Genomic DNA, 55031 nt, shown 5'->3' on the forward strand with positions numbered 1-55031 from the left:
CGGCCTTCGCGGCGACGGCGATCTTGTCGCGTTCGATGAACTCGGGCAGGACCTCCCTGCCCATGATCTCGAGCGATTCCATGGTGGCCTCGTGGCTGCGCGGGTTGAGCAGCAGGATGATCTCGTCGACACCGCTGGCCTCGTAACCGCGCAGGAATTCGCGCACGGTGTCGGGTGAACCGATCGCGCCGCGGCCGGGGCCGTAGGCGACGGACGGGTCCTCCTTCACCGCGTCGAGGTAGGACTGCCACACCTCGGTCCGGCCGGGGGTGTGCATGCCGGTCATGTAGTAATGCATGATCCCGTAGGAGAAGAACCCGCCGCCGACGCCGAGGCGCTCGATGGCCTGCTCGTCGGTGGGGGCGACCATCATCGACAGGTCACCGCCGATGGCGAGGATGTTCGGGTTCATCTGCGGCACCATCGGCGCCGCGTGGTCCTCGAACTCCTGGTAATAGCCGCGCACCCGCTCACCCAGCGCTTCGGGTCCGGTGTAGGCGAAACTCAGTGCGCCGATACCCATCCGGGCCGCCATCTGTACCGAGGAGGGCCGGGTGCAGGCCACCCACAGCGGCGGGTGCGGGGTCTGGCGCGGCTTGGGGATGACATTGCGCGCGGGCATCTCGATGTGGTTGCCCTTGAAACCGGTGAACGGTGCCTCGGTCAGGCAGCGCACGGTGACCTGCAACGCCTCTTCCCACTGGGTGCGCTTGTCGGCCGGATCGATGGCGAACCCGCCGAGCTCACCGACCGAGGACGATTCGCCGGTGCCGAATTCGACCCGGCCATTGGACAGATGGTCGAGGGTGGCGACGCGTTCGGCGGCGCGGGCGGGGTGATTGATCGCCGGCGGCAGGTGCATGATGCCGAAGCCGAGGCGGATGTTCTCGGTGCGCTGACTCGCGGCGGCCAGGAACATCTCCGGTGCGGTGGAGTGACAGTACTCCTCCAGGAAATGGTGCTCGGTGAGCCAGACCGTCGAGAAACCGGCCTTGTCGGCGAGTTCGACTTCGTCCAGGCCGTCCTGGAACATCTGGTACTCGTCGTCGTCGGTCCACGGCCGCGGCAGCGCGAATTCGTAGAAGAGGGAAATTTTCATCGGGTACCTCCAGAGGTGTCGGCGGGTGCCGGGTGCTGCGTCAGGTGCTCGGCGGCGATGTAGCCGAAGGTCATGGCCGGGCCGATGGTCGCGCCCGCGCCCGCGTAGCTGCGGCCCATGACCGCGGCCGCGGTGTTGCCGACCGCGTACAGGCCCGCGATCGCGGTACCGTCGGCGCGCAGGACCCTGGCGTGCTCGTCGGTGCGCAAGCCGCCCGAGGTGCCGAGGTCGCCGAGGATGACGCGGAAGGCGTAGTAGGGCGGTTTACCGATCGGGTGCAGGTTCGGGTTCAGCAGGGTGGGGTCGCCGTAGTAGTTGTCGTAGACGCTGTCACCGCGGCCGAAGTCGTCGTCATGGCCCGCTTCGGCCAGCTTGTTGAAGCGAGTCGCCGTGTACTGCAACGCTTCTGCCGAGACATCGATCTGCGCGGCGAGCGCGGCCCAGCTGTCGGCGGTTTTGACGACGCCCGATGCCAGCCAGGCGGCGGGGATCGTGTAACCGGTCGGTACCGGTGCGAGGGGGATCTTCGGGATCGGCAGGTGGCCGCCGATGACGTAGCGCTTCCAGGAGCGGTGGTCGGTGATCAGCCAGCACGGGATGTGGGTGATCCCGGACTTCTGGCCGTCGATCATGGCGTGGCCGAAGTCCATGTAGGGCGCGGCCTCGTTGATGAAACGCTCGCCGGTGCCGTTGACCATGAACTGGGCGGGCATCATCCGTTCGTTGAGCATGAATTGCAGCCGGCCGTCGGGCCACTGGATCGCCGGGAACCACCAGGCCTCGTCCATCAGCGCGGTGTCACCGCCCGCCTCGCGACCGAGGCGGATGCCGTCGCCGAGGGCCAGCTTGTTGCCGAAGCTCCAGTCCTGGTCCACCACAGGCTGTTCGGTGGTGCGCCAGGCCGTGTCGTGGTCGAAGCCGCCGGTCGCCAGGATCACCCCGCGCCGCGCCCGCACCCGCACCGGGGTGCCGTCGCGTTCCACGGTCGCGCCGACGACCCGGCCGTCCTCGGTGTGCAGGGCGGTGATCGGGGCGTTCAGCCACAGCGGGACACCGTGTTCGCGCAGTGCCAGGCGCAGCCGTGCCACCAGGGACTGGCCGATGGTGACGATGCGGTCGCCGAACACGTGCGCGCGCACCATCCGCCAGATCAGCTTCAGCAGGATCGCTTTGCCGCGCCAGTTCTGCCGGACCTGGTAGAACAGCCGCAAGTCCTTGGGCCCCAACCAGATACCTTTGGGAGCCAGTGCCAGTGGCGCGAGCAGGGTGCTCTCGTCCTCGCCGAGTTCGCGCAGGTCGATGGGCGGAACATTGATGGTGCTGCCCTGCACGGAGCCGCCGGGCAGTTCCGGGTAGTAGTCGGCGTAGCCGGGCTTCCAGACGAATTCCAGCCAGCGGCTGCGGAGTTCGAGGAACTCCATCATTTCTGGGGCCTTGGTGACGTAGCCGCGCAGGCGCGCGGTGTCGACCATGCCCTCGGTGATCTGCTCCAGGTAGGCCACGACATCGTCAGGGTCGAGGGCGAAGCCGGCACGGCGCTGGGCGGGGGCGTTGGGCACCCAGATGCCGCCGCCGGACAGGGCGGTCGAGCCGCCGTAGGCGGCGCCCTTCTCGACGATCAGCACCGACAGTCCCTCGGCCTCGGCTTTCAGCGCGGCGGTGAGCCCGCCGCCGCCGGAGCCGGCGATCAGGACGTCGACCTCTTCGTCGAATGTGGTGGCGGACTGTGGGTCCGGTGCGGAGTCGGCGGTCACGCGCGGCCCTCCTTCGTCGTGGGGTCCGGGACGGCGGCGCGCACCGCGAAACCGGCGATGAGCGCGGGGGCGGCCCGGTAGTAGCGCACCGGTGTCCGGTACGGGCCCTGCTGGGCCAGCGCCGCGAACGCCGCGACCCAGGTGCGGATCTCGTGGGCGGAATTGCCCGCGGCGGCGGTGATGGCCGCGTTGTCCCAGTTCGCGAACTCGGCGAGCCTGCCCTCGTCGAGCAGGGTCAGGAATTCGTTGTCCCACTGTGGGTTCAGCGGTCGCAGGGTGCCCTCGCCCGCCGCGAACTCGCGGGCGGCCTCGACCACCGCGGCGCTGCGGGCGGCGCGCTGCTCGGCCGACATCGGCCCGCCGTGCACGATCCGGTCGCGGACCGCGCCGGTCGCCGTGGCCAGGCGCGGCACCGGCGGGTCGTGGGACAGGCCACCGGATCCGAGGACAAGGACCCGCGCGTCGAGGGTCGACAGGAACGCGCCGACCGCGGCGCCCAGTGCCCGTGCCCGGTCCAGTGGCCCGAGCGGAACGGCGACCGCGTTGACGAAGATCGGGATCACCGGGCGGGCGGTGGCCGCGCCGAGCAGCCGTTCCAGGGGCTGCACGGTGCCGTGGTCGACATCCATCGCCGTCGACACCGCCAGGTCGACGCCCGCGGCGAGGACCGCCTCGGCGAGCTCGGTCGCCAGTGCGGCCGGCACGTCGAGTGGTCCGGCGTGGGTGCCGTAGTCGCCGACACCGGAAGCGGCTGTGCCGAGACAGAATTGGGGCATGGTCCGGTAGAAGAAGCCGTTGTAGTGGTCGGGTGCGAAGGTCACCACCAGCTCGGGGTCGAACTCGCGCACGAAGCGGGCCGCCTCGTCCAGGGCTGCCCCGATCTCGGTGCGCAGCTCCAGCTCAGGGCCGGGCAGATCAAGGAGAGGGCTGTGCGAGACGCAGCACACGGCCAACGGCATCGAGACCTCCTCGAGTCGAGGCGAAGGTGTCGAGCAGCGCGGCGCCGAGTTCGGGCGCGAACTGCGCGATGGAGGACCCGGCGACGACCCGGTCCGGGCGCAGGAAGATCACCGAGTCGGCCTGGCCGTCGAACCAGCGTTTGAGCGCGCCGGTGCGGTCACCGACGACCGTCACGTCCTCGTGATCCTGTCCGGCCCAGGACAATTGGGTAGCGGGCCGGGCCGCGACGAACCGGGCGCCGAATTCCCGCCAGCGCGCGAACACCTCGTCGCCGAGCACCGCGCGCGGGTCGTTGTTCCAGCACAGCACCGCGAACCACGGGCCGAGCACCTCGTCGAGCAGCACCTCCGGCTGAGTCCTGGTGCGCACCACCGGTTGGACGAACAGTGTCCCGACCGGTGACGGCTCCGACCGCGACCAGCGGTGCACCACCGCACCTCGGTCGTAGCGGGGCATCGGCTTGAACTTCATACCGAGCACATAGCTGCGCACCGGGGGGATCGCCGCCGCGGCCCGCACGAGGACGTCCCGGATCGCCGCGACGCGACGGTCGGTCGGTGAGATGACCCGCCCCACGAGGGTGGACAGGTCGATCATGGCGCGGGCATGGGTGCGGCGTTCGGTGTCGTAGGAGCCGAGCAGGGACGCATCGGCCCGGCCGGTCACCACGGCCGCCAGTTTCCAGCCCAGATTCGCCGCGTCGCGGATACCGCTGTTGTAGCCCTGTCCCTGCCAGACCGGCATCAGATGCGCGGCGTCCCCGGCCAGTAGCATCCGGCCGACGCGGAAGGCGCCCGCGATGCGCGAGTGGTGGGTGTAGACGCGCCGGCGGATGATGTCGAGTCGCTCGGGATAGGGCACCAGCGGTGCTGTCATCCGGGCCAGGAACGCCGGATCCTCGGCCAGTTCGTCGGGTTCGTCGTCGTGGATCATGAACTCGAAGCGGCGGATTCCGTGCGCGATCGACACCGACACGTTCGGTCGGGCCGGGTCGGCGGCGACCTCGATATTGGGGTGGCCGAGCGGGTCGGCGGCGAGGTCGACCACCAGCCACCGGGTCGGTGAGGTGGTGCCGTCGAAGCTCACGCCCATCGCCTTGCGGGTGACGCTGCGCCCACCGTCGCACCCGACGACGTACCCGGCCTGGACGACATCGGGGCCGTTCTCGGTGACGATCCCGACGTCGACGTGTGTGCCCTTGTCGACACAGGACCCCACCGGCGCCGACCACCGCACCTCGACGCAGGGGTACCGGTCGAGCCCGGCCAGCAGCTCCGCGTCGACGAGCGGCTGTACGAAACCGTTGCGCTTGGGCCAGCCGAACGAGGTGTCCGTCGGCGCGATCTCGGCGAGCAGGCGGCGCCTGCCATCGACGAAACGCATGATCTGGTTCGGGGTGGTGTGCGGCAGGATCGCCTCGATCAGGCCGATCGATTGAAAGGTGCGCAGCGACTCGTCGTCGAGTCCGACACCGCGCGGGTAGTCGATCAGCGTGGCGCGCTCCTCGACCACCAGGGTGCGCACGCCGGCGGCGCCCAGGATGTTGGCCAGCGTCAGGCCGACCGGTCCCGCGCCGACGATGAGGACGTCGGTGTCGGCCATCTCAGGCCCCGAGCAGGAAGTCGAGGTGCAGGGCGTCGAAGGTCGCGGCGTCCTCGTACTGCGGCCAGTGCCCGCAGTTCTGCATCACCACGAACCGCGCACCGGGGATCATCGAGGCCATCCGCCGTCCCTCGGCCACATCGGCGGTCGGGTCGTGGCTGGTCCACACCACCAGGGTGGGCGCGGTGATCTGCCCGTATTCCTTCTCCCCCAACAGGTTCCGCTCCCGAATCACCGGATCCTGCAACGCCATGATGTCGTGCATCGCGGCCGCGAACCCCGGCTGCCGGTAGACGCGCTGCCTGCTGGCGACCAGATCGGCGTAGTCCTTGGACTTGTCGGCCATCAGCCAGGTGATCCGTGCCTGCACCGTCTCCCAGGTGGGTTCGACGGCCGCGGCCATCGACAGGGTGACGATGCGGCGCATCACCTCGGGGTCGGCCTGGGAGCCACCCGCGGTGTTGAGCACCAGGCGGTCGACCCGGTCGGGGTGGTCGATGGCGGCGCGCGCGGCCACCCAGCCGCCCAGCGATTCGCCGCTCAGCGACGCCTGCCGCACCCCGATGGTGTCGAGGAAGGCCATGAGATGGTCGACGTAGTGCGCGATCTCGAGTGCGTGACCGGGTTTACCGGTGTAACCGTGGCCGAGCATGTCTATCGACCAGGTGGAGAAGTGCGCGGCGTGGGCGGCCAGATTGCGGACGTAGGCTTCCGCGTGCCCGCCGGACCCGTGCAGCAGCACCAGGGTGGGCAGATCGTCGGCGCCCGCGTGCAGGTAGCGGGTGCGTACCCCGCCGACATCGAGGTACCCCTGGGTAAACGGCACGCCCTGCAGGTCGCTCCACACGCTCTCGTGCTCGGACAACTTCGTCACTCCCTCTGCCCGTTGACTGTTCACTGCGCTCAGCACTCCACCGGCTTGCCGGTCGCCGCGGCGTGCCCGGCCCGGTGGCCCCACACCATGGCGGGGCCGATGGTGCCGCCAGCGCCGCCGTAGGCCCGCCCGGTGACCCCGGCCATGGCATTGCCCGCGGCGAACAGCCCGGGGATGACCGAGCCGTCCACGTGCAGCACCCGGCCGTCGCGGTCGGTGCGCGGCCCGCCCTTGGTGCCCATCGCACCGACCGTCACCGGGACCGCGTAGTAGGGCCCGGTATCGATCGGGCCGAGGGTGCGGCCCACCGCGGTCGTGGCGTCCTGGTCGCCCCACCAACCGTCGTAGGCGCTCGCGCCGCGGCCGAAGCCCGGATCGTGGCCCGTCGCGACATCGCGGTTCCAGCCGGTCACGGTGGCGGCCAGGCCGTCGGCATCGACCTCGATGCGCGCGGCCAGGGTGGCCAGGTCAGCGGATTCGTTGAACCAGGCGGGCACCGGCTCACCCGGTGCGACACCGAGGAAGCCGTAGCGGCGCAAGTGTTCGGCGTCGAAGACGATCCAGCCGGGATCGTTGACGTAACCGTCGCGCGGGTCGAGGTAGTGGAAGGCACCGGCCATCGAGTTGTACTCCGCGGCCTCGTTGACGAAGCGACGCCCGTGCCGGTTGACCATGATGCTGCGCGGTCTGGTGCGTTCGAGCCGGACGCTGCGGCTGCGCGGATGACCGTCGATGGTGTCACCGGGGATCTGCACCACCGGCACCCACCAGGCCTCGCTCATGGTGCCCAGATCCGCGCCGTGCGCCATGGCCATCCGCAGGCCGTCGCCGGTGTTGTTGGGCGGTGAGACCGGGCCGCGCATGGGTCCGCGCAGGTAGGTCTGGGTGAGGACCGGGTCCCACTCGAAGCCGCCGGTCGCCAGGATCACGCCGTGGCGGGCGCGCACGGTGGAATCGCCTGCCGCCGTGGCGATCCGGACGCCCGCGATGGTGCCGTCGGCGGCGATCAGCTCGACCGCGCGGGCACCGGTGCGCGGTACCACGCCCGCGGCGAGTACACCCGCGAGCAGGCCGGCTACCAGGGCGGTGCCCGCTACGCACAGGTCGGCGGTGCTGTCCTCGCCCACCGAGGCGTGCAGTCGGGCCCTGGTCTCGGCGTCGAAGCCGACATTGCTCCAGTCGGCCGGGAAGGTGGTGAGGCGATCTCGCCACGGGCCGAGCTCGGCCAGATCGAAGGCGACCGGGCTCAGCGACCGGCCGCCGCCCGGCTTACCGCCGGGCAGTTCGGGCTTGTAGTCGGGGAATCCGTCGGCGATCTCGAAGCGCACACTGCTGTGTTCCTCGACGAAAGCCATGGTGGCCGCACCGGTTTCGACAAAGGTCCGCACCAGGTCCTCGTCCATGGAGCCGAAGGACTGCGCGCGCAGATAGGCCATCGCGTCCGCGACGGTCAGCGGTTCGCCCTCGGCCCGGTCGTGCGCGGGAATCCAGGCGATACCGCCGGAGACCGCGCTCGTGCCGCCGACGGTCGGCGCCTTCTCGAACACCGCCACCGACGCGCCCGCGGTCGCCGCGCTCAGTGCCGCGGTGAGGCCGGCCGCACCGCTGCCGAGAACGACGACATCGACCTCGGTGTCCCACGCGACGGTCGACGGATCCTGCTGCGAAGTCACTGTCCCGCTCTCCTTGTCGGCCGCCGTCACCCGACCAGGGGCGGCAGCACCTGGCGAGATTCAAATTATCATGTGAAGAGAATGTTATTCTCCGAAGGCAGGCGCCGCAATCTTTTCGCAGATCTGGTGAATGAGCAGCCCTCTCGGAGCCGCATACCCCGGATTCGCCGACCGCAGATGATGCGGGCCCACGCAGCAATCGCGAGCTATCGCTTGCGGCGAAACGTCGGTTAAGAGTACGGTTCTCCTATCCGGCAAGTGATGTTCTTGCACGGACTTCCCTGTCGTGCCGCTCCGATCGCGCGACAGCTGCGCTGGAACAGGAGAGCATCCGTGAGCATCGACGATGCCGCCGACCGGGACCGCAAGGCGAACCGATACCACTTCGACCGGCACACCCCGGAATACCGGCACCGCTTCACCGAGATCACCCACGACCTGCACGCCAAGTGCCCGGTCGCCTGGACCGATACCTACGACGGCCACTGGGTGGCGGCGGGGGCCGACGCGGTCTTCGAGCTCGCCCGCTGCCCGCACGTGTCCAACGACCACGACCTCAACGGCGAACGCAACGGGTACAAGGGCATCTCGATTCCCACTGCCCAGCGCGCGCAACTCGTGCGCGGCGGGATTCTCGAGATGGACGATCCCGAGCACCGGCTCTACCGGCAGGTGCTCAACCCGTACCTGTCCCCGGCCGCGGTGCGCCGCTGGGAACCGGTGATCGACGAGATCGTGCGGGCCGCGCTCGATGAGAAGATCGAGTCGGGCCGTATCGATTTCGTCGACGACCTCGCCAATGTCGTGCCCGCGGTGCTCACGCTCGCCATGCTCGGTATCCCGCTGACGAAGTGGTCGCTCTACAGCGAGCCGGTGCACGCCGCGGTGTACACCCCGGAGGACTCCCCCGACGCCGCGCGGGTGGCCGAGCTGCACCGCGCGATGGGCATCGACCTGCTGACGAGTCTGGCCGAGGTCAAACAACATCCGCGCCCCGGCCTGCTCGAGGCGCTCACCGAACTGCGCATCGACGGCGAACCCGCACCCGATCTCGAACTTCTCGGCATGCTCGGCTTGATCATCGGCGGCGGTTTCGACACCACCACCGCGCTCACCGCGCACGCACTCGAGTGGCTGTCGGCCAATCCCGAGGATCGCGCCCGGCTCAGCCGCGACCGCGAGACCCTGCTCGCGCCCGCGACCGAGGAATTCCTGCGCTACTTCACCCCGGCGCCCGGCGACGGTCGCACCATCTCGGCCGACGTCGAGATCGAGGGCACCGAATTCAAAGAAGGCGAACGGCTCTGGCTGTCGTGGGCGATGGCCAATCGCGACGCCACCGTGTTCCCCGATCCGGACGACATCGTGCTGGACCGGCGCGGCAACCGGCACTTCAGCTTCGGGCTCGGCGTGCACCGCTGCATCGGGTCCAATGTGGCGCGCACGGTGTTCAAGTCGATGCTCACCGCAGTACTCGACCGGATGCCCGACTTCGTCTGTGATCCGGCCGGCACCGTGCATTACGACACGATCGGCGTCATCCAGGGCATGCGCAATCTGCCCGCCACCTTCACTCCGGGCCCGCGCCTGGGTGCCGGCCTCGACGAGACCCTGGCCAAACTCCAGATCATCTGCGACGAGCAGCAGCTCGCGGCATCGGTGACGGTGCGGCCCGAGATGGCCCGGATCGACTGATGCGCACCCACGCCGACGGCACGACCACCCCGTCCATCGATGCGAGCGTGCACATCTTCTTCGCCTCGAACCGGGATCTGCGCGATCATCTGCGCGAGCCGTTCAAGAGCCGGGGCGTGCCCGATGTGGATCTGGACTGGTACGGGGCGCCGGGCGGCGAATACCTCACCGGCGCACAGGGTCCCGGCCGTCGAGCACCGGGCTCGGACCCGGCCGTGGTCGCCGGGCACCTGTTCGCCGACCGCGGCGTGGATGTGGCGGTCCTGCATCCGATGACCAGGGGCATCCTGCCCGACCGGCATCTGACCTCGGCGGTGCTGGCCGCGCACAACGACATGCTGGTCACCCGGTGGCTCGAGCACGAGGAATTCGGGCACCGGTTCCGTGGCACCTTGCGGGTCAACCCGGAGGACATCCCCGGCGCCCTACGCGAGATCGCCCGCTACGGACAGCATCGGTCGATCGTGCAGGTCGGGGTGCCGCTGCAGTCACGCGAGCTCTACGGCAAACCGCAGTTCTGGCCGCTGTGGGAGGCGGCCGCCGCGGCGGGGCTGCCGGTGGCGGTGCACATCGAGACCGGGGAGAGCATCGCCTTCCCGCCCACGCCCTCGGGCCACACCCGGACCTATGAGCAGTACCTGGGGTTCATGTCGCTCAACTACATCTATCACCTGCTGAACATGATCGCCGAGGGCGTCTTCGAACGGTTTCCCGAGCTCCGGTTCGTCTGGGCCGACGGCGGCGCGGATCTGCTGACGCCGTTCAGCTGGCGGATGGACACCTTCGGCAGGCCGCATCTCGAGCAGACCCCGTGGGCACCGCGGATGCCGAGCGAGTATCTGCCCGACCACGTGTTCTTCGTCCAGGACCGCCACGACGGCCCGCCCGCCGACGCCGAGTTCGCCGCCGAGTGGCTGGGTTTCACCGGCAAGGACGACATGGTGATGTTCGGCTCGAGCTACCCGCACTGGCAGGCCACCGAGTTGGACGCCTTGTCGCCGGGCCTGACAACCGAGCAGCGCGACAAGCTCTGCTGGCGTAACGCGGCCCGGCTCTACGGCATCGAGGTCCCCACCGCCGCCGCGGTGCCCAGCTAGTTCCAGGAAGGACGCGTATGCCGCCGATCCAGCACGAGCAGCGTGCCGCCGCACCCGAGCAGGTCGCCGTTCGAGTCGTCGACTCCGACGTGCATCCGGTGCCCCGCCGCGGCGAACTCGTCGAGTACATCCCCGAACCGCACCGCAGCGACTACTTCCTCAGTCACCGCGTCGGTGACACGATCATCTACGACGCGCCCGACTACGCGCATTCCTACGCGATGCGCGTCGACGCGTTCCCCGCCGACGGCCAATTCCCGGGCAGCGACCCCGAACTGGCCTACCGGCAGCTGATCGTGGAGGCAGGCTCCGATATCGCCATCCTGGAACCGACCGTGCGGGCCACCCGGCTACCGCAGGCGACCCAGGCCATGGCCACCGGCATCAATCACTGGCAGGCCAACCACTGGCTCGATCCGGTCAACAACTGGCATCAGCGGTGGCGCGGGTCGATCTGTGTCGCGGTGGATGATCCGGTCGGCGCGGTCGCCGAGATCGAGCAGTGGGCCGGGCATCCGTACATGGCGCAGATCCTGCTCAAGGCCGAACCGCGGCCGTCCTGGGGCGATCCGAAGTACGACCCGATCTGGGCGGCGGCGACGCGCCACGACCTGGTGGTGAGCTGCCATCTCGGGCGCGGCGCGTTCGAGACGATGCCCATGTCGCCGGTCGGATTCCCCAGCTACAACCACGATTTCATGGTCAGCTACTCGCTGCTGGCGGCCAATCAGATCATGAGCCTGATCTTCGACGGCACCTTCGACCGTTTCCCCGCGCTGCGGTTCGTGTTCGTCGAGCACGCCTTCACCTGGATTCTGCCGCTGATGTGGCGGATGGACGCGATCTACGCCTCGCGCAAGCAGTGGATGACGATCAGGCGCAAGCCGTCGGAGTACGTGAAGGAGCACATCCGCTTCACCACCCAGCCGCTGGACTATCCCGAGGACAAGACCGAGCTGACCAGGGCGCTGGAATGGATGGACGCGGGCCGGATCCTGCTGTTCTCCTCGGACTACCCACACTGGACCTTCGACGATCCGCGCTGGCTGGTCAAGCATCTGCCCGCGGCGGCCCGGGATCGGGTGATGTTCGGCAACGGCATCGAGACCTATCACCTGCCGGAATTCGTTCCGGCACTGCCCGATTCACGGCGGAGGCGCTGAGATGACCCAGGACAGCGCGAGTCCCGGCGAGCAGCCGCGCCTGGCTCAGGGCCGCGAGCACGTGGTCGCCACCGTCGAGGAGCTCCCGCCGGGGTCGTCGAAGGTGGTGCCGATCGGCCGGTTCGGCGTCGGGGTCTACAACGTCGGCGGCACCTTCTACGCCATCGCCAACTATTGCCCGCACGAAGGCGGTCCGCTGTGCTCCGGGCGGACGAGGGGGCGGACCGTGGTGGACGAGAGCGTCCCCGGCGACGCGGTGATGGTGCGCGACAACGAGATCCTCTACTGCCCGTGGCACCAGTGGGGCTTCGAGCTGGCCACCGGGACCACGGTGGTCAAGCCCGAGTGGAGCATCCGGACCTACCCGGTGCGTGTGGTCGACGGCACCGTCGTCGTCCAGGCCTGAGCGGACCTGCCATGCCCGCTGTGACGGTGAACGGCGGCCGGGTCGTCTACGAGATCCTCGGTACGACAGGCACATTCGTGGTGCTGACGCCGGGCGGCCGGTTCGGGATGGATATTCCAGGACTGCGGCCGCTGGCCGAAGCCTTGGTCGAGCACGGGCACACCGTGCTGCTGTGGGACCGGCCCAACTGCGGGGCCTCCGACGTCCAGTTCTACGGGGTGAGCGAATCCCATATGCGGGCGCAGACGCTCGCGGGTCTGCTCACCGAGCTGGACCTTGGTCCGTGTGTGCTGGCGGGCGGGTCGGGCGGTGCCCGGGATTCGCTGCTGACCGCGATCGAGTATCCCGAGCTGGTCACCGGGCTGGTGCTGTGGAACATCGTCGGCGGGACCTACGGCCTGTTCAATCTCGGCGCGCACTACATCCTGCCGAGCCTGCAGGTGGTCCGTGGCTCCGGGATTCCCGGGCTGCTGAAACTGCGGGAGTGGCGCGAGCGCGTCGCCGAGAACCCCGGCAACGAGCAGCGGCTGCTGGCCCTCGACCGCGACGAATTCGTGACGCTGTCGCTGCGCTGGCTCAACGCCTACGTGCAGAAGCCGGGGCAGACCGTGCCGGGTGTCGACGACGACCTGTTCGACCGGATCCAAGTGCCCACCTTGATCATTCGCGGCGGCGCCAAGGATCTGGATCATCCGCGACGCACTTCGCTCGAGATCTCCTGCCTGATCGAGGGCGCGGAGCTGATCGATCCGCCGTGGCCGGAGGATGCCTGGGAGCGAGCCATGGAGGATCGGGCCACCGGCCGGGTCGACCGGTTCAACCTGTTCGACACGTGGGTGCTGGCCGCACCGGCGATCGCCGAGTTCCTGGCCCGCCCATGAGACAGCCCAGCGTCGGCTCACCGCAGCAGCAGTCGCACTTCGGCATTGAGTGCCGCCTCGAGCGCGGTCAGCACCCGGCTCTCGGGGATCCGGACCAGGTCGTCCTCGCGCAGGGTCACGGTGACGATGTCGAACCCGGCGTCGTCGAGTGCCCGGCCGACGTCGCCGGTGAGGCCGAAACCTGCCAGCACGCCGTGCACGTCGTCGTCGGTGCCGCGACTGACGAAGGTCACCGCGCCGGGCACCGGCACGGTCCCGAACGCCCGCGCGCACGCGTCAACCAGGTCGCGCACCGCAACGGCGGGGTCGTCGGTGGCCACCTGGAACCGCAGCTCCGCACCAGGATCCGCACACGGCCCCGGCATGGCATCGGCCCGCAGCGCGCGCAGCCCCGCTGCCCGCCGTGCCGGGGTCAGTATCCGGGTGGGGTCCACATCGATGCGCACAACGGCGGTCCTCATGTCACCCAGCCTAACCGCGCGGGCCCGCACCCATACTCGACTTAGGCTAACGAAAGCGGTTGTTATGCAGGCTATTTCGGAGCAGATCCCCGAGGCATTCGCAGTGTCCGACGCCGGGTGCGTCCCACGGCTGCTGCGCCCGTTCGCCGTCGAGACGGCGGTACCAGCATGAGAGTCCGCCTCGATCGCACAGTCTGCGACGGTTTCGGGGTGTGCGCCCGCCACGCGCCCACGCACTTCCCGCTCGACGACTGGGGTTACGCCGTCCTCGACGGCGACAGCGACATCGATCCCGCCGATCAGCCCGCCGTCACCCGCGCACTGCTGGACTGCCCGGTGCACGCGATCACCGAGCTACCCGATCCCGACCACGACGAGGAGCAACCATGAGAGTCGCAGTGGACCCACAGATCTGCGAGGCCAACGGTGTCTGTATGGGCATCGCGCCGACGATCTTCGCCCTGGACGAGGACGACATCCTGCACATCGGCGACCCCGTACTGCGCGCCGAGACCGCGACCCTGATCAAGGACGCGGTCGCGCAGTGCCCGCGCGCCGCCCTGTCTGTCGTGGAGTAGACCCGCTGAGGAAGAAGTACCTGGCACAGCACGCCGCCCTGGTTCAGATCGGCGACAATGGCCCGCGTGCAGATCGAGGAGATCGCCGCCTTGGTGGCGCGCAGTGAGCCGCGGCTCGGTTCGACCAAGCTGGTCGCTGTCGATGGGCCTGGCGGCGCCGGCAAGTCCACTCTCGCCACACAGCTCGCCATGGCCTGCGACGCCACGCTCCTGCACACCGATGACTTCGCCTCGTGGGACAACCAATTCGACTGGTGGCCCAGGCTCGAACGACAGGTCCTGGTTCCCCTCGCGATAGCACGATCGGGCCGCTACCAGCGCTACGACTGGCAAACAAAGACACTGGCGGAGTGGCACGACATCGAACCACCCAACGTGCTGATCCTCGAAGGGGTGTCCTCGGCTCGGGCCGCGGTGCGCAATCGGTTGTCACTGTCGGTCTGGGTCGAGACCTCCGCTGCCGTCCGGCTCGCACGCGGGCTCGCACGCGACGGGCAGGACTCGCTCGCGTTGTGGCAGCGCTGGATGGGAGCTGAGGACACCCACTTCGCCGCTGACGGAACGCGCGAGCACGCGGATGTGATCGTCAGCGGGCAGTGACGCCAAAAATGCCGCGGCGCCGGGATTCAGCGCCGGGGCAGGCCGAGGACGCGTTCGGCGATGATGGTGCGCTGGATCTCGGAGGTGCCGCCGGCGATCGTGCCTGCGAAGGTGCGGACGTAGCGTTCGAACCAGCCCGGTGCCGATTCCTCCAGGCTCAGTGGGCTGTAGCGCGCGGTGACGTCGGGATGGATCAGGCCACGGGGGCCCGCTGCGGTCAGCGCGGCGGACGCGCCGGCCTGCACTGCTTCGGAGCCGAGCAGTTTCAGTACCGACAGGCCCGCGACGTCGTCCTCGCCGCGGGCGGCACCGGCCAGTGCCCGGGAACCCAGCAGGCGAAGGGCTTGGGCGTCGAGGGCGAGCGTGGCGTAACGGTCGGCGTCGAGCGGGGTCGCCGGGTGGAAGTCGGCGAGCAGGCCGTCGAGTCTGCTGGCGAAACTGAGCCAGAGCAGGGTGCGTTCGTGGCCGAGTGAGCCGTTGGCGACCCGCCAGCCCTGGTCCACCTCGCCCACGATGTTCGCCGCGGGCACCCGGACCTCGGTGAAGAACACCTCGTTGAAGTCCAGGTCGTCGGGGTCGGCCACCGAGGCGAACGGTCTGCGCTCGACTCCGGGCAGGTCGGTGGGGATCAGGATCGCCGAGATGCCACGGTGTTTCGGCGCGTCCGGGTCGGTACGCACGAAGGCCAGCAGGACGTCGGCGTCGTGGGCACCCGAGGTCCACACCTTCTGACCGGTGACGACGAAGTGGTCGCCGTCGCGGACGGCCCGCGTGCTCAGCCCGGCCAGATCCGAGCCCGCGCCGGGCTCGCTCATGCCCAGCGCCGCGGTGAGGTCGCCGCGCAGCACCGGAATCGCCCATCGCCGTTGCTGTTCGGGCGTGCCGAAGGTGATGAGCGAGGCGGCTACGATGCCGACACCCTGCGGATTGAAGCTCTCGTGGATGCCGCGCCGGGCCAGCTCCTCGCGGTGCACGTACTGCTGCACGATGCCTGCGTCGCGACCGCCGAACTCCGGCGGATATCCCGGCACCAGCCAGCCCGCGTCGAATTGCACCCGCTGCCATCTGCGCGCCCAGTCCGGCAGGTGCGCGCTGGAGCGCGGACGCGGCGCCGCGCCCGCATCGGTGGGCAGGTGCTCGTCGAGGAACGCGATCAGATCGGCGCGGAAGTCCTCCACGTCCTGGTCAAAGCGCAGCTGCACGGTAGTGCCTCGCAATCGTCGCCCGGTGCTCGTCAGTTCCGCCGAGCAGCATCTCCCCCGCTTTGGCCCGCTTCAGCGCGAACTGCAGGTCGTTCTCCCACGTGTAGCCCATCGCGCCGAACAACTGCAGTCCGTGCCGGAAGACCAGTTCCTGGCACTCGCCCGCGGCCGCCTTGGCCATGACCGCCGCGAGCCCGGCGCGCTCGTCGGCCTCGGCCAGGGTCAGCGCGGCCCAGTAGGTGAGCGCGCGTGCCCGCTCGACGGCGACGTGCATATCGGCGGCTTTGTGTGCCACCGCTTGGAAAGAGCCGAGGGGAGCACCGAATTGGTGGCGCTCGCGCACGTGTGCCACGACCAGGTCGAGCACGCGCTGACACGCGCCGACGATGGTCGCGGCCAGCCCCGTCAGCGCGCTCGCGCGGGCCCGCGCGACGTCACCGCCGGTGGCGCTGTCGGCCGCGACCCGCACGTGATCGAAGGTGACGGTGGCCAGGTGCAGGACCGGATCGAAGATCGCCGAGCGGCGCGTGTGCACCTGTCCGGCCTCGACCACGAAGACCCCCGCGCCGGTGACGACGGCGAGCAACTCGGCACGATCACCGTCGAGCACCTCGGCCGAGCCGTGCAGCACCCACTCGGCACCCTCGCGCCGGGGCGTGATGCCGGCGAACACCGCGGCTCCGGCCACCTCGGCGGGCGCCTGCGGCACGAGCGGCGCGAACTGGCTGGTGGTGGCCAGATACGGCGTCGGATCGCAGGCCCGGCCCAGCTCCTCGTGCACGATGGTCAATTCGACAGCGTTCTCCTGATCGGTCATCGCCGTCCAGCCGTGCTCGACATAGCGCTTCCACAGCGACCCCGGGTCCGCCCCCTGGTCCGCGACGGCCCGGACCAGTGTGGGCGGACAGTGCTTCGCGACGACCTCGCGCACGGTGTGCTGCCACAACCGCTGGTCGTCGTCGAACTCGAGCAACATCCGACCCGCCTCCTCTGCTCCCATCCACGATGAGAACGTCATTCTTATTTCAAGGATAGTATGTACTCTTCAGATAAGAAGCTGATTTCCAGACTCCGAGGAACCGCCGTGGCCTACGTCATCACCCAGAACTGCTGCAAGGACGCCTCGTGCATCGCGGCCTGCCCGGTGGACTGCATCCGCCCGAGCGAGGGCGATGACGGCACCCAGATGCTGTTCATCGATCCCGAGACCTGCATCGACTGCGGCGCGTGCGCGGACGAGTGCCCGGTCGACGCGATCTACTCCGAATACGATCTGCCGCCGGACCAGGAGCGGTTCCGGGAGCTCAATGCCGCCTATTTCCGGCGACATCCGCTCGAGGTCGGCGACATCACGGCCCCGGCGCAGCGCGCCGCCGTGGCGCACGGCACCCTGCGGGTAGCGATCGTCGGGGCCGGTCCCGCGGCCTGCTACGCGGCCACCGAGTTGCTCGGCGCCGACGGCATCGAGGTCGACATGTTCGACCGGTTACCCACGCCCTACGGTCTCGTGCGATTCGGGGTCGCGCCGGACCATCAGCGCACGAAATCGGTGGTCCGGATGTTCGACAACGCCTTTCGCACCGAGCGTTTCGGCTGCCATCTCGCCGTGGAGATCGGCGCCGCGCTGACCCACCGGGATCTGCTCGACCACCATCACGCGGTGATCTACGCCGTCGGCGCCCCGGACAGCCGTGAGCTCGGCATCCCCGGCGAGCAGCTGCCCGGACATCACGCCGCCGCCGATTTCGTCGGCTGGTACAACGGCCATCCCGACCACGCCGCCCACCGATTCGACCTGACAACCCGGCGGGCAGTCCTGATCGGCAACGGCAATGTGGCACTGGATGTCGCCCGGATGCTGCTGGCCACACCGGCCGCGCTCGCCGCGACCGATATCGCCGACCACGCGCTGGCGGCCTTGTCGGCACAGCGAATCGAAGAGGTGGTGATCCTGGGCAGGCGCGGGCCGCGCGAGGCGGCCTTCTCCGTCGGTGAGTTCAGCGCGCTCGGCCATCTCGGCGGGGTCGATGTCGTCATCGAGGCCGGGGATCTGTCACCACATCCCGACGACGACGTCGAGACCGCGGCGAAGCTGGAACTGGCCCGTGAATACGCCGACCGCCCACCGACGCCGGGCAACAAGCGCATCGTCTTCCGATTCCATGCCGCACCAACAGAATTGGTCGGCACCGAGCACGTCGAGGCACTGCGGGTGAGCGGCGATCCGGAGCCGATCGAGACCACCCTGGTCTTCCGTTCGATCGGCTATCGGGGCAGGCCTGTCGACGGCCTGCCCTACGACACGCGCACCGGCACCGTCCCGCACCGCGAGGGCCGGGTGGTCGACACCGACGGCGCCTCGGTGCCCGGGGTGTATGTGACCGGCTGGATCAAGCGCGGACCGCGCGGTGTCATCGGGACCAATCGGGGCTGCGCCGCCGAGACCGTCGCGGGCCTGCTGGCCGATCACTCGAACGGCGACCTGGATCGACCCGTCGCGGATCGTCAGGCCTTGCTCGAGCTGATGACCGACCGGGGACTGACACCGGTGGACTGGCCGGGCTGGCGCGCGATCGATGCCGCCGAGCGGGAACGCGGGGCGGCGCGGTCGCGCCCGCGGGTCAAACTCGTCTCGGTCGCCGAACTCCTCGATACCGCGCGCCGCCGACCCCAGCTGCTGGCCTAGTTACTCGCGGGCCCGCCACACGGTGACGACGAGGGAGGCGAGATCCAGCGCCGGGCTGAGCCCGACCTTGCCCGAGGCCGCGTGCTCCTGGAAGGCCTGGACGACCTTGTCCGGGTCGTCGTCGAGTTCGTAGACGGCCAGGTAGCTCTGCCCGGCGGAACCGGCACCCGGCAGCTGCGCGGGCACCCGCCCGTAGCGCTCGCCGGCCACCACGCCGGGGACCGCGAGCACCTCACCGAGGTGCACGGTGTCGTACCACTCGTTGAACTCGGCCTCCTGACCTGCCGTCGGATTCGAGAACACGAGCATCTTCGATCGGGCCATCGCCGTTCCCCTTCAGGGTCGAGAATTGAAATTTTGCACTGCGAGAACCAGCGTCTCACAAGGAGTTGATCATGACCAGGGCAGAACCGCTGAGCTCGTCAGCCCGTCGGGAGCAGTCGCTGCCACTGCCCGGCGGGCGGCTCGGCGAGATCGCCCTGCCGGTACAGCTTGCCGTCGGGACCGACGTAGTTGCCGGTCCGCGGGTCGTATTCGGCCAGTCCGGCCCCGATCCGCGACGGCACGGCGTTGGCGGGCCGATCGCCCGGCTGCGGCACCGGCCGGGTATCCGAGGGCACCCCCTGCTCCTCGAGGCCCGGATCACGGGGATAGGGACCGGTTTCCGGCTGGGTGGTGGCCAGCGGGACGTACTCCTCGTCACTGTTGCACAGCGCCGCCGTGGCCGCCCGCTTGCCCGGGCGCGCGGCACACGGAATGTTGCGGGCGCCGCGGACCGCGATATCGGAGTCCTGGGGCAGCTTGCAGTACATGCCGTCGGGGGTATCGATGGTCTCGGTGTCCTCCGGGGAACGCCAGAGAGCAGGCGGCAGGAAGCCGACGGTGCAGGTCACCGGATCGGACAGGTTGCCGAAGCGGAAGTCACCCAGGCCGAGGCCCGAGGCGTTCCGGGAGGGCTGGACCGCCTGGATCATCGAGATCGACGGTGGCAGCAGGACCAGGATCTGTTCGAGGCCCGCGTTGTAGGTCACCGCCAGCTGCCCGATCGAGGTGAGGTTCGCCAGCAGTACCGGCAGCGTCAGCTCGACGGACTCGAACAGCGCGCCGACCTCGTTCGCGAAGCCGGGGCCGGTCTGTAGCAGCGACCGGACCTGCGGATCGTCGGCGACGAGCTGTCCGGTGACACCGGCCAGACTGCGCGTCCACACCTGGATGGCATCGGTGGTTCGGGCCTGCGCGTCCAGCAGCGGCACACTGTCGGTGATCAGCGTCGCGGTCGAATCCGACACGGAGTTCAGGCTTTTCGTGATGGTCGCGGCCGAGGCGAGCAGCGAGTCCAGTTCCGGTCCTGCGCCGTTGACACCCTGGAACAACCGGTCGAGCAGGTCGTGCAGCCGTTCGACGGGAATGGTCCCGACCAGGGCGCTGAGCCGGTCCAGCATCGGACCGACCTGCTGGGGCACGGTCGCGTCGGCGGCGGTTATCACCGACCCGTCCCGCAGGTAGGGACCGGCGTCGGTGCGTGGCCGCAGGTCGACGTACTGCTCCCCCACCGCCGAAACACTGCGCACCTGCGCCTCGAGATCGGCCGGAATCGGCCGCCCGGCATCCACGGTCATGGTCGCCCTGACCCCGGTCGCGGTCAGCTCGACGGCGGTCACCTTGCCGACCTGCACGCCGCGATAGGTGACATTGCCGAACCGGTACAGGCCACCGGATTCGGGCAGTTCGAGGTACACGGTGTGCGTGCCGACCCCCAGCAGCGCGGGCAGGCGCACGTACACCGTCAGCATCAGCGTCAACCCGATCACCGACAGCACCGCGAACATCACCAGCTGGGCGCGGACGAGTCTCGACAGCAGCATCAGCGTTCTCCCGGAACAGGTTCCACGCCGACCCCGAGCGGGTTGGTCGTCGGCCGGGCATAGCCGGGATCGCCCACGGCCGCTTGGACGACGGCGGTCGGGTCACCCCACGGTGTCCCGAGCAGCAGCTCCCGGCGCAGGCGCGGCACGGTGAGGTCGACCGTGGCGTGCAGATTGAGATAGTCGCCGCGCACCGCACGATCGATCACCGACTGCCCGTAGGGATACACCGTGGCGTAGGCCAGCGCGGCGTCGATGCGCGGGCCGACGTCGGCGAGCGCGCGCAGGGTCGGTTCGAGATTGCGCAGGTTGGTCACCAGATCCGACTGCACCTCGGTCACCACCGAATTCGCGGTGTCGCTGAAGACCCGCAGCCGGTCCAGCGCGGTGGTCAGGGCGGGCTGTTCGGCCAGCAGCACATCGAGGGCGGCGGGCAGTTCCCGCAGTGCGTCGGTGAGCACATCACGCTGGCCGGCGAAGGTGGCGGACAACCGTTCGAGGCCGTGGATGGCGGCGACGATGTCGTCGCGCTGGTCGGCGAGCGTGCCCATGACGGTGTCCAGCCGGGTGATCAGGGTGCCGATCTGCTGCTGACGGCCGTCGAAGGCATCGCCGAGGCCGGAGACGATGTCATCGAGCTGACCGAGTCCGCCGCCGTTGAGCACCACCGACAGCGAGGCCAGGGTCTGCTCGGTCGACGGATAGGTCGAGGCCTGGTTGAGCCCGATCGTGCTGCCCGGCACCAGCGCACCGACGGGGGCGCCACCGTTCGGGGTATTGAGGGCGAGATGGCTGGACCCGAGCAGGCTGGTCTGGCCGATCGTGGCGACCACGTTGCCCGGCACGGTGGTCTCGGGCCGGATATCGACGTCGACCACGGCGTGCCAGCCTGCCAGCCGGATCCGGCGCACGCTGCCGACCACCACGTCGTCGACCAGCACCGGCGAATTGGCCACCAGCGTCCCGGCATCGGCGATCTCGACCGACAGTCTCGTCGACCCTGAACCACCCTCCGCGCCGGGCAGCGGCAGCGAATTCACGCCCTGCCAGCCACAACCGGTCAGCGTCAGCAGGACGGTCGCGGCGGCCAGTGCGCCGATCCGCTTGCGCTGGTGCGCGATTCGCGTCCATGCGGTCATCGGGGTCCTCCCGGGAACAGGATCTCGGCCAGCGTCGGCAACGGCGACGCCGGGGTCGCCGGCGCTCCGACGGCCTGCGGCACGAGGTCGGGTTCGGTGTAGATGAGGTTCTCCGGTTGGGCGGCCGGGCTGAGCAGCGGCGTGATCGGGATCGGCAGGTTGTTCAGCTCGGCCGTGTTCAGCAGGGGCAGGACCGGGCCGAGGTACTGGTGGCATTTCTGGGCCGACTCCGCCGAGGTGGTGTTCTCGATAGCCGCGATCGCCGAGCACACCAGCTGCACCGGGTTGGAGAAGTTGTTGAGCCCGAACACGCCCGCTTCCGTGCCGGTGTCCGGGTTGTAGATGTTGTAGAAGTTGGCCATGCTCGTCGGGAAGATGTGCAGCAACTGTTCGAGATCGTCGCGATGGTCGACGAGGTTCTGCGTGACGTTCACGAGTCCCTGCAACTGCTGTCCGGCCCGGTCGCGGTTGGCCCGCACGAAACGCTGCACCTCGGTGACCGCGTGCGCGAGTTCGGTGAGGGCGGAGTCCAAGACGGTCCGGCTGTCGTCGAGCACGCTGGTCAGCGAGGCCAGCCGGTTCTGGAATTCGACGACCTGGACATTGCTGTCGCGCAGGGCGGTCACGAAACGCTGGAGATTGCGGACGATCGCGACGATGTCGCCGCTGCCGTCGGCGAGGATCCGCCCGATCCCGGACAGCTCGGTGAGTGCCTGGCGCAGCGTGTCGCCGTTGCCCTCCATCGCGTTCGCGGCGCTGTCGACGAACTGCCCGAGCGAACTGGACGAGAGCTCGTGGCCCGGGCCGAGATCGGTGGCCAGGCGGGTGAGCTGGGTTTTGATCTCGTCCCATTCGACCGGTACCGCGGTGCGTTCCAGCGGAATCGTCGCGCCGTGTGCCAGCCGCGGGCCGGTGTCGCGGTAGGCGGGGGTGAGCTGCACGTAGCGGGAGTCGACCAGGCTCTGCGCGATGATCACCGCGCGGGCGTCGGCGGGTACCGGCACCTCGCGGTCGACCTCGAGCACCAGTTCGGTGCTGGTGCCGTGCGGTTCGATCGACACGATCGAACCCACCTTCACCCCGGACACCCGGACGTCGTCGCCGGGGTAGATCGCGGTGGCGGACGTGAATACCGCCCGAACGGTGTACGGCCCGAACAGCTCTCGCCAGCCGACCAGACCGCCCGCGAGCAGCGCCACGACCACGACCAGGGCGGCGCCGACGCGCAGGACATCGCGGCGGGTCATCGGGGAGCCGCCGGCGTCGGCACCGGGATCTGGCTCGGCGGCTGCACGCCGAAGGCCTGATCGATGAAGGGCTGGAGCAGATGGCCGTCGAGCAGGTTCACCACGAACGCGTTGTAGAACGGGCCGCCGGAGACCGCTTCGCCTTGTGTCAGTGAGACTTTCGCCAGGCCGGGCAGCGCGGCCGCGATATTGTCGCGGTTCTTTTCGAGCATGGCCACGATTGAGTTGAGCCGGTCCAGCGTCGGCGCGAGTTCGGCTTCGTTGTCGGCCACCACCCCCGACAGCTGGGTGGCCACGGCCGAGACGTTCGCGAGCAGATCCACGATCGCCTGCCGTCGCTGGGCAAGGACCTGCAGCAGTGAATTCGCGTCCAGCAGCATCGTGTTCAGCCTGCTGCTGCGTTCGCCGATGATGCCCGACACCTCGGCGGTGGCGGCGAGCAGCCCGCGCAGCGACTGGTCACGGCTGTTGACCGACCGGGACACGTCGGTGAGCCCGGTCAGCGCGGGGCCGAGGTGCGGGGCGATCTGGTCGAGAGTCTGCGCGAGCAGGGTCAGCGAACGGTCGAGGGCCGCGGTGTCGATCTCGCGCACATTGGTGGTCAGGTCGCCCACGGCGTCGGTCAGCGAATAGGGCGAGGAGGTCTGTTCCACCGGGATCACCCGGTTCGGCCGCAGGGTGGCGTCGCCGCGCGAGGTGAGTTCGAGTATTCGCTGACCGAGCAGCGAGCCGGTTTTGATCCTTGCCTCGGTCTCGGCGCCGAGCACGATGGCGTCCTTGACGGCGAAGTCGACCCGGGCGTCACCGTCGTCGAGGCGCACCCCGACGACCTGGCCGACGGTGACCCCGGACAGGACCACCTCATCGCCCACCGCCAACCCACCGGCCTCCTGGAAGACCGCGCCGTAGCGGACAGTGGTCGCCAGCAGGATGAACTGGTGGGATTGCAGACCGATGGCGATCACGCACACGGCCAGCATGAGACCGATCACGCCCGGCAGCGCCAGGTGCGCACCGCGATACTGTGCCATGCTCACGGGCTACACCGTCCTGTCGTCTGTTCGATCCATGGCATCACGAGCACTTCACCGTTCGCGTCGGTCACCCGGACGGTGATCGCGCAGATGTAGTACTGGATGAAATTGCCGTAGGCGCCGGTGCGCACGAGTTTGCGGAAGTTCTCCGGCGCGCGTCGCAGGGCCGCGTCGAGGGTGGCTTTGTCGTCGTCGACCAGCGGTGCCAGCCTCGCCAGTTCGTTCACCGTGCCCGCCAACGGCGTTCGCGCCTGCAGGAGCAGATCCGCGACCGAGGCGGTGCCGCGGTCGAGTGCGTCGATCGCGGCACCGACCGGCTCGCGTTCGCGCGCGAGTTCGGTGGTGAGGCTCTGCAGTCTGTCGAGGGTGCCCGCGAACTGGCCGCCTTCGTCGGCCAGCGTGGTCATCACGGTGTTCAGGTGGTCGATGAGCTGCTCGACCACGGCGTTGTTGCGCGCCAGGGTCGTGGTGAACGCCGCGGTCCCGGCGGTCAGCGAATTCAAGCTGCCCTGTCTGCCCTGCACGATCTCGAGCAGCGACCAGGTCAGCGCGTTGACCTCCTGGGCGCTGAGACCTTGCACCACCGGCTTCAGCCCGCCGAGCAGCAGGTCGAGATCCAGTGCGCCGGCGGTACGTTCGCGGGGAATCTCCGTTCCGGGCCCGAGCCGCTCGTGCACGCCGGCGGCATCGGTCAGTTCCAGGTAGCGGTCGCCGACGAGATTGAGGTAGCGCACCGCGGCGGCGGTGCCGGTGCTCAGGTGCAGGGTGGTGTCGGCGTCGAAGCCGACCCGCACAGTGTGGTCGGCGAGCAGTTCGATGCTGTGCACTTTGCCCACCTGTACGCCCGCGACCCGCACCGAGTCACCGGTGCGCAGCCGGGAAACATCGGTGAACAGCGCGGTGTAGGAGTCGGTTTCGCCGCCGCGGTATTGCCCGAACTCCATCACCAGGAAACCGGACAGCACCATCATCACGACCGCGAAGATCCCGAATTTCATCAGTGGCGCGTTGCGGCGGCTCATCGCGCACCACCGAACAGCAGCTGGGACAGGTTGTCCACGTTGAGGATCAGCGACTCGTTGCCGCGCGCGAACGGGTTGGCCCCGACATCGGCCACCACGAACGGTGGTTTCTCCTCGTAGCCGACCGGCAGCACCGAACACTGCGACCCACCGGTCGCGGCCACCTTGGGCAGGTTCTCCGGGTACTTGTACGGGTCGATGCCCCACAGGAAGTTCGCCGAGAGCCCCAGACCGGGTACGTCGACGGGCTTGGAGTGGGCAAGCAGGCCGAAGCCGTCGAGCGAGCAGTACAGCGCCTCACGGTATTCGCTGGTGAGCGCGGTGGTGGGCACCAGCAGATCCAGAGACCGGGCGAGTGCGGAGGCATTGGTGTCGATGACCCGGTTGCCGGTGTCGGCGAACCCGATCAGCGACACCAGCAGGGCGTCGAGATTGCGCTGCTCGTCGATCAGTGTGCGGCTGATCGCGGTGGCATTGCGCGCGGTATCCACCAGTGCGCCAGCGGAATTCGCGTAGGCGTTCAGGACCGGCGGCGCCAGGGCGAGGTCGGTGCGCAGCGCGGGCAGGGCCGGTTCGAGCGTCGCCAGGAACCGCTCGAGGTCGCCGAGCATCGCGCCCACTTCGGCGCCGCGACCGCGGGTGGCGGTGGCGATCGCGCCGAGGGTGGCGTTCAGTTTCGCCGGCTCGACGGCCGCCAGCACCGTGGTCAATTGTTCGAAGACGGTATTGATCTCGACCGTCACCCTGTCAGCGGTGAGCACCTGACCGGCCCGCAACGAACCGGCCACCGGCCGTTCTGGCGGACTCAGCTGGACGAATTTGGCGCCGAACACCGTAGTCGAGGCGATGGCGACCCGCACGTCCGCGGGGATCAGCGCGAGGGTGTCGGTGTCCACCGCCAGTTCCAGTGCCGCGGTGCCGTCGGAGCGCTCCCGGATGGTGGTGACCCGGCCGACGGTGACCCCGCGCATCTTCACGTCCGCGTCCGGGTTCATCACCAGTCCCGCGCGCTGCGCGATCACCGTCACTTTGGCGGTGTCGGTGAGCCCGCCGCGGAACAGCACGATGCTGCCCGCCAGCACGGCGCAGCCGCAGCCGATCGCGATCAGCCCGGCGAGGACCCGCCCCAGGGTGCGTAGCATCGGTCCTCCCCTAACCCGAGAGATCGAAGTTGCCGTTGGCGCCGTAGACGGCCAGCGAGATCAGCAGCGTCACCGAGACCACCGCGATCAGCGAGGTGCGCACCGCATTGCCCACCGCGAGACCGACACCGGCCGGACCGCCGGCGGCGTGGAATCCGAAATAGGTGTGGATGAGCAGCACCGTCAACGCCATCAGCAGGGCCTGCGCGAACGACCAGGCCAGGTCGACGGGGTTGAGAAAGGTCGTGAAGTAATGGTCGTAGAGACCGGATGACTGGCCGAGCAGGACCACCGTGGTGAACCGGCTCGCTACGAACGAGGCCACCACCGCGAGCGCGTACAGCGGGGTGATGGCGATCATCCCGGCCACGATCCGTGTACCCACCAGATACGAAACCGGTTCGATCGCCATGGATTCCAGCGCGTCGATCTCCTCGTTGATGCGCATCGCGCCCAGTTGGGCGGTGGTCCCGGCGCCGAAGGTGGCTGCCAGCCCGATCCCGGCCACCACCGGCGCGGAGATCCGGACATTGATGAAGGCGGCCAGGAATCCGGTGAGCGCCTCGATCCCGATGTCACCGAGGGAGCTGTAGCCCTGCACCGCCAGAACGCCGCCGGTGGCGAGGGTCAGGAACCCGACGATCACGACCGTGCCGCCGAAGACCGCGAGAGCACCTGCGCCCATGCTGATCTCGGCGATGAGCCGGATGGTCTCGCGCCGGTGATGGATCGCCGCGAAGGGCGCGAAGGCCAGCGCCTTGAGGTAGAAGATGGCGTGGTCGCCGACCCGGGCCAGGCTCAGAAACGGTCGGCGTAGCCGCCGCAAGGCCAGTGGATAACGTGCGATCAGTGTCATAGATCCCTCTCGCTCATCGCCCGGTCAGCTGGATTCCGACCGCGGTGACCACGACATTGATCACAAACAGCAACATGAACGCGTAGACCACCGTCTCGTTGACGGCATTGCCCACCGCCTTGGCCCCGCCGGTCACGATCAGCCCGCGATAACACGCCACCAGCCCGGCGACGAAGCCGAACAGCAGCGCCTTCACTGAGGAGATCAGCAGTTCACCGAGCCCGGTGAGCAGCGTGATGCCCGCGGCGAACGCGCCGGGGTTCACGTCCTGGACGAACACCGAGAACGTGTAGCCGCCGAGGATCCCGATCAGGCAGACCAGGCTGTTGAGCAGCAGCGCGACCAGCCCGGAGGCGAGCATGCGCGGGGTCACCAGGCGCTGGACCGGATCGATGCCGAGTACCTGCATGGCGTCGATCTCCTCGCGGATGGTGCGCGAGCCCAGGTCGGCGCACATGGCGGTCGCCCCGGAGCCCGCCACGATCAGCACCGTCACCATCGGCCCCACCTGGGTCACCGCGCCGAAGGCCGCGCCTGCGCCGCTGAGATCGGCGGCGCCGAGTTCGCGCAGCAGGATATTGAGGGTGAAGCTCACCAGCACGGTGAACGGGATCGCCACCAGCACGGTCGGCAGCATCGACACGCGCACGATGAACCAGGCCTGTTCGAGGAACTCCCGCGTCTGGAACGGCCGCCGGAAGGCGAAACGCACCGCGTCGGCCGTCATCGCGAACAAGCCACCCACCGCCGTCAGCGGCCCGGCCGCCCGGGCGGCCAGCGTGCGTCCCCAACGGGAACCGCCCGAACTCATCGGGTACCTGGTGTGTGGGGTGTTGGCCGGTGCCGATCATCGGTGGCGAACGGACCTGTGGCACATCGCACCGGATAGTCGAGGCGCTGGTCTTCGACCGGACACAGGGAGATCGCCAGATGCTGTAGTGCGACCACGGTCTGCGTCAGCACCACCTGGACCCACTGAGTGCGCGCGATGCGCCGGGCGACCGCGCCGGTACCCATGTCAGTCGCTCGCGGGCAACGGCGCGGCGCCCTTGAGGGTCAGCCGGACCGTGCCGATACTGAGCGCCCCGGCGCCCGGCTTGGTCACCAGGATCTCGGCGCCGGCGCCGTCGACGTAGCGCTTGCCGAGCACGTTCCCGTCGGCGAAGTCGACGTGCGGGGTGGCCCCGGCGGTGACCGCGGTCCCCAGCGGCACCATCGGCACGCCACCGGCCCGCAGGTCGTCGAGACTGTCCGCCGGACGGACCACGATGACCTCGGTGTCACAGACCTGACTGCGAAGCCGCGTCCCGCTGGTGACCATCTTTCGACCTCCCTACCCACGCCGACCTGCGATATCGGCGTTCTTCATGAGCGAGAATATCATATTCACTTTCTGCTCATCCGGATTCTGATAATGTCGTTCGCACTGCTGGAGCAGGTGTGAGGTGTTGACCCGATCGACCGAAAGCGGACGCGACACAATGGAACTCGACGAGCACGACACCGACACCCTGCGCCTGGAGGCACTGGAAGCCGAACAGGAGGCGATCGCCGCCGAAGCGATCGCCGAGGCCGCCCGGGCCAGGGCCCGCGCCGCCCGGCTACGCCGCCGCGCCACCATCAACGACCGAGCCACGGTCTCCACGCCGCCCGACGATCCGCCGCCCGAGCCGGCGCCGGACGACCCACCCGCGGCCGAACCCCCGGTCCCGACCCGCAGACGACGGCGCCGAATACTCACGGCGGCAGCCACTCTCGTATTGATCACCGCCGTCGCCGCGAGCGGCTATCTCACCTGGCACCACCAGCGGACAGCAGGCGAAGCCGACCGGACCGCGGAATTCGCCGCGGCGGCCGAACAGGGTGTCGTCGCGCTGACCTCACTCGATTTCAGCCACGCCGATCAGGATGTCCGCCGCGTCCTCGACCTCTCGACCGGCGCCTTCCGCAGCGACTTCGAGGGCAGGGCAACGGATTTCACCACCGTGATCCAGCAGTCCAAGGTCGCCACCGCGGGCCGGGTGACCGCCGCGGCTGTGGAGTCCATGACCGAGGACTCCGCGGTGGTGCTCGTCGCGGCCACCTCGCAGGTCACCAATTCCGCCGGCGCCCAGCAGGAACCGCGCACGTGGCGCCTGAGCGTCACGGTGACACGCGACGGCGACCAGCTCAAGATGTCGAAGGTCGAGTTCGTCCCATGAGCACCGAATCCCCCGCACCCCAGCAGAACTCCCGCCGCAGCCGGTTCACCGCCGGAGTGCGCGGTGCCATCGGCTTGCTCCGCGCCGAAGCACGGATCGCGGCGCTGCTCGCGCTGACCACGGCGGCGGCGATCGTGGCCGTGACCCTGTGGTCGGTGCAGTACCGCCCGGACAGTGCCGTGGACACCGCCGCCGAGCAGACCGCGGTCGAGGCCGCCACGACCGGAACCGTCGCCCTGCTCTCCTACGAACCGGACACCATCGACGAGGACTTCGCCTCCGCCAGAACTCATCTCACCGGCGACTTCCTGGCCTACTACAGCCAGTTCACCCAGCAGGTCGTCGCGCCGGCGGCCAAGGAGAAGTCGGTGGCCACCGCCGCGGCCGTCGTGCGGGCCGCGGCCGCGGAGATCACCCCCGACCGGGCGGTGGTCCTGGTGTTCGTCAACCAGACCACCACCAGTGCCGAGAAGCCCGATCCGGCGATCACGGCAAGCAGTGTCCGGGTCACCTTGACCAAGGTCGACAAGAACTGGCGCATCTCCTCGTTCGAACCCGTCTGACGCGGGCGGCGCACTACCGAAAGGCACTGCCGTGGAACCGGATACCTTGTACCGCACCGCGATACGACCGACCCCACGCCGCTACACGGTTGTCGTGTGGTCCGCCGGGCGGCTCGCGCGCCATCTCGCTGCCGCGGTCGGCGAGCACCCGGGTCTCGACCTGCTCGCGGTCCGCACCGACCCACACCCGGGCGCGGGCGCTCACGGCGAGGACGCCCCTGCCCTGCGCACCGCCCAGGACGTACTGACGCTCGCCCCGGACTGCGTGCTCTATATGCCGCGCGTGTTCGACGCCGACACGGTGTGCCGGATGCTGATGGCCGGGATCAACGTGATCACCACCCGCAGCGACCTGCACCATCCCGACAGCATGGAGCGCACGCTGTGCGCCCGCCTGGAATCCGCCTGCTGGGCGGGCCGTGCCTCGCTGCACAGCACCGGTGTCGGCCCGGGTTTCGTGACCGAGCTGATGCCGATCACGATCGGCGCGGTCCAGCGCCGCGTCGACACCGTGACGATCGAGGAGTACACCGACCTCACCCACAGCGACCCGGCCGCACCGGTTCCCGATATCGCCGGCTTCGGCACTCGCTGCCCGAGCCACCTGGATCAGCGGGCGCTGATCCGTTTCCAGCAGAGCTTCGGCCCGTCGCTGCGCCTGGTCGCCGATGGTCTCGGGCTCGCGATCGACACGATCGAGGTCGGTGGCGACTACGCCGTCGCCGCGCGCCCGACGGAAACCAACTGTGGACCGATATCCGCCGGAACCGTCGGCGCGTACCGGTTGTCGCTGGTAGGCAGTCACGCCGCGGTCCCGCGCGTCGTCTACCGGGCGACCTGGTACCGCGTGCCGGACCTCGACCCCGCGTGGCCGCTCGAACACAACGGCTGGCGCGCCACGCTCACGGGCGAGGGCGGGCCCGTCGAGATCATGGTGCGCACGCCCGCCCCCGATCGGTCACCCACCGGGCTCTCCCCCGCCCACACCGCCCAGCACGCGGCCCGCACGATCCCGGCCCTGTGCACGGCGCCGCCCGGTATCCGCACCAGCCTCGATCTGCCACCGTCGGCGGTGACCACCGGCTGATTCCCAGCCGGTGGTCACCCCGCGACGCGGGTCGAGTCCGCCCGGGCGACGATCCGGTTTGCGTGACTCAGGATGGGCGCGTCGACCATCCGGCCGTCGACCGCGAAGACTCCCCGCGAATGCTCCGCCGCGGCCAGTACGCGCCGCGCCCACTCCAACTCGTCCGCCTCGGGGCGGAAGGCGCCGGCGATGACCGGGACCTGCGTGGGATGCAATGCGACCTTGATGTCGTAGCCGGAGGCGACAGCGTCCTCGGCTTCGGCAGCCAGACCGTCGAGATCGGGGATGTCGAGGTAGACACCGTCGACGGCGAGTTTGCCCTGCGCCTTGGCGGCGAGCAGCGTCGTCGACCGCAGCTGACGGGCGACATCGCGGTAGGTGCCGTCGGCCCGCCGTGACGAGCTGCCGCCCAGGGCGGCGACCAGGTCCTCGGCGCCCCACATCACCGCGACCACGCGCGGGGCTCCGGCGATCTCGTCGACCCGCCGGACACCGGCCGGTGTTTCGACCAGCGCGATGACGGCGTAGCCGTCCAGCACCGCGGGCAGGTCACCGGTCTCGGCCTTCGGGAGCATGAGCATGCGGTAGGGCGTCTGCTCGAGCAGACGCAGATCGAGGTCGACCTGCGGTGAATCGAGGGGGTTGATCCGGATCACCGTGCGCGCCGGATCGAGGCGGCTGTCCCGGATCGCCTCGCGTGCCGCGGCTTTCGCGTCCGCGCCGACGCCGTCCTCCAGGTCCAGGATCACAATGTCGGCGCAGGCCGCCGCCTTGGCGAACCGTTCCGGGCGATCCGCCGGACAGAACAGCCACACGGGCCCCGCGGGTTCCCACCGATCGGCTTCGATAGATCGTTCCATACCTCGCACGATAACGTCATTCTCGCAGCTATCGCAATAGTTCTCAGCCGTAATCCTCGATACATGCAAGAGAGTCATGTCTATAGTGGAAATGTCATTCTCACTCGATCGAGAGATACGGAACGATCATGCGCACTCGAATCGATCCCCGCGATGTCACCGGGCGCTCGGGTCCACCCCGCAGTCGCCGCCCTCGGTCGGCACCCGCCCTCATCGAACAGGCCGAGCCCCGCGCGCGGGTACTGGTGCGCCAAGCCCTCGACTTCTTCGAACGGTGCCCGGCGTGCGATTACCCCGCGGAGGCCACCGAGACCGTCGTCGCCCTCGGGGACGGACGTGTTGCCACGACCCTGCTGCCGACATGCGGGCTGCCGTGCGGCTGGCGCGGAACGCCACGTCCGCGCAACACTTCCGGCAAGCAGGCCGGGACCGACGCTCCGGTCGGTCAGCGTCCGCTCACCGCGGGGGTGGCGACGCCGACTCGCAGGATCACCCGATCCTGATAGAACGCCACATGGCCCTGCAACCGCGCCACCTGCGGGGCCGGATCTTCATAGCTCCACACCAGCGGCTCACCGCCGTCACCCTCGAACCGCCAGTAGGTCGCCACGCCCTTGAACGGACAGGTGCTGGTGAACCCCTCCGCGCGGGACAGCGGCACCCGAATGTCGGCCCGCGGCACATAGAAGACGAGGCCGTGGTCCTGCTCGTCGACCAGGAGAGTTCGGGTCGATTCCGCGAGCAGTGTGCCGTCGAGTCGCACGGTGACGAGATTGCGGCGGGCGTGGATATCGACCCGGTAGTCGGGGCGCTCGAGGAACCCTCGGTGTGCGGTCATCGGCGTTCTCCTCCTCAGAGCCGGGCCGCGGCGGGCACGGCGTCGTCGTCGATTCGCAGGCCGCGAATCATCGCCTCCTGAGTGAAGGAGGCGAGCAGTCGGCCGTCCTCGGTGTGTACCAGCCCGCGCACGCACGACATGCCTGCGCCGACCTGGATGCTCTCGTGGGAATACAGTAGCCAGCCGCTCCAGTCGACCGGTTCATGGAAGCGGACCGCGACCGTCAGCACCGCCGTCGACAGACTGTGATGCGCCTGCGCGGTACCGATTCCGGGATGCGCGCGCAACGTGGTGGAGACCGACAGGTGCCCCGTGAAGTGGGCCAGCAGCGCCTTGACCAGGTCGTCGCGCCCGGGCACCGGGTCGTAGTGCAGCCAGGCATGCAGTTCCGGCGGCCCGACCTCGTCGGGATCGTTGACGTCCGCGACCCCGACGATGCGCAGCTCCCGGCCGGTCATCGCCATGTCCGCGGGCAGCGCGGCGGCCGGCCCCGCGACCGCGGGACGCGGAACGTGGTGGCGCACGACATCGGCCGCGGGCACATCGGCCAGGACCGAGACGGTGGCGCACCGCCTGCCCGCCTGCTCGACCGAGACCACGGCTGCGGCCATGCTCCGGCCACGATGTGTCACCTCGACCACGAACCGCACCGGGACGGCGGGGTCGACGGCACGGGTGAACACCGCGTGTGCGGATCGAAGCACCTTCTCCGGCACCGTCTTCGCGGTCGCGACCAGCGATTGGGCCAGCAGCTGGGTACCGTCCACCACCTGTCGCGAACCACCGTCGCTGACGCCGGTGAAACAGTCCGGGCCGTCCGGCTCGACATCGAAGATGCGCAGCATCCGCGCCACCGACGACGTCTCCTGCTCAGGCGTGATCGTCATATCGCCCCCTCTGCTATCCCAGTTGTCCGGCGAGAATGTCATTCTTACAATACGGTAATGGATACTCCATACAGTCGCCAGACGCGAACGGAGGCACCTCGTGTCGATCCGTCATGACCCACCCCACGGCGCCACAGGCAGCCGCGGCGAGCAGCCCGCCTGGAAGCAGCGCGCCGTCGAGCGGTCACTGCGCACCGCGACCCAGCGGGCAGGCGAGCGGGTGCAGCGCTTCCTGGACGCCGCCCAGGCCATTATCACCGAGCGCGGCACCACCGACTTCACAGTGCAGGAGGTCGTCGACCGCTCGCGGCAGTCGCTGCGCAGTTTCTACCTGCAGTTCGACGGCAAGCACGAGCTGCTGCTCGCGCTCTACGAGGATGCCGTCGGCAGGACGACCGCACAGATCCGCGCGGCCACCGCGAGTCGTACCGATCCGCTCGAAAAGTTGCGCACCGCAGTGGTATTGCTGTTCCAGCTGTGCCGCCCCGACCCCGATGCGCACCGGCCGTTGTTCGCCGAATTCGCACCGCAGCTGACCGGGTCCGATCCGGCCGAGGTCCGCTCGGCGCATGCCGCGCTGTTCACGATGTTCGCCGAATTGGTGACCGAGGCAGGCGAGGCCGCCTGCCTGCGCGGCGACCTGCACCCGCGACGAATGGCCGCCATGACGATGCACATGGCCATGACCCCCGGAGCCTCCGTGGGCGAAGGACGGCCACTCACCGCCGAAGAGATCTGGACCTTCTGCGCGCGTGGCATCACCGCGCCGACCGGGTGAGAATCACATTCTCCCATAACGGAATTTGAATTACACTGGGGCGATGTCTGACATGTGGAACGACCTGCTCGCCTGCCTCGAACTGAAACCGGTGGTCGGTATCGACAACATCGCCCTGGAAGGCGGGAACCAAGCCCTCCCGTATCACCGGGTCTTCGGCGGCCAGGTCCTGGGACAACTGATGGTGGCGGCCCATCTCGCCTGTCCGGACAAGACGGTGAAGTCGCTGCACACCGCGTTCCCGCGAGAAGGCCGCTCCGACACCCCGATTCGCTATCACGTGAACATCCTGCAGGCAGGCCGCTCGTTCGCCACCGTCTCACTCCTCGCTTGCCAGGGCGAGCAGGTGATCGCGACAGCCGTTGCCTCACTTCATGCTCCCGAGGATGGCTCCCAGCGCCAGAGCCTGCCCGAGGTGGGGCCGCTCCCCGGCCCCGAGCACCGGGTGGAAATGCCCCTGTTGCCCTGGGAGGCACGCGCGACCGACGACCTCGACAGCACCGAGGTCTCGGCACCCGACTACACCCTGTGGATGCGCACTCCCCCGATCGAGCCGGAGCTGGGCGCGGCACTCACCGCCTACGCCACCGATCTGACACTGATCGGCACGGCTCTGCGGGCAGAGGAGGGAATCAGCCACACCGGCAACGGCACCGACTTCCTGTCGGCGGTCACCACCCACACCCTGTGGTTCCACCGCCCCGTCCGCAGCGACGGCTGGCAGGTACTGCGCCAGCACAGCCCGATCCTGGCCGGTGGCCGCATCTTCGGCCGCGGCGACATTCTCACCGAGGACGGACAGCTGGTGGCCTCCTATGCCCAGGAAGCGATGTTCCGGCTGCGGTCGTGAGGGCGGCCCGGGCCCGGGCACGCCCTCACTGCCCGCTGTACTCCACGACCAGATCGCGCCGCAGGATCTTTCCGGTGGGAGTGGCGGGCAGCGAGTCACGGAAGACGACCCGGTCCGGGGTGCGCGAGCCGCGCAGGCCCGCGCGGGCGAACCCGCGCAGCTCCTCCGGGTCCGGCGTGTGGTCACCGCCGGGCACGACGACCGCCACGATGATCTGGCCCCACTGCACGTCGTCGATGCCGATCACCGCGACCTCGCGGACCTGCGGATGTTCCACCAGCACGTCCTCGATCTCGGCGGGCGCGATGTTCTCGCCACCGCGGATGATGGTGTCGTCGGAACGTCCACCGAGGTACAGGAATCCGTCGCTGTCGAGCACGGCCACGTCCCTGGTCGGGAACCAGCCGTTCGCGTCGAGAACCGAACCGATGCCGGTGTAGCGGCCTGACACCTGCGGCCCGCGCACATAGAGTTCGCCGGTCGCGCCGGCCGGCAACACGGTGCCGTGCTCGTCCCGGATCTGCAGTTCGATGCCGGGGACGGGGGTGCCGACCGACGCCAGCCGGTGGGCGAGTACCGGGTCGTCGGCGGCCAGGGCCGCGCGGTGTTCCTCGGGCCCGAGAACCGCGATGGTGGAACTGGTTTCGGTCAGGCCGTAGGCATTGACGAAGCCGACGTCGGGCAGCAGCCGCAGGGCGGTCCGCAGCAGCGGCAGAGCGACTTTGGAACCGCCGTAGGCGAGGGTCCGCAGCGAGGGCAGCGTCGCGCCGGTGCGCTCGAGCTCGGCGACGATGCGGGCGAGCATGGTGGGCACGACGGTGGCCGTGGTCACCGATTCCCGGCGCACCGCGGCGATCCATTCCGCTGCGTCGAAGGTTCGCAGGTACACCACTTTTCGGCCCGCGTACAGGTGCGACATGGCGGCGCCGACGCCGGCGACGTGGTACGGCGGCACGCACACCAGGGCCGCGTCCTGCGGTGCGGCGGAGGCGAATTCGACGGTGCCGGTGATGTAGCTGAACAGGTTGTTATGGGTGAGTTCGACTGCCTTGGGCGTCGAGGTGGTGCCGGAGGTGAACAGCACGACCGCCACCTGGTCGGGATCCGCGACCGCAGTGGCGGATTCGGCGGTCGTGGCCTGCGCCAGGAACTCCTCCGCACGCAGCACGGTGACACCGGAGACTTCGCGCGCGACGATGTCGTGGTACTCGTCGTCGCAGACGAGCAGCGGCGTATCCAGCCGGGCGATGAGCGCACCGAGCGCTTCGGCGCTGAGGCGGTAGTTCAACGGCGTGAAGGGCACCGCCGCACCGGCGGCCGCGAACAACAGCAGTGGCAGCAGATGCCCGCCGGTGCCCACATAGGCGAGGCTGCGGGCCCCGGAACCGGTCAGCACCGCGGCGCCACCCCCGACCAGCCCGCTCAATTCGGCTGCCGTCCACTGGGTCTCGCCGCAAGCCACCGCACAGCGGTCCGGATCGCTCGATGTGGCCATGTCCAGCAGCAGCGAAATGCTCATGTCGCACCCTCTCCACGCGTACCGCCCGACGGCATGCCGATGGCTGTCCACGCGGCCGGTACTGCGATATTGCATTCTCCTTTTGGGAGAATATCATATTCATAGCTGCTGCCACCGCGCGGGCAACGGGACCGGCGACTCACCCGATCGAGACGAGATCCGTTGCGCCCCAAGCTCCTGTGACCAGGAGTTCACCGCAACGGAACTGCTCGCTCGCCTCCCCCGTGACCACGGGCAACCCCACTGCGGCCAGCGCGCAGTCCTTGAAGGTCTGCGCTGCCACGCTGATTCGGTGGTGCACGGTGTCGAGCCGGTCGTCCAGGCTCGGCGGGACCACTTCGCCCCACATCACGACTTCGGCCCGGCCGTTGTCCAGGCAGTCGAGCAGGCCGGCGCGGACTCGGGGATCCGCGGTGAACAGATCCGTCGCGACGGCCAGCGCGTGCGGCCACGGATCGTGCACCGCCGCGCCGAGCGAGGTGTCCAGATCGAGCACGCTCGCGCCGAGGATCTCCACCGCGTCGGCATCGCGGGAATCGGCCAGCACCACCGTGACTTCCCAGCCCGCCATCGTGCGGTCACACAGCCAGCCGCCCGCGTGCCGCACCACATCGGCGGCGGTGCCCGCGACCACGGCGAGGCGATAGCGCAGATGGTTGCGCCGGATCTCGGCCCGCCGCCGCGGCGCCGATCGGGTCGCAGCTCCGCGAAAGTCCTGTGCAGTCATTGGAGAAGTATATTCTCATCTGAGAAGAATTGAACTGCCAATGGCGTGTGGTTGTGCCTGCGCCGGAGAGGAGGCCGCCATGGCCCTGCCCCCGCTTCCCGAGGACCAGTGGGACGACGAGGTCGACGCGGCACTGTCGCGCATGCTGCCCAAGGAGCGGCGCAACCCGGCGCAGGCGGGCAACGCGCTGTCGGTCCTGGTCCGCCATCCCCGGCTGACCCGCGCCTTCCTCGGGTTCAACACCCACCTGCTGTTCGGCTCCACCCTCGAACCCCGGTTGCGCGAGCTGGCCGTCCTGCGCGTGGCCCACCGCCGCGAGTGTGCCTATGAATGGCAGCATCACGCCGAAATGGGCAGGGCGGCCGGTCTTTCCGATGCCGAGATCGACGCGGCCCGTCGGGTCGGCGCGGCGCCCGACGAGTTCGATCGCCTCGTCCTCGACGCGGTCGATGAACTGGACGAGAAGTCGGCACTGTCCGACGAGACGTGGACCGCGCTCGGCGCCCGGCTCGACGACCGCCAGCGCATGGATTTCGTCTTCACGGTCGGCTGCTACACGACATTGGCCATGGCGTTCAACACCTTCGGTGTCGCACAGGACGAGACCGCGGGACGGCCACAGCACTGACGAGGATTCGCGCGGGCCCACCGGCCCGCGCGGATCCCTGAGCCGGGCCCGAGCCCACAGCTCGGGCCCGGCCCGGTTCAGGCTCGTGGCAGGCCGAGTACTCGTTGCGCGATGATATTGCGCTGGATCTCCGAGGTGCCACCGGCGATGGTCCCGGAGAAACTGCGCAGGTAGCGCTCGAACCAGCCGCCGGAGAAGTGCTCCAGATTCAGCGGATTCGGCGGCGAGGTCACCGTCGGGTGCGCCAGCCCGTCCGCGCCGACGGCGTCGAGCGCCCGTTCGGCGGCCGACTGCACCGCCTCGGAGCCGAGCACCTTGAGCACCGAGAGCGCGGGCACATCCTGTTCGCCGCGCGACTCCCTGGCCAAGGCGGCCGAACCGAGCAGCCGAAGCGCGTAGCTGTCCATCACCAGGCCCGCGTAGGCGTCACGGTCGAGCTCGGTGCGCGGCCGGAAGTCGCCGAGCAGATCCTGGAGGCGATCGGCGAATCCCAGCCACAGCAGGGTGCGTTCGTGCCCGAGCGAGCCATTGGCCACCGACCAGCCCTCGTTCTCGGGCCCGACCCGGTTGGCCACCGGCACCCGGACACCGTCGAAGTAGACCTCGTTGAAATCCAGGTCGTCAGGCGAGCAGGCCGACGGGAACGGCCGCCGGGTCACGCCAGGGGCGCCGGTCGGGATCAGCAGCACGCTGATCCCCTTGTGCTTGGGGGCATCCGGGTCGGTGCGCACGAAGGTGAGCAGTACATCGGCGTGGTGTGCGCCGGAGGTCCAGACCTTCTGCCCGTCCACCACGTAGTGGTCACCGTCGCGGACCGCCTTGGTCCGCAGTCCGGCCAGATCCGAACCGGCGCCCGGCTCGCTCATCCCGAGCGCGGCGGTGATCTCGGCGCGCAGGATCGGGATCGCCCACTGCCGCTGCTGTTCGGCGGTGCCGAACGACAGCAGCGAGGCGGCGATGATGCCGACGCCCTGCGGATTGAAACTGTGATAGATCCGCCGCTTGGACAGCTCCTCGTGGAAAACGTACTGCTGCAGCACCGAGGCGTTGCGGCCACCGAATTCCGGGGTGTTGCCGGGCAGCAGCCACCCGTTGTCGAAGAGCAGCCGCTGCCAGCGCCGGGCCCAGTCCGGTACGTGCGCACTGGATTCCGAGCGTTGCGCCGCCTCCTCCTCCCCGGGCAGATGCTCGGCGAGGAAGGCGACGAACTCCGCGCGGAAGGCCTCGACGTCGTGATCAAAGCTGAGTTGCACGATATTCCTCCGTCACGAGTGCGCGGTGCTCGGCGGCGCCACCGAGCAGCAGTTCGCCCGCCTTCGCGCGTTTGAGCGCGAACTGCAGGTCGTTCTCCCAGGTGAAGCCCATGGCGCCGAAGAGCTGGACACCGTGCCGGAACACCAGCGACTGGCATTCTCCCGCAGCGGCTTTGGCCATCGACGCCGCCAGCCGCCGCCGGGGGTCGTCGGCGGCCAGGCACAGCGCGGCGAAGAAGCCGAGTGCCCTGGCCCGTTCGATCGCGACGTGCATGTCGGCGGCCTTGTGCTGCACCGCCTGGAACGACCCGATCGGCACCCCGAACTGCTTGCGTCCCCGCACATGGTCGAGTGCCAGGTCCAGAATCCGGTGGCAGGCACCGACCGTGGTCAGCGCGAGCCCGGTGAGCGCGACCTGACGGGCCCGCGCCACCTCGACCTCGACCCGGTCGGCCCGACCCACCGCGACCCCGTCGAAGGTGACCTCGGCCAGATGCAGCACCGGGTCGAAAACCGGTGTGCGGCGGGCGTTCACCACCTCGGCGCCGACCACGAAGACCCCCGCGTCGGTGACCACCGCGAGCTGCTCGGCCCGGTCACCGTCGAGCACCTGATGGGCAGTGCCCGACAGGCGCCAGCCCGCGCCGTCGCGGGCGGCGGTGACCCCGCGGTACACCGCCGCGCCCGGCCGGTCGAGGTGGGCGGCGCCCGGCACCAGCGGCGCGAACTGTGTCATCGTCGCGAGGAACGGCGTCGGGTCGGTGGCCCGGCCCAGCTCCTCGCAGACGATGCCCAGCTCGACCGCGGCACCCGGGTCGGTGAGTTCGGTCCAGCCGAGACCGACATAGGTCTGCCACAGCGCGCCCGGGTCGGCGCCCTTGTCCGCGATGTCCCGGATCAGGGACGGCGGGCACTGTTTGGCCGCGACCTCACGCACGATCTCGCGCAGAAGCCGCTGCTCGGAGTCGAACTCGAACAGCATCGCCGCTCCGCTACTTCAGCATGCTGCCGGCGTCGACCGGCAGCGAGACACCGGTGATGAACCGCGCCTCGTCGGAGACCAGATACAGGATCGCGTTGCTGACATCCACCGGATCCACCCACGGCGTGGGCAGCGTGTGGAACATCTGGCAGATCGGCTTCAGATCATCCGGGCCCGGGCTCTCCAGATCGGGGCGGAACAGCTTGTAGGTGCCCTCGTTGAGCAGCATGGAGGTGCTCACGTGAGTGGGGTGCACCGAGTTGACGCGAATGGACTGATGCCCGTGCTCCACGGCGAAGGTGCGCATCAGCCCGACCACACCGTGCTTGGCCGCCACGTAGTGCCCGACGTTCGGGTAGGCCTTGAGCCCGCCCACCGAACCGGTCAGCACGACCGCGCCACCACCGTTCGCGACCAGGTGCCCGACACCGGCTTTCACGGTCTTCCACACGCCACCGAGGTTGACGGCGATCATGTCGTCCCACAGCGTCTCGTCGAGGTCGGCCAGCGCACCACCCTCGTTACCGATGCCGGCGTTGGCGACGATGATGTCGAGCTTGCCCAGCTGCTCGACACCGCTGTCCACCGCGGCTTTGAGCGCGTCGTAGTCGCGCACGTCGACCTCGGCGGTCACCACCCGTCGGCCTTCGGCCTTCACCAGTTCCGCGGTCTCGGCCAGATCCTCGGGCGTTGACATGGGGAAGGGCACGTTGTCGAGCTGCTTGCAGACATCGATGGCGATGATGTCGGCACCCTCCTGGGCCAGCCGTACCGCGTGGCTGCGGCCTTGGCCGCGCGCCGCGCCGGTGATGAAAGCGACTTTGCCCTCTACTCGTCCGGTCATCGTGAACCTCTCTTCTTCTCGGAAACCCAGCGTCCGTGGGCTTTTCAGGGATTGGGGGTGAAGGTGATGTGCAGGTTCGACAAGCCGCGCAGGATGAACGTCGGCTCGTAGGTGTAGTTCCGGTCGCCTGCGGGGCCGTGCCGGCTCTCGTCGATGCCGATGTCGAGCATCCGGTCCAGGATCCGCTCGATCGACACCCGCCCCTCGACGCGCGCGAGCGGGGCGCCGGGGCAGGAGTGCACGCCACGCCCGAAGGCCATGTGCTCGCGGAAGTTGGTGCGGCCCAGCTGGAATTCGTGCGGGTTCTCGAAGCGGCGCGGATCGCGGTTGGCCGCACCGGGGCACACCATCACCGTCGAGCCGACCGGGATGTCCACGTCACCGACGGTGGTGGCGCGCTTGGCGAGCCGGAAGCCGGACTTCACCGGCGCGTCCATCCGCAGGGTCTCCTCGATGAACGCGGGAATCAGGCTGCGATCCTCGCGCAATGCCTGTTGCACCTCGAGATGATCGCCGAGAATCCGCATGGCGGCGCTGAGCAGTTTGGCGGTCGTCTCCTGGCCCGCACCGAAGAGGAAGGTGGCCGAGCGGACCACGTCGATCACCTCGGGGGTGGAGCCGTCCGGGTACTTCGCCAGGGCGAGCGAGGTCAGCACGTCGTCGCGCGGGTTCTCGCGGCGCTCGGAGATGTAGCCGACGAACTTCTCGTCGAGCCATTCCAGCGGATTGGACGCGACGATCTCGTTGTCGAGCGCGCCGACCCTGGTGCCGGGGCGCTCGGCGCCGAGCACGATCCGGAACTGCTCGTGATCCTCCTCTGGCACCCCGAGCATGTCGGCCACCACCAGCAGCGAGAACGGCTTGGCGTAGTCGACGAGGAACTCCGACTTGCCCGCCGACAGGAACTCGTCGAGCTGGCGGTCGGCCAGCCGCCACATGAACTCCTCGTTCTCCTTCAGCCGTGCCGGGGTGAGCAGCCGGTTGAGCAGCGACCGCGCGTAGGTGTGCTGCGGCGGGTCCATCGTGACCATGTGCTCGTACATCGGCAGTTTCGAGCGGTGCTGTTCGAGCAGCTCACTGATGTCGTCGCCCTCGATGGCGAAGGGCAGCGGCGGGAACGGGCCGCCGACGGCGATGGCCGAGGAGAACAGGTTCGCGTCGCGCAGCACCTCCACCGACTCGGCGTAACCGGTCACCGCGTACACCCCGTACTGCGACTCCTTCGTCACCGGGCATTTCGCGCGCAGGTGATCGAAGTAGGGGTGGGGATCGGGCACCAGGGCCGGATCGGTGAAGTAGTCGACGGTGTCGAAATCGGTCATTCGGATACTCCTCGCAAACAACAGGGGGAAAGGGCACGGGCCGGATGCCCGCCGAGATCAGGGCAGATAGACCCGGCTCGCGAGCCAGCGGCCGTCGACGAGCTGCATGGTCATCAGGACCCGGCTGCGATCGACCCGGGGGTCGGTGGAGGCGGCGTTGGTGACGGTCTGGTCGATGAACAGCAGCACCTCGACCTCGGTCTCGGTCGCCGACTTCACCGCCGACTCCAGCACCGCGCCCTGCCCGGTCGCCTTGTTCTCCTGCAGCAGTTCACGCAGCTGGCCGCTGGAACGGGTGTACATGTCGCGGAATTCGCCGGTCGACCCGTCGAGCACGGCGGCGAAATCGGCGTCGATGCGGCCGGAGTCGACGCTGGTCAGTGTCACCGCGTAGGGGCGAGCGGCCTGCAGTGCCGCGGCGGCGGCGGCGTCCACCGCACGCTCCTCGCGCAGCTGCCAGCCCAGGATCGCGGCAGCGGCGAGGGCTACGACCGCGACGAGTCCGAGCACGGGCAGCAGTGCGCCGCGTACCGAACGCAGCCGGCGTACGAAACCCCCCGAGCGCGTGGGCCGTTCGGGCGTCGACGACGAACCACCCTCCTCGACAATCTCTTTAGGCTCGTCGTCGGTGGTCTCGTCGGTCTTCCGGTCGGCTACTACTGTGTCGGTGTCACTCATGGTGTCGTTCCTCGCGGTAGGGATCGGGCTGGGGCTGTGGTCTGGTCCGGTCATCGCGTCGGTGCCGGGGGTGGATCGGGCAATGGCGGGCCGGCAAAGGTGAGCGGTAGCGACAGTGGTCCGATCGGCGTCGACACCGTCTGCCGGGTGGGGCTCTCGCCGGGCGGCGGAATGCCAGGTATCGCGGTGCCGGGCGGGCGGGGCGCGTTGGCGGCGCCGCGGATCAGCACCGAGGGGTCGGTATTCGGGCAGTACGTGTACACGTACGGCTCGGGGAAATCGGGCAGCGACGGCGCTCTGCGAGGCAGGTCGTAGTCGCAGGAATAGCGGGGGTACAGGTTCACCAGGCCCCAGACACCGCCGTCGTGGAAGGCGACCGCGATCGCGTCCAGGGTGGAACCGCCGCGCTCGGTCGGGAAGAAGAACTCCTGGAACGCGGGCACCCGGGCGCCGGTGACATCGGCGACCACCGCGAGATTGTCGAGGAGATGCCCGCCGGTGCCCACGTTCTGCGCGAGGACCGCGTCCAACGCGCGCAACGTTCCCGGCGCCGCGTCCAGCAGTGCCACGTAGCCACCGGATTTCGCGCTCGCCCCGGTCAGCACCTGGTTCAGGTCGGTGGCGAATTCGCCGAGTCCCGGGGTGAGATCGCGCACGGTCCCGAGCACCTGCCTGCTGTCGCGGATCAGGCCGACGGTCTGCGGCAGCACCGAGTCCAGGGTGGAGATCAGGAAGACGCCACCGTCGATGAGGTCGGACAGCTTCTGCGCACCCTGTGGCCCGACCCCGAACTCGTCGACGATGGCCGCCAGTTGTGCCGGATCCACCTGCGCCAGTGTGGAATCCAGCTGTCCGAGGGTCTGCCACAGTGGCGTCGGTGTGCTGGTCCGTTCCACCGCCACCTCCGCGCCGTCGGACAGGAAGGGACCGTCGTCGCGGGTGGGCCGGAAGTCCAGGTACTGCTCGCCGGCCAGCGACAGGCTCGCCACCCGCACCTCACCGTCGGCGGGGACGGCGGTCCCCGCGTCGATCACCGCGACCGCGACGAGCCCGCGCTCGGTGAGCGTGACCGACTCCACGGTGCCGATCGGTACCCCACGCAGCGCGACGGTGCGACCGGCCAACAGCCCACCGGAATCGGCGAGGTGGACTCGCACGCGGTAGGTCGCGGCGGCCGGATTCACGCCCAGTGCGCCGAAAGCCAAGTAGCCGATGCCGATCACCAGGATCAGCACCAGTGACAGGACCGAAGCCGTCGCACGCCGCGCCCGGACCGCCCGCACCGTCGCGACCATGACACGGGCCACCGTCTCCCCCGCGCTCATCGGCCCGCTCCGGTGATGCGGCCCTGCAGGCGCAGCAGGGTGTAGGTGAGCGTGCCGATGAAGTTCGTCCAGTCCCGCGCGTCTGGCAGCCTGCTCTCCGGATCACCGGGATGGTTGACATCGGGCAGCATGCCCAGCGCCAGGTCCTGGAAGTCGGCGTCGGTGCTGGCCGCGGTGCTGGTGGTGACTGCGATCACCGGGCCGAGTAGCGAATTCATCGCCGCCACACTGGCATTCGGGTTGGTCGCCGCGGTGTTGAGTTGCTCGGCGATGCGGTTGATGTCGGCGATCATGCCGGTGGTCTCGGTACCGTCGAGACCGGGGAACTTCGCGAGCTGTCGCGAGAGGCGGTCGACCTCGCCTACCAGCGAGAGCGCCTGGGTGGAGTTGGCGCGCAGGGTGGTCAGCGCGGGCCCGGCCGAGGTGAGGACATCGTCGATGGTGCCGGTCTGCTCGTTGAGAGTGCGTGCGAGCCGGTCGACCTCGGACAGGGTGGCGCGGATGTCGTCGGAGCGGGCAGCGAGCGCCTGGACCACATTGGTCGATTGCGCGATCAGCTCGGCCATCCGGTCACCGCGATCGCCGACGGCGCGGCCGAGCCCGTTGACGATGGTCGTGAGATTGCGAATGGCGCCGCCGTTCACCAGCAGCGAGGCCGTGGTGAGCAGTTCTTCGACGGTGGCAGCGGCGGAGGTGTGCTCGCGGGCGATGCGGTCGCCGTCTGCCAGCGCCGGGGTGTCCGCCGTGGCGTCGACGGGTGCGGTCAGCGCGACGAACACATCGCCCAGCGGGGTGGCGGTTCGCAGTTCGGCGGTGGTCCCCAGCGGCAGCCGCACATCGGGACGGATGCTCAGCGTCACCACGGCGGTGTAGTCGCGCACCGCCATCTCGGTCACCTCGCCGATCTCGGCGCCCGAGAGCCGGACCTTCGCCTTCGCGGGCAGGTTCAGCGCGTTCGCGAAATCGGCTCGGACGGTGTAGTTCTCGCTACCGCCGCCGGGTGCGGGCAGCGGCAGGTCGCCGAGCCCGACAGCACAGCCGGTGCCCGAACACAGGGCCGCGAGCGCGAGCGCCGCGATACGGGAGCCACGCGGGGGCGTCATCGGGGCATCCTCGACATCGCCTCGAGCATGTCGGTGATCCCGAAGTCGGGGCCGAAGTCCTGCAATGTCCCGGTCGCGCACCCCAATTGGCGCAGTCCGAGGATATTGCAGACCTCCTTGACCAGCTGACCGTCGAAGAAGACCTTGTCCAGCAGCGCGTGCACGCGCACCCCGCGGTACTCGAAATCGACGGCTCCGTAGGCGTTGTTGAGCAACAGCGGCGTCACATCGATGAACTCGGCGAGCTGACCGCGATAGTCGGCCAGCGCCTTGGTCACCGTGGCGGTGTTGGCCACCGTCGTCTGCAGGACACCGGCGTTCTCGGCGAGCAAGGTGTCGGTCCGGCGCAGGATCTCGACGAGCTGGGCGCCGGTGCCGCCGGTGCCGATCCCGAGATCGGCGACGACGTCGCCGAGTTGCCCGGTGGCGGTACCGAATTCGTGGATGGTCTGCTCGTTGGCGGCGGCGGCACGCATCAGGGCGGCGAGCTGGTCAACCAGGTGGGTGAGGGTCTCGCGGGTGGCGTCGCCGCCGTCCTCGCCGAGCTTCACCGCCGCCGCGAGCTGATCGAGGGTGTCGCGCAGTTGCGGGCCGCTGCCGGTGGCGATCGCCGAGGACGCGCTGAGCAGCCGCGCGACCGGCCCGTCGCCCGGCCGTTCGCCTTCGAGCTCACCGGCCATCCGGTCGGCGGCGCCGAGCAGCCGGTCGAACTCCATCGGGGTGCGGGTGCGGTCCAGGCCGAGGCGCGCGCCGTCGGCCAGGGTGGGTCCGCCCCGGTAGGCCGGGGTGAGTTCGACGTGCCGGTCGGTGAGCACCGACGTCGACAGGGTCACCGCCCTGACATCGGCGGGTATCTCGACATCGCGGTCCACCGCCAGGGTGACCTCCACGTGCGACCCACGCGGCTGCACGGCGGTCACCTCTCCTACCGACATCCCGAGTACCGCTACCGCGTTGCCTACGTAGAGCCCGGCGGCGTTGTCGAACAGGGCGGTCACCGTGGTCCGGCGTTCGCCCTGGATCGGGCTGTCGGCGAATCCGGCCGCCGCGCCGATCGCCAGCACGACAGCGGCGCCGAGCAGTGCACGTGCGGCTCTCATCGGCAGTCCTCGAAGTAGGGGGGAAGATTGACCATCTGCGCGCGCCCACCCAGCGCGCACATCCACGAATCGATGAGCGGTCCGGCCGGTGCGGTGAAGTCGACCTCGTTGCCGGTGCCGGAGGCGTTGGCGAAGTTGCGGATCGGGATGGGCAGGATCTCGAGGGTGTTGCGCAGCAGTTCGTCGTTGCGGGCGAGACTGCCGAGCAGGCCGTCGAGTCCGGCCAGCAGGCTGTCCACCGCCGGGCGGTCCTCGACCACCAGCGCGCGTACCTGATCGGCGAGGTCGCGGGTGGCGTTCATCAAGCCGACCACCGCGTCACGGCGGGCGACGATCTCGGTGAGCAGGTCACGGCCCTGGACCATCACGGCGGCCAGGTCGGCCTGCTGGCGGTTGATCACGGCGGTGAGGTCTGCGGTGCTCGTCAGCAGCGCGCTCATCTCCCCGCGCCGATCGCCGACCACGGCGGCCAGCGTGCGCAGGTTGGCCAGCATGGCGGGCAGGACCGACGGCACGCCGTCCAGCTGAGTGGCCAGCGCGGTCAGCGAGTCGCCGATCCGGGCGGCGTCGATCTGGTCGAAGGTGACGGTGGCGTTGTCCAACGCGATCTGCAGATCGTAGGGAACTTCGGTGTGCTCCAAGGTGATCCGCCGATCCGGCAGCGCACCCTCCCCCGCAGGCCGCAGTTCCACGTAGCGGGCACCGAGCAGGGTGGTGAGCTTGACCGCCGCCCCGGTCGCGGCGCCCAGCGGCACCGAGGAGTCGATGTCGAGTTCGACCACAACCCGGTCGCCGGCCAGCCGGGTGCCGCCGACGGTGCCGACCGAGACACCCGCGACGGTCACCGCGTCACCGCTGCTGATGCCCGCGGCCTGGGCGAACTCCGCCTCGTAGCGCGTGGTGCCGACGCCGAGCGCGTGCACGCCGACCGCGCCGAGGGTCACCGCGACCAGGACCGCGACCGCACCCACTCCGAGCACCACCTTGCGGTGCTCCTCGATCGGTCGTCCGGCCAGCCGGATCCATTGTCGGACAGTTTCTTTCATGGTCGCCTCACCTACAGATCGGTGAATACTCGGGTTGCCCGCTCGGCGTGGCGAGACCGACCACCGTCGGTACCAGCGCCACGAGCGAGGGCAGCAGGGTGATGTTGAAGTTGCACAGGTAGGTGCTCAGATACGAGCCCTCCTGGCTGACCCGCGCCAGGCCCTTCATCAGCGCGGGCAGATTGAAGCCGAGGTAGGCGAAGTTCTCCTTGTTCTCCTCGAAGTGCCGGGTGAAACCGGGCTCGCGGTAGAGCATCGCGTTCAGATCCGGTTCCATGTCCTCGAGCAGCCCGGCCATCCGGCCGGTGACCAGCGCCGCCGAATCCAGCGTGCCCAGCAGTTCGTCACGGTGTTCGGCCAGGCCGCCGATGATCGCCCGCGACTGGCTGATCAGCCCGCTCACCTCGCCGCTGCGGTGCGCGAGGTCGCCGACCACCCGGCTCAGATTGGTGATCACCGCACCGAGCACCTGATCGGGGCCCGCCAGCGACTCCGCCAGCGACGACACCTGTTCGACCAGCAGCACGAGCGAGGTCTGATCGCCCTGCAGGGCTTTGATCAGCGCGCCGGTGACGTTGTCCACCTGCGCGGGATCGAGCCCACCGAACAACGGCTCGAATCCGTTGAGCAGACCGGAGATGTCGAAGGACGGCTCGGTGTGTGCCAGCGGGATCTCGGTCCCCGCCGCCAGCGGCCGCGCGTCGCCGAACTCGGCGAGCGCGAGGCCGAGATAGCGCTGGCCGATGACGTTCTGGTAGGTGATCGAGGCCTTGGTGTTGCCGTAGAGCACCTGGTCCTCGGCCACCCGGAACCGCACGCGGGCCTGCACACCGGCCAGTTCGATGCCGTCGACCCGACCGACCCTCACCCCGGCCATCCGCACGTCGTCGCCGACCCGCAGGCCGCTGACGTCGCCGAAAACCGCGGAATACGGCTTGGTGTCGCCGTTGATGCCGCGATCGAGGGTCACATACGTCACCCAGATCAGCGCCATCGCGACCGTCACGAACAGGCTCACCCCGATGAGCGGCTTGCGGTAACTCATCGCGGGACTCCCATCGGTAGCGGACCGTCGGCCAGTAACGGCGCCAGCAGGGCTTCGGCACCGTTGTGGGTGCCACCCAGCGCCTGCTCGATCAATGTCTTGATCTCCGACGGCAATTCGCCGGCGAGCTCGGGCGGGGTCGGATACGTCCGCGGGTCCATGACCGGGGGTACCTCCTCGATCGGCACCGAGGTGGGCGCGGTCGCGCAACTCGGACCGGCCAGTTCCCCGTAGCGCGGGCAATCGGCCCGGGTGTACGGGGTGTGCGGGGTGAGGCGGAACTGGAATTTGCCACGGCCACGCGGACTGTCGGCGTTCCAGAACTCGGCGTACCACAGGTCCGAGAGCTTGCGGATACTCACCACGATCTGACTGAACGACGGCGAGCCCGCCGCGAAAACGTCCAGCACCGGGCCCATCTGGTGCACGATCCCGGTGAGCTGGTCGGTGCGGCGATCCAGGGTCGCACCGACGGTACCGAGCGTGGTCCCGCTCGCGGTGAGCAGGCCGGCCAGCTCGTCGTGCTGTTCGGCGAAGGTGCGCATCGGCACGACGGCCTGGTGCAGCGCGTCGAGCAGTTCGGGTGCGGCGGCGCTGAGCCCACGGACCGAATCGGCCAGCATGGTCAGCGTGGGCGGGCCACCGTCGGGGGTGAGCAGCGCATCGAATTCCTTGGTGATGCGGTCGAGCCGGGCACCGGCGCCGACCAGATCGCCACCACGCCGGTCGGTCGCCTCGGCCACGGCGGCCAGCACACCGATCGTGTCGGCGTTGCCGATGCGCGCGGTGGCGGCGATGATCTCGCGCAGCTTGGTCAGCGCGGTCTGCAACTGCACGGTGGAAAGACTGGTGTCCTGATGGATCTCGCTGTGCGCGGTGAGCGCGGGGCCGGGGCCGTTGTCGACGAGCTGGACCGAGGAGACGGCGAAGACGTTGCTCGGCACCACCCGTGCCGTCACGGTACGCGGAACACCCTGGGCCGCAACAGGGTCCAGCAGCAGCCGGACCCGGTTGGCCGTGCCGCCGTTCGCCGGGGTCACCCCGTCGACGATGCCGACCAGCATCCCGCGGAACTTCACATCCGAACGGGCGGGCAGGCCGTCGCCGAGCTGCTCCAGTACGGCGGTAACCTCGACCTTCTCGTCGAAACGCCCGGTCGACTTCATCAGCAGCACGGTGACCAACGCCGTGACCGCCACCAGCACCACGACCCCGCGCAGCAGCAGCAGCCAGCCCGCCGGGCCGCGTCCGTCTTTCTCGAAGAGCACCGACACGCGCTCACCCACCCAGCCGTGCACTGGCGCCGATGCCCCAGATCGCCACCGTGAGCAGCAGATTGACAATGATCATCAACGAGATCGCCGCGCGCATCGCGCGTCCGGCGGCGATGCCGACGCCCTGTGGTCCGCCCGCGGCGTAGTAGCCGTAGTAGCACTGCACGGTCGAGGTGATGATCACGAAGACGACGGCCTTCCCCAGGGAGTACGCGATGTCGGGACCGTTGAGCACGAGCTGGAAATAGTGCTCGTAGGTGCCCGCCGAGAGCCCGCCCGACATCCCGACGACGACCTGCACGGCCAGGTAGTTGGCGGCCAGGCAGACCAGATACAGCGGCACGATCGCCACCATCGACGCCAGCAGCCGGGTGCTCACCAGGTAGGGCACCGACCGGATGGCCATCGACTCCATCGCGTCGATCTCCTCGGCGATGCCCATCGCGCCCAGCTGGGCGGTGAACCGGCAGCCCGCCTGCGCCGCGAAGGCCAGCGAGGCCATGATCGGCGCGAGCTCTCTGGTCGAGGCCGTGGAGGCGATCAAGCCGATGGTCGGTTCCATCCCGAGCAAGTGCAGGGCGTTGTAGCCCTCCAGCCCGACGATCGCCCCGCCCGCCGCACCGAGCACGATGATCACCCCGGCGGTACCGCCGCCCACCACGATCGAGCCGTTGCCCCAGGTGATGTCGGACAGGATGCGCAGGAACTCGGTCCGGTAGTGCCGCAGCATCACCGGAATGGAGAACAACGCGCGCAGCAGGAAGGTGAGCATGTGCCCTAGCCGCATGACCGAGATGCCCGCTTGCCGCGACAGCCGCGCGATGGTGCGGGTACCCAGCGGGCGATACGGTGTCGCCATCACAGACCCTGCCGCGGGAACAGGATCATGAACAGCTGTGTGAACACGACATTCACCAGCATCAGCAGCAGAATCGAGGAGACCACCGTCGAGTTGACGGAGTTGGCGACCCCGGCCGGACCGCCTTCGGTGTGCAGCCCTTTCTCACAGGCCACCACCGCGACGATCATCCCGTAGACCACCGCCTTGACCAGCGTCAGCCACAGGTCGCCGACGGTGGCGAACGAGGCGAAGGTAGCGACGAAACTGCCCGGCGCGCCGTTCTGGGCGAAGACATTGAACAGGTAGCCGGCCAGGAAGCCGACGAAGCACACGACCCCGGTGAGCGAGACGCCGACCAGCACCGCCGCGGCGACCCGGGGAACCACCAGGCGCCGCACGACCGAGACGCCCATGACCTCCATCGCGTCGAGTTCGTCGCGGATCTTGCGCGAGCCCAGGTCGGCGCAGATCGCCGACCCCACCGCCGAGGCCATCAACAGCGCGGCCACCATCGGCGCGCCCTGACGGATCACCGCGAGCCCACTGGCCGCACCGGCCAGCGAGGTCGCGCCCACCTGACCAGCGAGCAGACCGAACTGGATGGACAGCGTCACCCCGATCGGGAGTGAGACGAAGATGGTGGGCAGCACCGCCGCCGAGGACATGAACGCCGACTGCCGGACGAACTCGCCGAAGGCGAAACGACCGGTAACGATGTCGACGACGAGGTACTGCACGGCATAAACACCGAGCACGAACTGCCCGCCGACGGTCTCCAGCGCGGCCACCGGGTGCCGCCGCAGATAGCCACGCCACCAGGCGGAGATCTCCCGGGTAGCCGGCTTCGTCTGCGAGAGACGGGCCTCGCCCTGCGGGCTGTCCCGGACCGCAGCTTCGCGGGGGATCGTCATAGGTGATCTTTCGGGTTGCTCCCGGAAATGAACTTCTCCATCGTGAGCTACGTCTCGCGCTCACGTCAAGAGTCAAACAACCCATTTGAGAGAATTACATTCTCCTAGACCGCCATCGAAGCACGCCGGCGCACAAAAGGGCGTGGCGCCGGACGAAGACATGACGGTGCCGACGCCATCCATATGACGTCGGCGATCGACTACCCCAGAGGAACGAGGTCGCGCATCTCCCCGCGGAACGAGGGCGGCAGCAGAGTCCCGGACCGGAAGGATTCCACCGGCGGCACAGTCGCACCGGGCAATCCGGCCGCGGTCAGGGCACAGGACTTGAAGGCCCGGGCGGCAACACTCACCCGATGACACGACACGCCGACCCGCTCTTCCAGTTCAGCGGGCAGATCGTCGCCCCACACGGCGACCTCCGTCAGACCTCGGTCCAGACAGTCGAGCACGCCCTCGCGCACCTGAGGTTCGGCGAGATAGCTACGGACCGAGACGGCGACGGCGGTCGGCCAGAGGTCGTGCCGCGAGACCGACAGCGACTGGCGCAGATCCAGCACAGTGGCACCGAGAATCTGCAGCGGGCCGACATTCTCGGGATCGGCGACCAGCGCGGTCACCTCCCACCCCGCGGCCGCCCGGTCGAACAGCCAGCCACCCGCGTGCCGGACGATGTCGGCGGAATTCGGCCCGACCACGGCCAGCCGGTGCCGTAGGGGGTGCCGGTGCGCGTGTGCGCGCCACCGAATGACCGAATGAACACCCTGACCAGTCGCCATATCTTCGTCCCCGTTTTCGCACGCGAGAAGCCGAAACGGTCCGTTGCGAGTCTCCCCGGTGGGCGCCCGAGCTGGGCTGCGCAGTGTCACCGAACCCGCGGAACGCAACTGCCGAACACACCGTAATTTGATTCTCACCAGCGCGAGGAAGGTTCTCGAAGAACCACATAGTGTGATCTAAATCACATTGACGCAGGAGCCTCGGAAGCGGGTGGCGACCGATGGTGCCGCGTATCCGATCCGCGTACTTGAACGCACTCCCGCAAATATGATTCTCTTTGAATGAGAATCATATGCTCGCCGTGCCGCCCCCTGCTCGGCCCGCCGACGAAGGAGTCGCCGATGCGCACGATCCCACCCGACTTGGCCCGCCGCTACCGCGAACAGGGCTGGTGGACCTCCCAGACACTCGGCGATCTACTGAGCGAAGGACTTCGCGCCGCGCCCGAAACGCCCTTCCGGGTCCATTCCGCCACCCGGCCGTGGTCGGGCACCGTCGCCGAGGTGGAACACCTCGCCCGACGGCTCGCGGCAGGCCTGCACCGGCGCGGGGTCGGCCCGGGCGATGTCGTCGCCTTCCAGCTACCGAACTGGATGGAGGCCGCGGCCGTGTTCTGGGCCTCGGCGTTCCTCGGCGCGACCGTCGTCCCGGTGGTGCACTTCTACGGCCGACGGGAACTGACCCACATCCTCGAGACGGTGCGGCCCGATGTCTTCGTCACCGCCGACCGATTCGGCAGCCTGGAGTTCGCGCCGGAGGTCTATCGCGAGGTGCCCGTCACCGGCGTCGTCGGCCGCGACTTCGAGGAATTGCTCGATGACGCGCCCCTGCCGGGCGTGCTGCCGGTCGATCCGGAGCGCCCCGCGCTGATCGCCTTCACCTCCGGCACCACCCGGGCCCCCAAAGGCGTGGTCCACAGCCATCACACGCTCGGTCACGAGACGCGGCAGCTGGCCGGGATCTACCCCGCCGACCGCGGTGACCAGATCACCGCGGCGCCGGTCGGTCACTTCATCGGCATGGTCAACGCCTTCCTCATCCCGGTCCTTGACCGGGCGCCGATCAACCTGGTCGACGTGTGGGATCCGGCGCGGATTCTCGCGCTGATGACCGGTGAGCGGCTCGCGATCGGCGGCGGCGTGCCGTATTACGTCACCAGCCTGCTCGATCATCCGGACTGGACCGAGGCGCACCTGCCGTACCTGCGCTATGCCGGGCTCGGCGGCGCCGCCGTGCCTGCCGCGCTCACCCGGCGCCTGGACGACGCCGGGATCACCGTCTACCGCTCCTACGGCAGCACCGAACACCCGTCGATCACCGGATCGCGCCACACCGCGCCGACGGACAAGCGGCTCTTCACCGACGGCAACGCCCTGCCCGGCGTGGAGCTCCGCCTGGCCGACGACGGCGAGATCCTCAGCCGCGGACCGGATCTGTGCCTGGGCTACACCGACCCCGACCTCACCGCCGCCGCGTTCGACGCCGACGGCTGGTACCACACCGGCGACATCGGCGTGCTCGACGACGACGGCTATCTCACCATCACCGACCGCAAGTCGGACATGATCATCCGCGGCGGCGAGAACATCAGCGCGCTCGAAGTCGAAGAGGTTCTGCTCGGGCTGCCCGGTGTCGCCGAGGCGATCGCCGTCGCGGTGCCCGATCCCCGGCTCGGCGAGCGGACCGCCGCGGTCCTGCGGCTATTGCCCGGACACGTCGACCCCACCCTCGACCAGCTGCGAACGCACTTCGCCGCGGCCGGGATGGCCAAGCAGAAGTGGCCCGAAGAGGTGCACGTCGTCGCCGATTTCCCACGCACCGCCAGCGGCAAGGTCCAGAAGTTCGTGGTGCGCCGCGATCTGGCCACTCAACACGAGGATATTGCCGTTCAATCCTGAAGAGAATATGATTCTCATAAATCGGTAAGGAGGATCCACATGACGAAGATCGAGCTGCCTTATCAGCTCTTCGACGCGGACAACCATCTCTACGAAACCAAGGAAGCGCTCACCCGGTATCTGCCCAAGCAGTACGAGGGCGCCATCCAGTACGTCGAGATCAACGGCCGCACCAAGATCGCGGTACTCGGCCAGATCAGCGAGTACATCCCGAACCCGACCTTCGATGTGGTCGCGCGCCCCGGCGCCATGGAGGACTACTTCAAGCACGGCAATCCCGAGGGCAAGAGCCGGCGCGAGATCTTCGGCAAGTCGATGAAGGCGATCGACGCCTTCCGCGATCCCGTGGCCCGGCTGCAGGTCATGGACGACCTGCAGCTGCAGCGCGCGCTGATGTTCCCGACACTGGCCAGCCTGGTCGAGGAGCGCATGCGCCACCACCCCGAGCTGATCCACGCGGTGGTCCACTCACTCAACCAGTGGATGCTCGAAGACTGGGGCCAGGACGGCAGTTTCGTGCATTCGGGCCGGATCTTCACCGTTCCGGTGATCACGCTGCCGATCGTCGAGAAGGCGATCGAGGAGCTGAACTGGGCGGTCGTCGAACACGGCGCCAAGGCGATCCTGGTCCGGCCTGCCCCGGTGCCCGGGTTCA

The 55031-nt window shown here is 69.0% G+C and carries 56 protein-coding genes (2 of these 56 cut by a window edge); 18 read left to right on the plus strand and 38 right to left on the minus strand.

Annotation, left to right across the window (positions count from 1 at the left end; all coding sequences use genetic code 11):
* The 6 genes in view from ACFWO8_RS13515 to ACFWO8_RS13540 are tightly spaced (at most 38 nt apart) and all read right to left on the minus strand, a layout consistent with a single transcriptional unit that may run on beyond the window.
* Positions 1-1099, minus strand: the 5' portion of a protein-coding gene (locus ACFWO8_RS13515; RefSeq protein WP_378949417.1) for an LLM class flavin-dependent oxidoreductase. The gene continues 227 nt to the left of window position 1, outside the view; the window shows 1099 of its 1326 coding nt (coding positions 1-1099); it begins with the start codon at positions 1097-1099; the stop codon falls past the left edge of the window.
* Positions 1096-2853: an FAD-binding protein gene (locus tag ACFWO8_RS13520; protein ID WP_378949420.1), complete on the minus strand. Its 1758-nt coding sequence runs from the start codon at positions 2851-2853 to the stop codon at positions 1096-1098. Before ACFWO8_RS13520 ends, ACFWO8_RS13515 begins: the two co-directional genes overlap by 4 nt.
* Positions 2850-3812: a 3-carboxyethylcatechol 2,3-dioxygenase gene (locus ACFWO8_RS13525; protein ID WP_378949423.1), complete on the minus strand. Its 963-nt coding sequence runs from the start codon at positions 3810-3812 to the stop codon at positions 2850-2852. The genes ACFWO8_RS13520 and ACFWO8_RS13525 overlap by 4 nt, the downstream gene beginning before the upstream one ends.
* Entirely contained in the window at positions 3769-5415 is a 1647-nt protein-coding gene (locus ACFWO8_RS13530; RefSeq protein WP_378949426.1) for a bifunctional 3-(3-hydroxy-phenyl)propionate/3-hydroxycinnamic acid hydroxylase, read from the minus strand. The genes ACFWO8_RS13525 and ACFWO8_RS13530 overlap by 44 nt, the downstream gene beginning before the upstream one ends.
* 1 nt (position 5416) lies before the next feature.
* Positions 5417-6280 (minus strand): alpha/beta fold hydrolase, encoded by an 864-nt coding sequence (locus ACFWO8_RS13535; protein ID WP_378949429.1) that lies wholly within the window; start codon positions 6278-6280, stop codon positions 5417-5419.
* 38 nt (positions 6281-6318) lie between these two features.
* Positions 6319-7962: an FAD-dependent oxidoreductase gene (locus ACFWO8_RS13540; protein ID WP_378949432.1), complete on the minus strand. Its 1644-nt coding sequence runs from the start codon at positions 7960-7962 to the stop codon at positions 6319-6321.
* 333 nt (positions 7963-8295) lie between these two features.
* Here ACFWO8_RS13540 and ACFWO8_RS13545 point away from each other — a divergent pair, with 333 nt between their 5' ends.
* Genes ACFWO8_RS13545 through ACFWO8_RS13565 form a run of 5 tightly spaced genes read left to right on the plus strand, consistent with a single transcriptional unit; the run spans position 8296 to position 13204 of the window.
* Entirely contained in the window at positions 8296-9657 is a 1362-nt protein-coding gene (locus tag ACFWO8_RS13545) for a cytochrome P450 (RefSeq protein WP_378949435.1), read from the plus strand.
* Positions 9657-10754, plus strand: coding sequence for an amidohydrolase family protein (locus tag ACFWO8_RS13550; protein ID WP_378949438.1), 1098 nt, complete (start codon positions 9657-9659; stop codon positions 10752-10754). The genes ACFWO8_RS13545 and ACFWO8_RS13550 overlap by 1 nt, the downstream gene beginning before the upstream one ends.
* A 17-nt stretch (positions 10755-10771) precedes the next feature.
* On the plus strand, positions 10772-11917 hold the full coding sequence (locus ACFWO8_RS13555) for an amidohydrolase family protein (RefSeq protein WP_378949441.1): 1146 nt from the start codon (positions 10772-10774) through the stop codon (positions 11915-11917).
* Position 11918: 1 nt separating this feature from the next.
* Positions 11919-12323, plus strand: a complete 405-nt coding sequence (locus ACFWO8_RS13560) for a Rieske (2Fe-2S) protein (RefSeq protein WP_378949444.1) — start codon at positions 11919-11921, stop codon at positions 12321-12323.
* A gap of 11 nt (positions 12324-12334) precedes the next feature.
* Entirely contained in the window at positions 12335-13204 is an 870-nt protein-coding gene (locus ACFWO8_RS13565; protein WP_378949448.1) for an alpha/beta fold hydrolase, read from the plus strand.
* Positions 13205-13221: 17 nt separating this feature from the next.
* Here ACFWO8_RS13565 and ACFWO8_RS13570 read toward each other — a convergent pair whose 3' ends face one another.
* Positions 13222-13665: a hypothetical protein gene (locus tag ACFWO8_RS13570; protein ID WP_378949451.1), complete on the minus strand. Its 444-nt coding sequence runs from the start codon at positions 13663-13665 to the stop codon at positions 13222-13224.
* A 168-nt stretch (positions 13666-13833) separates the two neighbouring features.
* On the opposite strand from ACFWO8_RS13570, the gene ACFWO8_RS13575 reads away from it, so the two are divergent.
* From ACFWO8_RS13575 to ACFWO8_RS13585, 3 genes are all read left to right on the plus strand, one after another.
* On the plus strand, positions 13834-14055 hold the full coding sequence (locus tag ACFWO8_RS13575; RefSeq protein WP_378949454.1) for a ferredoxin: 222 nt from the start codon (positions 13834-13836) through the stop codon (positions 14053-14055).
* On the plus strand, positions 14052-14243 hold the full coding sequence (locus ACFWO8_RS13580) for a ferredoxin (protein WP_378949458.1): 192 nt from the start codon (positions 14052-14054) through the stop codon (positions 14241-14243). Before ACFWO8_RS13575 ends, ACFWO8_RS13580 begins: the two co-directional genes overlap by 4 nt.
* A 66-nt stretch (positions 14244-14309) precedes the next feature.
* Positions 14310-14843 (plus strand): uridine kinase, encoded by a 534-nt coding sequence (locus tag ACFWO8_RS13585; RefSeq protein WP_378949461.1) that lies wholly within the window; start codon positions 14310-14312, stop codon positions 14841-14843.
* 26 nt (positions 14844-14869) lie between these two features.
* On the opposite strand, the gene ACFWO8_RS13590 is transcribed toward ACFWO8_RS13585, so the two are convergent.
* Positions 14870-16045, minus strand: a complete 1176-nt coding sequence (locus ACFWO8_RS13590; protein ID WP_378949464.1) for an acyl-CoA dehydrogenase family protein — start codon at positions 16043-16045, stop codon at positions 14870-14872.
* Positions 16029-17021: an acyl-CoA dehydrogenase family protein gene (locus ACFWO8_RS13595; RefSeq protein ID WP_378949467.1), complete on the minus strand. Its 993-nt coding sequence runs from the start codon at positions 17019-17021 to the stop codon at positions 16029-16031. Before ACFWO8_RS13595 ends, ACFWO8_RS13590 begins: the two co-directional genes overlap by 17 nt.
* A 108-nt stretch (positions 17022-17129) precedes the next feature.
* On the opposite strand from ACFWO8_RS13595, the gene ACFWO8_RS13600 reads away from it, so the two are divergent.
* Entirely contained in the window at positions 17130-18731 is a 1602-nt protein-coding gene (locus tag ACFWO8_RS13600) for an FAD-dependent oxidoreductase (protein ID WP_378949775.1), read from the plus strand.
* On the opposite strand, the gene ACFWO8_RS13605 is transcribed toward ACFWO8_RS13600, so the two are convergent.
* From ACFWO8_RS13605 to ACFWO8_RS13650, 10 genes are all read right to left on the minus strand, one after another.
* The gene (locus ACFWO8_RS13605; RefSeq protein WP_378949470.1) at positions 18732-19055 is read right to left on the minus strand and encodes a hypothetical protein; all 324 of its coding nucleotides are present in this window, start codon (positions 19053-19055) and stop codon (positions 18732-18734) included.
* A 98-nt stretch (positions 19056-19153) separates the two neighbouring features.
* Positions 19154-20596: an MCE family protein gene (locus tag ACFWO8_RS13610; protein ID WP_378949473.1), complete on the minus strand. Its 1443-nt coding sequence runs from the start codon at positions 20594-20596 to the stop codon at positions 19154-19156.
* Complete coding sequence (locus tag ACFWO8_RS13615; protein ID WP_378949476.1) at positions 20596-21735, minus strand: MCE family protein; 1140 nt, start codon at positions 21733-21735, stop codon at positions 20596-20598. Before ACFWO8_RS13615 ends, ACFWO8_RS13610 begins: the two co-directional genes overlap by 1 nt.
* Complete coding sequence (locus ACFWO8_RS13620; RefSeq protein WP_378949479.1) at positions 21732-22982, minus strand: MCE family protein; 1251 nt, start codon at positions 22980-22982, stop codon at positions 21732-21734. The genes ACFWO8_RS13615 and ACFWO8_RS13620 overlap by 4 nt, the downstream gene beginning before the upstream one ends.
* Positions 22979-24013, minus strand: a complete 1035-nt coding sequence (locus ACFWO8_RS13625; RefSeq protein WP_378949777.1) for an MCE family protein — start codon at positions 24011-24013, stop codon at positions 22979-22981. The genes ACFWO8_RS13620 and ACFWO8_RS13625 overlap by 4 nt, the downstream gene beginning before the upstream one ends.
* A gap of 2 nt (positions 24014-24015) precedes the next feature.
* Positions 24016-25038 (minus strand): MCE family protein, encoded by a 1023-nt coding sequence (locus tag ACFWO8_RS13630; protein WP_378949482.1) that lies wholly within the window; start codon positions 25036-25038, stop codon positions 24016-24018.
* Positions 25035-26180 carry an MCE family protein gene (locus ACFWO8_RS13635; RefSeq protein ID WP_378949485.1) on the minus strand — a complete coding sequence of 382 codons (1146 nt, stop codon included), beginning with the start codon at positions 26178-26180 and terminating at the stop codon, positions 25035-25037. The genes ACFWO8_RS13630 and ACFWO8_RS13635 overlap by 4 nt, the downstream gene beginning before the upstream one ends.
* Before the next feature lie 10 nt (positions 26181-26190).
* Positions 26191-27036, minus strand: coding sequence for an ABC transporter permease (locus tag ACFWO8_RS13640; RefSeq protein ID WP_378949488.1), 846 nt, complete (start codon positions 27034-27036; stop codon positions 26191-26193).
* A 13-nt stretch (positions 27037-27049) separates the two neighbouring features.
* The gene (locus tag ACFWO8_RS13645) at positions 27050-27847 is read right to left on the minus strand and encodes an MlaE family ABC transporter permease (RefSeq protein WP_378949492.1); all 798 of its coding nucleotides are present in this window, start codon (positions 27845-27847) and stop codon (positions 27050-27052) included.
* Between the two features lie 207 nt (positions 27848-28054).
* The gene (locus ACFWO8_RS13650) at positions 28055-28357 is read right to left on the minus strand and encodes a hypothetical protein (protein WP_378931297.1); all 303 of its coding nucleotides are present in this window, start codon (positions 28355-28357) and stop codon (positions 28055-28057) included.
* Between the two features lie 160 nt (positions 28358-28517).
* Between ACFWO8_RS13650 and ACFWO8_RS13655 the strand changes: the two genes are divergently transcribed.
* The 3 genes from ACFWO8_RS13655 to ACFWO8_RS13665 are packed head-to-tail and all read left to right on the plus strand — an operon-like array spanning position 28518 to position 30887.
* On the plus strand, positions 28518-29237 hold the full coding sequence (locus tag ACFWO8_RS13655; protein ID WP_378949495.1) for a hypothetical protein: 720 nt from the start codon (positions 28518-28520) through the stop codon (positions 29235-29237).
* Complete coding sequence (locus tag ACFWO8_RS13660) at positions 29234-29800, plus strand: twin-arginine translocation pathway signal (protein ID WP_378949498.1); 567 nt, start codon at positions 29234-29236, stop codon at positions 29798-29800. The genes ACFWO8_RS13655 and ACFWO8_RS13660 overlap by 4 nt, the downstream gene beginning before the upstream one ends.
* A 31-nt stretch (positions 29801-29831) precedes the next feature.
* Positions 29832-30887: a dihydrodipicolinate reductase gene (locus ACFWO8_RS13665; protein ID WP_378949501.1), complete on the plus strand. Its 1056-nt coding sequence runs from the start codon at positions 29832-29834 to the stop codon at positions 30885-30887.
* A gap of 14 nt (positions 30888-30901) precedes the next feature.
* Here the strand turns inward: ACFWO8_RS13665 and ACFWO8_RS13670 are convergent, their stop codons facing one another.
* Complete coding sequence (locus tag ACFWO8_RS13670) at positions 30902-31747, minus strand: HpcH/HpaI aldolase/citrate lyase family protein (protein WP_378949504.1); 846 nt, start codon at positions 31745-31747, stop codon at positions 30902-30904.
* A gap of 128 nt (positions 31748-31875) precedes the next feature.
* On the opposite strand from ACFWO8_RS13670, the gene ACFWO8_RS13675 reads away from it, so the two are divergent.
* Positions 31876-32250 (plus strand): hypothetical protein, encoded by a 375-nt coding sequence (locus tag ACFWO8_RS13675; RefSeq protein ID WP_378949507.1) that lies wholly within the window; start codon positions 31876-31878, stop codon positions 32248-32250.
* Here the strand turns inward: ACFWO8_RS13675 and ACFWO8_RS13680 are convergent.
* Both ACFWO8_RS13680 and ACFWO8_RS13685 read right to left on the minus strand, forming a co-directional pair.
* Complete coding sequence (locus tag ACFWO8_RS13680) at positions 32193-32585, minus strand: DUF427 domain-containing protein (protein ID WP_378949510.1); 393 nt, start codon at positions 32583-32585, stop codon at positions 32193-32195. The two genes, ACFWO8_RS13675 and ACFWO8_RS13680, sit on opposite strands and share 58 nt — an antisense overlap.
* A gap of 14 nt (positions 32586-32599) precedes the next feature.
* Complete coding sequence (locus ACFWO8_RS13685; protein WP_378949513.1) at positions 32600-33472, minus strand: acyl-CoA thioesterase; 873 nt, start codon at positions 33470-33472, stop codon at positions 32600-32602.
* A gap of 100 nt (positions 33473-33572) precedes the next feature.
* On the opposite strand from ACFWO8_RS13685, the gene ACFWO8_RS13690 reads away from it, so the two are divergent.
* Positions 33573-34250 carry a TetR/AcrR family transcriptional regulator gene (locus ACFWO8_RS13690; protein WP_378949516.1) on the plus strand — a complete coding sequence of 226 codons (678 nt, stop codon included), beginning with the start codon at positions 33573-33575 and terminating at the stop codon, positions 34248-34250.
* A 43-nt stretch (positions 34251-34293) separates the two neighbouring features.
* The gene (locus ACFWO8_RS13695; RefSeq protein WP_378949519.1) at positions 34294-35100 is read left to right on the plus strand and encodes an acyl-CoA thioesterase; all 807 of its coding nucleotides are present in this window, start codon (positions 34294-34296) and stop codon (positions 35098-35100) included.
* Positions 35101-35125: 25 nt separating this feature from the next.
* On the opposite strand, the gene ACFWO8_RS13700 is transcribed toward ACFWO8_RS13695, so the two are convergent.
* Together ACFWO8_RS13700 and ACFWO8_RS13705 are read right to left on the minus strand one after the other, a co-directional pair.
* Positions 35126-36619, minus strand: a complete 1494-nt coding sequence (locus tag ACFWO8_RS13700; protein WP_378949522.1) for a class I adenylate-forming enzyme family protein — start codon at positions 36617-36619, stop codon at positions 35126-35128.
* Between the two features lie 139 nt (positions 36620-36758).
* A complete protein-coding gene (locus tag ACFWO8_RS13705; protein WP_378949525.1) occupies positions 36759-37346 on the minus strand; it encodes a hypothetical protein in 588 nt (195 codons plus the stop codon).
* A 79-nt stretch (positions 37347-37425) separates the two neighbouring features.
* Here ACFWO8_RS13705 and ACFWO8_RS13710 point away from each other — a divergent pair, with 79 nt between their 5' ends.
* A complete protein-coding gene (locus ACFWO8_RS13710) occupies positions 37426-37974 on the plus strand; it encodes a carboxymuconolactone decarboxylase family protein (RefSeq protein ID WP_378949528.1) in 549 nt (182 codons plus the stop codon).
* 77 nt (positions 37975-38051) lie between these two features.
* On the opposite strand, the gene ACFWO8_RS13715 is transcribed toward ACFWO8_RS13710, so the two are convergent.
* The 14 genes from ACFWO8_RS13715 to ACFWO8_RS13780 all read right to left on the minus strand — a co-directional run bounded on the left by ACFWO8_RS13715 (position 38052) and on the right by ACFWO8_RS13780 (position 52477).
* Entirely contained in the window at positions 38052-39227 is a 1176-nt protein-coding gene (locus ACFWO8_RS13715; protein WP_378949531.1) for an acyl-CoA dehydrogenase family protein, read from the minus strand.
* Positions 39211-40209 (minus strand): acyl-CoA dehydrogenase family protein, encoded by a 999-nt coding sequence (locus ACFWO8_RS13720; protein WP_378949534.1) that lies wholly within the window; start codon positions 40207-40209, stop codon positions 39211-39213. The genes ACFWO8_RS13715 and ACFWO8_RS13720 overlap by 17 nt, the downstream gene beginning before the upstream one ends.
* Before the next feature lie 10 nt (positions 40210-40219).
* Positions 40220-41053 (minus strand): mycofactocin-coupled SDR family oxidoreductase, encoded by an 834-nt coding sequence (locus ACFWO8_RS13725; RefSeq protein ID WP_378931320.1) that lies wholly within the window; start codon positions 41051-41053, stop codon positions 40220-40222.
* Between the two features lie 44 nt (positions 41054-41097).
* Positions 41098-42375: a cytochrome P450 gene (locus ACFWO8_RS13730; protein WP_378949537.1), complete on the minus strand. Its 1278-nt coding sequence runs from the start codon at positions 42373-42375 to the stop codon at positions 41098-41100.
* Between the two features lie 57 nt (positions 42376-42432).
* A complete protein-coding gene (locus ACFWO8_RS13735; RefSeq protein ID WP_378949540.1) occupies positions 42433-43053 on the minus strand; it encodes a hypothetical protein in 621 nt (206 codons plus the stop codon).
* A gap of 50 nt (positions 43054-43103) precedes the next feature.
* Positions 43104-44378 carry an MlaD family protein gene (locus ACFWO8_RS13740; protein WP_378949543.1) on the minus strand — a complete coding sequence of 425 codons (1275 nt, stop codon included), beginning with the start codon at positions 44376-44378 and terminating at the stop codon, positions 43104-43106.
* Positions 44375-45481 (minus strand): MlaD family protein, encoded by a 1107-nt coding sequence (locus tag ACFWO8_RS13745; protein WP_378949546.1) that lies wholly within the window; start codon positions 45479-45481, stop codon positions 44375-44377. The genes ACFWO8_RS13740 and ACFWO8_RS13745 overlap by 4 nt, the downstream gene beginning before the upstream one ends.
* Complete coding sequence (locus ACFWO8_RS13750; protein ID WP_378949549.1) at positions 45478-46581, minus strand: MCE family protein; 1104 nt, start codon at positions 46579-46581, stop codon at positions 45478-45480. Before ACFWO8_RS13750 ends, ACFWO8_RS13745 begins: the two co-directional genes overlap by 4 nt.
* Positions 46578-47627, minus strand: a complete 1050-nt coding sequence (locus ACFWO8_RS13755) for an MCE family protein (RefSeq protein WP_378949553.1) — start codon at positions 47625-47627, stop codon at positions 46578-46580. The genes ACFWO8_RS13750 and ACFWO8_RS13755 overlap by 4 nt, the downstream gene beginning before the upstream one ends.
* A gap of 7 nt (positions 47628-47634) precedes the next feature.
* Positions 47635-48672, minus strand: a complete 1038-nt coding sequence (locus ACFWO8_RS13760; RefSeq protein WP_378949556.1) for an MlaD family protein — start codon at positions 48670-48672, stop codon at positions 47635-47637.
* Entirely contained in the window at positions 48669-49946 is a 1278-nt protein-coding gene (locus tag ACFWO8_RS13765) for an MlaD family protein (RefSeq protein ID WP_378949559.1), read from the minus strand. The genes ACFWO8_RS13760 and ACFWO8_RS13765 overlap by 4 nt, the downstream gene beginning before the upstream one ends.
* A gap of 4 nt (positions 49947-49950) precedes the next feature.
* Positions 49951-50805 (minus strand): ABC transporter permease, encoded by an 855-nt coding sequence (locus ACFWO8_RS13770; RefSeq protein WP_378949562.1) that lies wholly within the window; start codon positions 50803-50805, stop codon positions 49951-49953.
* On the minus strand, positions 50805-51698 hold the full coding sequence (locus tag ACFWO8_RS13775; RefSeq protein ID WP_378949566.1) for an MlaE family ABC transporter permease: 894 nt from the start codon (positions 51696-51698) through the stop codon (positions 50805-50807). Before ACFWO8_RS13775 ends, ACFWO8_RS13770 begins: the two co-directional genes overlap by 1 nt.
* 200 nt (positions 51699-51898) lie before the next feature.
* Positions 51899-52477, minus strand: a complete 579-nt coding sequence (locus tag ACFWO8_RS13780; protein WP_378949569.1) for a hypothetical protein — start codon at positions 52475-52477, stop codon at positions 51899-51901.
* A 342-nt stretch (positions 52478-52819) separates the two neighbouring features.
* Between ACFWO8_RS13780 and ACFWO8_RS13785 the strand changes: the two genes are divergently transcribed.
* Positions 52820-54376, plus strand: coding sequence for an AMP-binding protein (locus ACFWO8_RS13785; RefSeq protein WP_378949572.1), 1557 nt, complete (start codon positions 52820-52822; stop codon positions 54374-54376).
* A 39-nt stretch (positions 54377-54415) separates the two neighbouring features.
* A protein-coding gene (locus tag ACFWO8_RS13790) for an amidohydrolase family protein (protein WP_378949574.1) crosses the window boundary here: on the plus strand, positions 54416-55031 show its 5' portion. The gene runs 581 nt beyond the window's last position; the window shows 616 of its 1197 coding nt (coding positions 1-616); it begins with the start codon at positions 54416-54418; its stop codon lies off the right edge, out of view.

The sequence above is a fragment of the Nocardia sp. NPDC058480 genome (genome assembly GCF_042720495.1).
Taxonomy (GTDB): Bacteria; Actinomycetota; Actinomycetes; order Mycobacteriales; family Mycobacteriaceae; genus Nocardia.

What these genes read in the sequence shown, in the direction of transcription:
- ACFWO8_RS13660 (WP_378949498.1), top strand. Translation starts at nt 29,234, where the DNA reads ATGAGCACCGAATCCCCCGCACCCCAGCAGAACTCCCGCCGCAGCCGG.
- ACFWO8_RS13775 (WP_378949566.1), bottom strand. Translation starts at nt 51,698, where the DNA reads ATGACGATCCCCCGCGAAGCTGCGGTCCGGGACAGCCCGCAGGGCGAG.
- ACFWO8_RS13785 (WP_378949572.1), top strand. Translation starts at nt 52,820, where the DNA reads ATGCGCACGATCCCACCCGACTTGGCCCGCCGCTACCGCGAACAGGGC.
- ACFWO8_RS13550 (WP_378949438.1), top strand. Translation starts at nt 9,657, where the DNA reads ATGCGCACCCACGCCGACGGCACGACCACCCCGTCCATCGATGCGAGC.
- ACFWO8_RS13555 (WP_378949441.1), top strand. Translation starts at nt 10,772, where the DNA reads ATGCCGCCGATCCAGCACGAGCAGCGTGCCGCCGCACCCGAGCAGGTC.
- ACFWO8_RS13675 (WP_378949507.1), top strand. Translation starts at nt 31,876, where the DNA reads ATGCGCACTCGAATCGATCCCCGCGATGTCACCGGGCGCTCGGGTCCA.
- ACFWO8_RS13670 (WP_378949504.1), bottom strand. Translation starts at nt 31,747, where the DNA reads ATGGAACGATCTATCGAAGCCGATCGGTGGGAACCCGCGGGGCCCGTG.
- ACFWO8_RS13740 (WP_378949543.1), bottom strand. Translation starts at nt 44,378, where the DNA reads ATGAGCGCGGGGGAGACGGTGGCCCGTGTCATGGTCGCGACGGTGCGG.
- ACFWO8_RS13680 (WP_378949510.1), bottom strand. Translation starts at nt 32,585, where the DNA reads ATGACCGCACACCGAGGGTTCCTCGAGCGCCCCGACTACCGGGTCGAT.
- ACFWO8_RS13580 (WP_378949458.1), top strand. Translation starts at nt 14,052, where the DNA reads ATGAGAGTCGCAGTGGACCCACAGATCTGCGAGGCCAACGGTGTCTGT.
- ACFWO8_RS13575 (WP_378949454.1), top strand. Translation starts at nt 13,834, where the DNA reads ATGAGAGTCCGCCTCGATCGCACAGTCTGCGACGGTTTCGGGGTGTGC.
- ACFWO8_RS13625 (WP_378949777.1), bottom strand. Translation starts at nt 24,013, where the DNA reads ATGGCACAGTATCGCGGTGCGCACCTGGCGCTGCCGGGCGTGATCGGT.
- ACFWO8_RS13645 (WP_378949492.1), bottom strand. Translation starts at nt 27,847, where the DNA reads ATGAGTTCGGGCGGTTCCCGTTGGGGACGCACGCTGGCCGCCCGGGCG.
- ACFWO8_RS13530 (WP_378949426.1), bottom strand. Translation starts at nt 5,415, where the DNA reads ATGGCCGACACCGACGTCCTCATCGTCGGCGCGGGACCGGTCGGCCTG.
- ACFWO8_RS13700 (WP_378949522.1), bottom strand. Translation starts at nt 36,619, where the DNA reads ATGAGCATTTCGCTGCTGCTGGACATGGCCACATCGAGCGATCCGGAC.
- ACFWO8_RS13630 (WP_378949482.1), bottom strand. Translation starts at nt 25,038, where the DNA reads ATGAGCCGCCGCAACGCGCCACTGATGAAATTCGGGATCTTCGCGGTC.
- ACFWO8_RS13695 (WP_378949519.1), top strand. Translation starts at nt 34,294, where the DNA reads ATGTCTGACATGTGGAACGACCTGCTCGCCTGCCTCGAACTGAAACCG.
- ACFWO8_RS13565 (WP_378949448.1), top strand. Translation starts at nt 12,335, where the DNA reads ATGCCCGCTGTGACGGTGAACGGCGGCCGGGTCGTCTACGAGATCCTC.
- ACFWO8_RS13620 (WP_378949479.1), bottom strand. Translation starts at nt 22,982, where the DNA reads ATGACCCGCCGCGATGTCCTGCGCGTCGGCGCCGCCCTGGTCGTGGTC.
- ACFWO8_RS13750 (WP_378949549.1), bottom strand. Translation starts at nt 46,581, where the DNA reads ATGAGAGCCGCACGTGCACTGCTCGGCGCCGCTGTCGTGCTGGCGATC.
- ACFWO8_RS13710 (WP_378949528.1), top strand. Translation starts at nt 37,426, where the DNA reads ATGGCCCTGCCCCCGCTTCCCGAGGACCAGTGGGACGACGAGGTCGAC.
- ACFWO8_RS13780 (WP_378949569.1), bottom strand. Translation starts at nt 52,477, where the DNA reads ATGGCGACTGGTCAGGGTGTTCATTCGGTCATTCGGTGGCGCGCACAC.
- ACFWO8_RS13655 (WP_378949495.1), top strand. Translation starts at nt 28,518, where the DNA reads ATGGAACTCGACGAGCACGACACCGACACCCTGCGCCTGGAGGCACTG.
- ACFWO8_RS13610 (WP_378949473.1), bottom strand. Translation starts at nt 20,596, where the DNA reads ATGCTGCTGTCGAGACTCGTCCGCGCCCAGCTGGTGATGTTCGCGGTG.
- ACFWO8_RS13650 (WP_378931297.1), bottom strand. Translation starts at nt 28,357, where the DNA reads ATGGTCACCAGCGGGACGCGGCTTCGCAGTCAGGTCTGTGACACCGAG.
- ACFWO8_RS13685 (WP_378949513.1), bottom strand. Translation starts at nt 33,472, where the DNA reads ATGACGATCACGCCTGAGCAGGAGACGTCGTCGGTGGCGCGGATGCTG.
- ACFWO8_RS13735 (WP_378949540.1), bottom strand. Translation starts at nt 43,053, where the DNA reads ATGAGTGACACCGACACAGTAGTAGCCGACCGGAAGACCGACGAGACC.
- ACFWO8_RS13745 (WP_378949546.1), bottom strand. Translation starts at nt 45,481, where the DNA reads ATGACGCCCCCGCGTGGCTCCCGTATCGCGGCGCTCGCGCTCGCGGCC.
- ACFWO8_RS13560 (WP_378949444.1), top strand. Translation starts at nt 11,919, where the DNA reads ATGACCCAGGACAGCGCGAGTCCCGGCGAGCAGCCGCGCCTGGCTCAG.
- ACFWO8_RS13770 (WP_378949562.1), bottom strand. Translation starts at nt 50,805, where the DNA reads ATGGCGACACCGTATCGCCCGCTGGGTACCCGCACCATCGCGCGGCTG.
- ACFWO8_RS13760 (WP_378949556.1), bottom strand. Translation starts at nt 48,672, where the DNA reads ATGAGTTACCGCAAGCCGCTCATCGGGGTGAGCCTGTTCGTGACGGTC.
- ACFWO8_RS13605 (WP_378949470.1), bottom strand. Translation starts at nt 19,055, where the DNA reads ATGGCCCGATCGAAGATGCTCGTGTTCTCGAATCCGACGGCAGGTCAG.
- ACFWO8_RS13640 (WP_378949488.1), bottom strand. Translation starts at nt 27,036, where the DNA reads ATGACACTGATCGCACGTTATCCACTGGCCTTGCGGCGGCTACGCCGA.
- ACFWO8_RS13525 (WP_378949423.1), bottom strand. Translation starts at nt 3,812, where the DNA reads ATGCCGTTGGCCGTGTGCTGCGTCTCGCACAGCCCTCTCCTTGATCTG.
- ACFWO8_RS13720 (WP_378949534.1), bottom strand. Translation starts at nt 40,209, where the DNA reads ATGCTGTTCGAGTTCGACTCCGAGCAGCGGCTTCTGCGCGAGATCGTG.
- ACFWO8_RS13570 (WP_378949451.1), bottom strand. Translation starts at nt 13,665, where the DNA reads ATGAGGACCGCCGTTGTGCGCATCGATGTGGACCCCACCCGGATACTG.
- ACFWO8_RS13615 (WP_378949476.1), bottom strand. Translation starts at nt 21,735, where the DNA reads ATGACCGCATGGACGCGAATCGCGCACCAGCGCAAGCGGATCGGCGCA.
- ACFWO8_RS13730 (WP_378949537.1), bottom strand. Translation starts at nt 42,375, where the DNA reads ATGACCGATTTCGACACCGTCGACTACTTCACCGATCCGGCCCTGGTG.
- ACFWO8_RS13635 (WP_378949485.1), bottom strand. Translation starts at nt 26,180, where the DNA reads ATGCTACGCACCCTGGGGCGGGTCCTCGCCGGGCTGATCGCGATCGGC.
- ACFWO8_RS13595 (WP_378949467.1), bottom strand. Translation starts at nt 17,021, where the DNA reads ATGTTGCTCGAGTTCGACGACGACCAGCGGTTGTGGCAGCACACCGTG.
- ACFWO8_RS13705 (WP_378949525.1), bottom strand. Translation starts at nt 37,346, where the DNA reads ATGACTGCACAGGACTTTCGCGGAGCTGCGACCCGATCGGCGCCGCGG.
- ACFWO8_RS13755 (WP_378949553.1), bottom strand. Translation starts at nt 47,627, where the DNA reads ATGAAAGAAACTGTCCGACAATGGATCCGGCTGGCCGGACGACCGATC.
- ACFWO8_RS13725 (WP_378931320.1), bottom strand. Translation starts at nt 41,053, where the DNA reads ATGACCGGACGAGTAGAGGGCAAAGTCGCTTTCATCACCGGCGCGGCG.